Source organism: Methanocorpusculum vombati (assembly GCF_026891935.1).
Classification (GTDB): Archaea; Halobacteriota; Methanomicrobia; order Methanomicrobiales; family Methanocorpusculaceae; genus Methanocorpusculum; species Methanocorpusculum vombati.
This window is the reverse complement of the sequence record NZ_JAPTGC010000010.1, coordinates 1-56716: the sequence shown is the minus strand read 5'-3', so window position 1 is coordinate 56716 and position 56716 is coordinate 1. Positions and strand designations below refer to the sequence as shown.

55 protein-coding genes and 3 tRNA genes (1 of these 58 cut by a window edge) are annotated in these 56716 nt (G+C 53.2%); 23 read left to right on the top strand and 35 right to left on the bottom strand.

Going from position 1 to position 56716, the window contains the following annotated elements; translation table 11 throughout:
• The 3 genes from O0S09_RS07930 to O0S09_RS07920 all read right to left on the bottom strand — a co-directional run.
• On the bottom strand, nt 1-195 hold the beginning of the coding sequence (locus O0S09_RS07930; protein ID WP_268923433.1) for a glycosyltransferase. It extends 900 nt beyond the left edge of the window; 195 of the gene's 1095 nt are visible here — the first part of the coding sequence; it begins with the start codon at nt 193-195; its stop codon lies beyond the left edge, outside the window.
• A 137-nt stretch (nt 196-332) separates the two neighbouring features.
• Complete coding sequence (locus O0S09_RS07925; protein ID WP_268923432.1) at nt 333-1787, bottom strand: MBOAT family O-acyltransferase; 1455 nt, start codon at nt 1785-1787, stop codon at nt 333-335.
• The gene (locus O0S09_RS07920; protein WP_268923429.1) at nt 1768-2832 is read right to left on the bottom strand and encodes an SGNH/GDSL hydrolase family protein; all 1065 of its coding nucleotides are present in this window, start codon (nt 2830-2832) and stop codon (nt 1768-1770) included. Before O0S09_RS07920 ends, O0S09_RS07925 begins: the two co-directional genes overlap by 20 nt.
• Nucleotides 2833-2935: 103 nt before the next feature.
• On the opposite strand from O0S09_RS07920, the gene O0S09_RS07915 reads away from it, so the two are divergent.
• Nucleotides 2936-3283, top strand: a complete 348-nt coding sequence (locus tag O0S09_RS07915; RefSeq protein WP_268923428.1) for a ribbon-helix-helix protein, CopG family — start codon at nt 2936-2938, stop codon at nt 3281-3283.
• Between the two features lie 298 nt (nt 3284-3581).
• Here the strand turns inward: O0S09_RS07915 and O0S09_RS07910 are convergent, their stop codons facing one another.
• The 5 genes from O0S09_RS07910 to O0S09_RS07890 form a co-directional block, all read right to left on the bottom strand.
• Complete coding sequence (locus O0S09_RS07910) at nt 3582-3995, bottom strand: hypothetical protein (protein WP_268923427.1); 414 nt, start codon at nt 3993-3995, stop codon at nt 3582-3584.
• A gap of 46 nt (nt 3996-4041) precedes the next feature.
• Nucleotides 4042-6489 (bottom strand): CDC48 family AAA ATPase, encoded by a 2448-nt coding sequence (locus O0S09_RS07905; RefSeq protein WP_268923426.1) that lies wholly within the window; start codon nt 6487-6489, stop codon nt 4042-4044.
• 118 nt (nt 6490-6607) lie between these two features.
• On the bottom strand, nt 6608-7186 hold the full coding sequence (locus tag O0S09_RS07900) for a 5-formyltetrahydrofolate cyclo-ligase (RefSeq protein ID WP_268923425.1): 579 nt from the start codon (nt 7184-7186) through the stop codon (nt 6608-6610).
• A 713-nt stretch (nt 7187-7899) separates the two neighbouring features.
• On the bottom strand, nt 7900-8904 hold the full coding sequence (locus O0S09_RS07895; protein ID WP_268923424.1) for a type IV pilin N-terminal domain-containing protein: 1005 nt from the start codon (nt 8902-8904) through the stop codon (nt 7900-7902).
• Nucleotides 8905-9358: 454 nt separating this feature from the next.
• Nucleotides 9359-10981 carry a putative manganese-dependent inorganic diphosphatase gene (locus tag O0S09_RS07890; protein ID WP_268923423.1) on the bottom strand — a complete coding sequence of 541 codons (1623 nt, stop codon included), beginning with the start codon at nt 10979-10981 and terminating at the stop codon, nt 9359-9361.
• A gap of 307 nt (nt 10982-11288) precedes the next feature.
• Here O0S09_RS07890 and O0S09_RS07885 point away from each other — a divergent pair, with 307 nt between their 5' ends.
• Nucleotides 11289-11579 carry a UPF0058 family protein gene (locus O0S09_RS07885; RefSeq protein ID WP_268923422.1) on the top strand — a complete coding sequence of 97 codons (291 nt, stop codon included), beginning with the start codon at nt 11289-11291 and terminating at the stop codon, nt 11577-11579.
• A 7-nt stretch (nt 11580-11586) separates the two neighbouring features.
• On the opposite strand, the gene O0S09_RS07880 is transcribed toward O0S09_RS07885, so the two are convergent.
• A complete protein-coding gene (locus tag O0S09_RS07880; protein ID WP_268923421.1) occupies nt 11587-12390 on the bottom strand; it encodes an ATP-grasp domain-containing protein in 804 nt (267 codons plus the stop codon).
• A 112-nt stretch (nt 12391-12502) separates the two neighbouring features.
• Here O0S09_RS07880 and pyrB point away from each other — a divergent pair, with 112 nt between their 5' ends.
• Both pyrB and pyrI read left to right on the top strand, forming a co-directional pair.
• On the top strand, nt 12503-13417 hold the full coding sequence (pyrB, locus tag O0S09_RS07875) for an aspartate carbamoyltransferase (RefSeq protein WP_268923420.1): 915 nt from the start codon (nt 12503-12505) through the stop codon (nt 13415-13417).
• A complete protein-coding gene (gene pyrI / locus O0S09_RS07870) occupies nt 13414-13881 on the top strand; it encodes an aspartate carbamoyltransferase regulatory subunit (RefSeq protein ID WP_268923419.1) in 468 nt (155 codons plus the stop codon). Before pyrB ends, pyrI begins: the two co-directional genes overlap by 4 nt.
• Before the next feature lie 23 nt (nt 13882-13904).
• On the opposite strand, the gene O0S09_RS07865 is transcribed toward pyrI, so the two are convergent.
• The 9 genes from O0S09_RS07865 to O0S09_RS07825 all read right to left on the bottom strand — a co-directional run bounded on the left by O0S09_RS07865 (nt 13905) and on the right by O0S09_RS07825 (nt 25081).
• Nucleotides 13905-14774: an HhH-GPD family protein gene (locus tag O0S09_RS07865; RefSeq protein ID WP_268923418.1), complete on the bottom strand. Its 870-nt coding sequence runs from the start codon at nt 14772-14774 to the stop codon at nt 13905-13907.
• Between the two features lie 67 nt (nt 14775-14841).
• Nucleotides 14842-17136, bottom strand: a complete 2295-nt coding sequence (locus O0S09_RS07860; protein WP_268923417.1) for a UvrD-helicase domain-containing protein — start codon at nt 17134-17136, stop codon at nt 14842-14844.
• A gap of 477 nt (nt 17137-17613) precedes the next feature.
• Nucleotides 17614-19119, bottom strand: a complete 1506-nt coding sequence (locus O0S09_RS07855; RefSeq protein WP_268923416.1) for a carbon starvation CstA family protein — start codon at nt 19117-19119, stop codon at nt 17614-17616.
• A gap of 140 nt (nt 19120-19259) precedes the next feature.
• A complete protein-coding gene (locus O0S09_RS07850; protein ID WP_268923415.1) occupies nt 19260-19562 on the bottom strand; it encodes an energy-coupling factor ABC transporter substrate-binding protein in 303 nt (100 codons plus the stop codon).
• Nucleotides 19559-20254 (bottom strand): energy-coupling factor ABC transporter permease, encoded by a 696-nt coding sequence (locus O0S09_RS07845; protein WP_268923414.1) that lies wholly within the window; start codon nt 20252-20254, stop codon nt 19559-19561. Before O0S09_RS07845 ends, O0S09_RS07850 begins: the two co-directional genes overlap by 4 nt.
• 182 nt (nt 20255-20436) lie before the next feature.
• The gene (locus O0S09_RS07840; protein ID WP_268923413.1) at nt 20437-21378 is read right to left on the bottom strand and encodes an HD domain-containing protein; all 942 of its coding nucleotides are present in this window, start codon (nt 21376-21378) and stop codon (nt 20437-20439) included.
• 53 nt (nt 21379-21431) lie between these two features.
• Complete coding sequence (gene brxD, locus O0S09_RS07835; RefSeq protein WP_268923412.1) at nt 21432-22736, bottom strand: BREX system ATP-binding protein BrxD; 1305 nt, start codon at nt 22734-22736, stop codon at nt 21432-21434.
• Nucleotides 22717-24564 (bottom strand): tetratricopeptide repeat protein, encoded by a 1848-nt coding sequence (locus tag O0S09_RS07830; protein ID WP_268923411.1) that lies wholly within the window; start codon nt 24562-24564, stop codon nt 22717-22719. Before O0S09_RS07830 ends, brxD begins: the two co-directional genes overlap by 20 nt.
• Nucleotides 24565-24568: 4 nt before the next feature.
• Nucleotides 24569-25081 (bottom strand): DJ-1/PfpI family protein, encoded by a 513-nt coding sequence (locus O0S09_RS07825; RefSeq protein ID WP_268923410.1) that lies wholly within the window; start codon nt 25079-25081, stop codon nt 24569-24571.
• Nucleotides 25082-25266: 185 nt separating this feature from the next.
• Here O0S09_RS07825 and O0S09_RS07820 point away from each other — a divergent pair.
• Nucleotides 25267-25340, top strand: a tRNA-Thr gene (locus tag O0S09_RS07820).
• A gap of 13 nt (nt 25341-25353) precedes the next feature.
• On the opposite strand, the gene O0S09_RS07815 is transcribed toward O0S09_RS07820, so the two are convergent.
• Together O0S09_RS07815 and O0S09_RS07810 are read right to left on the bottom strand one after the other, a co-directional pair.
• A complete protein-coding gene (locus tag O0S09_RS07815; protein ID WP_268923409.1) occupies nt 25354-25914 on the bottom strand; it encodes a hypothetical protein in 561 nt (186 codons plus the stop codon).
• A gap of 130 nt (nt 25915-26044) precedes the next feature.
• Nucleotides 26045-26416: a hypothetical protein gene (locus O0S09_RS07810; RefSeq protein ID WP_268923408.1), complete on the bottom strand. Its 372-nt coding sequence runs from the start codon at nt 26414-26416 to the stop codon at nt 26045-26047.
• On the opposite strand from O0S09_RS07810, the gene O0S09_RS07805 reads away from it, so the two are divergent.
• Together O0S09_RS07805 and O0S09_RS07800 are read left to right on the top strand one after the other, a co-directional pair.
• Nucleotides 26415-27653 carry a type IV pilin domain-containing protein gene (locus O0S09_RS07805; RefSeq protein WP_268923407.1) on the top strand — a complete coding sequence of 413 codons (1239 nt, stop codon included), beginning with the start codon at nt 26415-26417 and terminating at the stop codon, nt 27651-27653. The two genes, O0S09_RS07810 and O0S09_RS07805, sit on opposite strands and share 2 nt — an antisense overlap.
• A 122-nt stretch (nt 27654-27775) precedes the next feature.
• Nucleotides 27776-29443, top strand: coding sequence for a formate--tetrahydrofolate ligase (locus tag O0S09_RS07800; protein ID WP_268923406.1), 1668 nt, complete (start codon nt 27776-27778; stop codon nt 29441-29443).
• Between the two features lie 179 nt (nt 29444-29622).
• On the opposite strand, the gene O0S09_RS07795 is transcribed toward O0S09_RS07800, so the two are convergent.
• The 3 genes from O0S09_RS07795 to O0S09_RS07785 all read right to left on the bottom strand — a co-directional run bounded on the left by O0S09_RS07795 (nt 29623) and on the right by O0S09_RS07785 (nt 32267).
• Entirely contained in the window at nt 29623-30378 is a 756-nt protein-coding gene (locus tag O0S09_RS07795; RefSeq protein ID WP_268923405.1) for a hypothetical protein, read from the bottom strand.
• Nucleotides 30379-30480: 102 nt separating this feature from the next.
• Nucleotides 30481-31758, bottom strand: coding sequence for a phosphomethylpyrimidine synthase ThiC (gene thiC, locus O0S09_RS07790; RefSeq protein WP_268923404.1), 1278 nt, complete (start codon nt 31756-31758; stop codon nt 30481-30483).
• Nucleotides 31759-31943: 185 nt separating this feature from the next.
• On the bottom strand, nt 31944-32267 hold the full coding sequence (locus O0S09_RS07785) for a hypothetical protein (RefSeq protein WP_268923403.1): 324 nt from the start codon (nt 32265-32267) through the stop codon (nt 31944-31946).
• 169 nt (nt 32268-32436) lie between these two features.
• Here O0S09_RS07785 and O0S09_RS07780 point away from each other — a divergent pair, with 169 nt between their 5' ends.
• Both O0S09_RS07780 and O0S09_RS07775 read left to right on the top strand, forming a co-directional pair.
• Nucleotides 32437-32760 carry a transcriptional regulator gene (locus O0S09_RS07780; RefSeq protein WP_268923402.1) on the top strand — a complete coding sequence of 108 codons (324 nt, stop codon included), beginning with the start codon at nt 32437-32439 and terminating at the stop codon, nt 32758-32760.
• On the top strand, nt 32757-33431 hold the full coding sequence (locus O0S09_RS07775) for a formate dehydrogenase accessory sulfurtransferase FdhD (protein ID WP_268923401.1): 675 nt from the start codon (nt 32757-32759) through the stop codon (nt 33429-33431). Before O0S09_RS07780 ends, O0S09_RS07775 begins: the two co-directional genes overlap by 4 nt.
• Before the next feature lie 6 nt (nt 33432-33437).
• Here O0S09_RS07775 and O0S09_RS07770 read toward each other — a convergent pair whose 3' ends face one another.
• The gene (locus O0S09_RS07770) at nt 33438-34175 is read right to left on the bottom strand and encodes an SIMPL domain-containing protein (RefSeq protein WP_268923400.1); all 738 of its coding nucleotides are present in this window, start codon (nt 34173-34175) and stop codon (nt 33438-33440) included.
• Between the two features lie 84 nt (nt 34176-34259).
• On the bottom strand, nt 34260-35279 hold the full coding sequence (locus O0S09_RS07765; RefSeq protein ID WP_268923399.1) for a mechanosensitive ion channel family protein: 1020 nt from the start codon (nt 35277-35279) through the stop codon (nt 34260-34262).
• 86 nt (nt 35280-35365) lie between these two features.
• Between O0S09_RS07765 and hypD the strand changes: the two genes are divergently transcribed.
• From hypD to O0S09_RS07750, 3 genes are all read left to right on the top strand, one after another.
• Nucleotides 35366-36394: a hydrogenase formation protein HypD gene (gene hypD, locus O0S09_RS07760; protein ID WP_268923398.1), complete on the top strand. Its 1029-nt coding sequence runs from the start codon at nt 35366-35368 to the stop codon at nt 36392-36394.
• A gap of 89 nt (nt 36395-36483) precedes the next feature.
• On the top strand, nt 36484-37161 hold the full coding sequence (locus O0S09_RS07755; protein ID WP_268923397.1) for a metal-dependent hydrolase: 678 nt from the start codon (nt 36484-36486) through the stop codon (nt 37159-37161).
• A gap of 78 nt (nt 37162-37239) precedes the next feature.
• Nucleotides 37240-37311: transfer RNA gene (locus tag O0S09_RS07750), tRNA-Arg, on the top strand.
• Between the two features lie 159 nt (nt 37312-37470).
• Here O0S09_RS07750 and O0S09_RS07745 read toward each other — a convergent pair.
• The 3 genes from O0S09_RS07745 to O0S09_RS07735 form a co-directional block, all read right to left on the bottom strand.
• Nucleotides 37471-38817, bottom strand: a complete 1347-nt coding sequence (locus tag O0S09_RS07745; protein ID WP_268923396.1) for an ATP-binding protein — start codon at nt 38815-38817, stop codon at nt 37471-37473.
• A gap of 371 nt (nt 38818-39188) precedes the next feature.
• Nucleotides 39189-40610, bottom strand: a complete 1422-nt coding sequence (locus O0S09_RS07740) for a DHA2 family efflux MFS transporter permease subunit (protein WP_268923395.1) — start codon at nt 40608-40610, stop codon at nt 39189-39191.
• Nucleotides 40611-41624 carry a tetratricopeptide repeat protein gene (locus O0S09_RS07735; protein ID WP_268923394.1) on the bottom strand — a complete coding sequence of 338 codons (1014 nt, stop codon included), beginning with the start codon at nt 41622-41624 and terminating at the stop codon, nt 40611-40613.
• A 119-nt stretch (nt 41625-41743) separates the two neighbouring features.
• On the opposite strand from O0S09_RS07735, the gene O0S09_RS07730 reads away from it, so the two are divergent.
• Nucleotides 41744-42016: an ACT domain-containing protein gene (locus O0S09_RS07730; protein ID WP_268923393.1), complete on the top strand. Its 273-nt coding sequence runs from the start codon at nt 41744-41746 to the stop codon at nt 42014-42016.
• Between the two features lie 9 nt (nt 42017-42025).
• Complete coding sequence (locus O0S09_RS07725) at nt 42026-43390, top strand: PFL family protein (RefSeq protein WP_268923392.1); 1365 nt, start codon at nt 42026-42028, stop codon at nt 43388-43390.
• Nucleotides 43391-43411: 21 nt separating this feature from the next.
• Here the strand turns inward: O0S09_RS07725 and O0S09_RS07720 are convergent, their stop codons facing one another.
• Together O0S09_RS07720 and O0S09_RS07715 are read right to left on the bottom strand one after the other, a co-directional pair.
• The gene (locus O0S09_RS07720) at nt 43412-43903 is read right to left on the bottom strand and encodes a hypothetical protein (protein WP_268923391.1); all 492 of its coding nucleotides are present in this window, start codon (nt 43901-43903) and stop codon (nt 43412-43414) included.
• A 249-nt stretch (nt 43904-44152) separates the two neighbouring features.
• The gene (locus O0S09_RS07715; RefSeq protein WP_268923390.1) at nt 44153-46219 is read right to left on the bottom strand and encodes an acetate--CoA ligase family protein; all 2067 of its coding nucleotides are present in this window, start codon (nt 46217-46219) and stop codon (nt 44153-44155) included.
• A 302-nt stretch (nt 46220-46521) separates the two neighbouring features.
• Between O0S09_RS07715 and O0S09_RS07710 the strand changes: the two genes are divergently transcribed.
• The 4 genes from O0S09_RS07710 to O0S09_RS07695 all read left to right on the top strand — a co-directional run bounded on the left by O0S09_RS07710 (nt 46522) and on the right by O0S09_RS07695 (nt 49280).
• Complete coding sequence (locus tag O0S09_RS07710) at nt 46522-47010, top strand: hypothetical protein (RefSeq protein WP_268923389.1); 489 nt, start codon at nt 46522-46524, stop codon at nt 47008-47010.
• Between the two features lie 136 nt (nt 47011-47146).
• Nucleotides 47147-47221, top strand: a tRNA-Pro gene (locus O0S09_RS07705).
• Between the two features lie 7 nt (nt 47222-47228).
• A complete protein-coding gene (nth, locus tag O0S09_RS07700; protein WP_268923388.1) occupies nt 47229-47879 on the top strand; it encodes an endonuclease III in 651 nt (216 codons plus the stop codon).
• A gap of 9 nt (nt 47880-47888) precedes the next feature.
• Entirely contained in the window at nt 47889-49280 is a 1392-nt protein-coding gene (locus tag O0S09_RS07695) for an MFS transporter (RefSeq protein ID WP_268923387.1), read from the top strand.
• Between the two features lie 34 nt (nt 49281-49314).
• Here the strand turns inward: O0S09_RS07695 and O0S09_RS07690 are convergent, their stop codons facing one another.
• The 4 genes from O0S09_RS07690 to O0S09_RS07675 all read right to left on the bottom strand — a co-directional run bounded on the left by O0S09_RS07690 (nt 49315) and on the right by O0S09_RS07675 (nt 50982).
• The gene (locus O0S09_RS07690; RefSeq protein WP_268923386.1) at nt 49315-49509 is read right to left on the bottom strand and encodes a hypothetical protein; all 195 of its coding nucleotides are present in this window, start codon (nt 49507-49509) and stop codon (nt 49315-49317) included.
• 4 nt (nt 49510-49513) lie between these two features.
• Nucleotides 49514-50017: a hypothetical protein gene (locus tag O0S09_RS07685; RefSeq protein WP_268923385.1), complete on the bottom strand. Its 504-nt coding sequence runs from the start codon at nt 50015-50017 to the stop codon at nt 49514-49516.
• Between the two features lie 134 nt (nt 50018-50151).
• On the bottom strand, nt 50152-50415 hold the full coding sequence (locus tag O0S09_RS07680; RefSeq protein ID WP_268923384.1) for a hypothetical protein: 264 nt from the start codon (nt 50413-50415) through the stop codon (nt 50152-50154).
• A 75-nt stretch (nt 50416-50490) separates the two neighbouring features.
• Nucleotides 50491-50982, bottom strand: coding sequence for a hypothetical protein (locus O0S09_RS07675; protein WP_268923383.1), 492 nt, complete (start codon nt 50980-50982; stop codon nt 50491-50493).
• A 1271-nt stretch (nt 50983-52253) separates the two neighbouring features.
• Here O0S09_RS07675 and O0S09_RS07670 point away from each other — a divergent pair.
• The 5 genes from O0S09_RS07670 (at nt 52254) to O0S09_RS07650 (ending at nt 56173) form a co-directional block, all read left to right on the top strand.
• A complete protein-coding gene (locus O0S09_RS07670; protein ID WP_268923382.1) occupies nt 52254-53966 on the top strand; it encodes a hypothetical protein in 1713 nt (570 codons plus the stop codon).
• 1 nt (nt 53967) lies between these two features.
• Nucleotides 53968-54378, top strand: coding sequence for a hypothetical protein (locus tag O0S09_RS07665; protein WP_268923381.1), 411 nt, complete (start codon nt 53968-53970; stop codon nt 54376-54378).
• Nucleotides 54379-54981: 603 nt separating this feature from the next.
• Nucleotides 54982-55497 (top strand): hypothetical protein, encoded by a 516-nt coding sequence (locus O0S09_RS07660; protein WP_268923380.1) that lies wholly within the window; start codon nt 54982-54984, stop codon nt 55495-55497.
• 215 nt (nt 55498-55712) lie between these two features.
• Nucleotides 55713-55862 (top strand): hypothetical protein, encoded by a 150-nt coding sequence (locus tag O0S09_RS07655; protein WP_268923379.1) that lies wholly within the window; start codon nt 55713-55715, stop codon nt 55860-55862.
• A 77-nt stretch (nt 55863-55939) separates the two neighbouring features.
• A complete protein-coding gene (locus tag O0S09_RS07650) occupies nt 55940-56173 on the top strand; it encodes a hypothetical protein (RefSeq protein ID WP_268923378.1) in 234 nt (77 codons plus the stop codon).
• A gap of 4 nt (nt 56174-56177) precedes the next feature.
• Here O0S09_RS07650 and O0S09_RS07645 read toward each other — a convergent pair whose 3' ends face one another.
• The gene (locus tag O0S09_RS07645; RefSeq protein WP_268923377.1) at nt 56178-56486 is read right to left on the bottom strand and encodes a ferritin family protein; all 309 of its coding nucleotides are present in this window, start codon (nt 56484-56486) and stop codon (nt 56178-56180) included.
• Between the last annotated feature and the right edge of the window lie 230 nt (nt 56487-56716).

Genomic DNA, 56716 nt, shown 5'->3' with positions numbered 1-56716 from the left:
GCCGTCGTCTCCTCCAAGCGTGACCTCGCGGCTGATTTCGTGGACGGGAAATCCCTGTTTCTGGATGAAGTCGTGGGCTTTGCCGTAGGAGGCAAATGTGCAGGTGTGGCCGTGCTGGGCAAGGTATGCGGCAAGTTTTGTTGAGCGTGATGCGTGACCGAGTCCTTCGCCGCAGACGGCAAACAGGATGTTCATCGGATTCCCCGGCGGTTTGTAGTGATGGTTATGAATTCGTCCCCCTCTTACCTGAATCTCATTTCTTTTGCAACCACATAGTTTTTCGGGTGCAAAGGGTGTTGACTGAAAACAGGAATGTGATCCTGCGCTGTTATTCAGAATGCGAAGTAGATGAACTCCGGTGTTTCCGGGGGTGAGAGCAGCAGGATGGCAAAGCCAAGAACGGCGATGTAGAGTGTCCAGTAGAACGGCCGCAGCCGTGCACAGAACGAGAGGTAGTCATAGACTGCTGCGGTTTTGGCAAATTCTGCGAGGCGTTTGTTTGTCATGACAACAAACGCAAGGAGGATCAGCCCCGCACCGCCAAGGACGGCAAGTCTGGTGAAGGTGGAGAACTGGAAGTCAAAGAAGAGGATCTTCTGCATGCAGATGAGGAGATCACCAGGGCTGTTTGCCCGGAAGATCATCCAGCCGAAGAAGACAAGTGCCTGCGTGATGAGTATCTTCGTCAGCAGTCCTGTGTTGGATGCGAGGAATGTACTGGTAACTCCGATCTTTTTCTCTCCGATGAAGTAGCGGTGGAGAAGAAGAAGCAGGCCGTGATAGCCTCCCCAGAGGACAAAAGTCCATGCGGCTCCGTGCCAGAGGCCGCAGATTACCATGGAGGCGAGGAGATTTGCGTAGGTGCGCACGTGTCCTTTGCGGTTGCCGCCGAGCGGGATGTAGACATAGTCGCGGATGAAACGCGAGAGGGTCATGTGCCATTTTCTCCAGAAGATCTGGATGTTTGCGGCGAGGTAGGGGAGGTTGAAGTTCTCCGGGATTTTAAATCCGAGACAACGTGCGCAGCCGATCGCGATGTGGGCGTAACCGGAGAAGTCGCAGTAGATCTGGATGCCGAAAAGAATGGTGCCGAGAATGATCCATACCGAGGTTGCGGTCTCCGGCGAGGAGAAGACAAAGTCAACCCGGCTTCCGAGGTTATCGGCGATGACCATCTTCTTGAAGAGCCCCCAGACAATGAGAGTTATCCCTACCTTCAGGTTGTCGCCGCTGATATGGATTTTCTCGCGCAGCTGCGGGAGAAATTCGCTTGCCCGGACGATCGGGCCTGCAACGAGTGCCGGGAAGAAGGCGATGAAGAGCGCATATTTGTGAAGATGCGGTTCGGGTTCGAGTTTGCCGAGATAAATGTCAAAGATGTAGCTGAGTGCCTGAAAGGTGAAGAAGGAGATTCCAACAGGCAGGAGTACCTGCAAAAGGGGAACGGAGACGGTAATGCCGGCTGCGCCCAGCAGGGAGTTAATTGATGCAATGCCGAAGTCGATGTACTTGAACCAGCCGAGGATTGCAAGCGGGATGAGTGTGCCAAGGGCAAGCCAGCATTTTTTCCGGCGGTTTGTTTCTGCGGTAAAGATTTTTGCACCGCAGAAGAAGGAGGCAAGGGTAACAAAGACCAGCAGCAGAATGTGGATGGAACCGGAACACCAGTAGAAGTAGTAGCTTGCGGCGAGGAGCAGACAGTGCTGCCAGAGTTTTCTGCGGAGCAGTTCGGTTGCAATGAGAACGACGGCAAAGAAGATGAGGTACTCAGGTGTAGTGAACAGCACCGGATTCCACCTCCGAGATTATGAGTTTGGCCATGTCTTGGGAAAAGAATGTTCCACCTTCAAGCGATGCATGATGACTGTCACGGAAATATTCCTCATCATAGGCAAATTCCATATCATACCACTTCGCTCCGGTTTCATTGAGAAGATCAAAAAAATTCTGTCGGGATTCATCGGTGATCTTTTCCGAGAACAGAGGATGTAATGGCATGTTGATGAGAACAACAGGGATACCGGCATCCTGCAAGGTCTGAACATTGTATATCAGTGCCTGTTTATGACGTGTCATCTCAGCGGGAACTACCGGACGCCATTTATCAGAAGGATCATTTGCTTGTTTTTGAATATCCTCTGCCAAGATATTTGCCGTACGCCGATCGTTTGAAATAACAATGAATGGATCTTTTGCATAACTGATTCCATCATTTCCCCACGTATCTCTATACGGCATCAGAACACTGCGAAGAAAACGAACTTTGTACCTCAAGTCCGGCTTCTGTTTCAGATCGTGTAGTTCCTCTGGAGAATAGAATTGAGATGCGTTAGAATTGATCCTCAGTTTCTCATTAACAAGTATAACCGTTTCATCAACCCATTGCTCATCCGTTACACTTCTGTAGGTTACACCAATTACCACGAAAGACGGATGAGATTCAATGATATTTTGAATCTGGGGTAAACGACGCAGTGGTGTATCACCATCCATCAATAGATTATAGGTAGAGATGTTGTATCCTGCATTCTGTAAATACTGATCAATTTCCCGGCAGTGAACCGCATCACCGACAACAGAACTACCAATAAAATAGACGGCTGTTTGAGTTGATCCGATATCCTGATCATAGAAGTCATAAAGCTGGTAAATCTGTTTTGTTTGGAGGTATTCGTCAATTACCGGCTCAGCTGCATACATTCCCACAACAAACAACACTCCCGCAATCAAAACTCCGGCAAGAACACAGACCACAACAGTTGTTCGTGACACGCCGTCCTCCTTCGTAAGTTTGGTATTCACTGCACCCCATTTGTCCATCTTTTCACCCATAATAAGATATCCAATGGTTTTCAAATAGAAATGCAATGGGTTTCATTAAATAGATGTCGGTTTGCCAAGGCTAATCCCTGCCTCGCATCTACCATATATTTGCATGACGCGGGGTGTCAGAAATACGGTAAAACCGGAGCAGATCAGCCTTCGCCTCCCGGCAGCCATGATCAAAGAACTTGATCAGCTCAAGGAAAAAGAGGGCACCGATCGCACCGCAGTGATCGTCCGAGCGCTGAAGTACTGGATAAGCGTCGAAGGCAACATCACCACCGACGCAGAATATCTCAATCGCCTGACACAAATGGAAACAGAACTCGCTGACGTTCGTGACTCACTCGCAAAAATAACTGCCCAGTACGAAGAAGAAGCTGTGGCAAAACGGGAAATCATCTCCGAACTCCAGAAAACCATCAACACCCTCCTGCGGATGCTGCCGAAGGAAGACTGAACATCTCCCGAAGAATATTATTAAAATAATTATAATTTGCATAATCATTATTTCAATAATAATTCAGGATGGCAACATGAAATTTATCGGACGAAAAGCCGATCTTCATCGATGAAGACATCAGCCGCAAACTTTTCTGAGAATTCTGCGGCAGAAAAAAAATTTCTTTTAATCTCTTACGTGTCGGCCTTTTCTCTGCAACCGGCTTTGACGTGCGGCTCAGAGAGCTGGCAAAACAAAGTCCAGAACTGTATCTCATTGAAAGAAAAGATATTGCGGAGTAAACCTCCACAAACAATTACTCTTCAGTATTTTTCTTAAAGCAGATGACCTCAAGCACACCGTTGTGCAGATGTGTCTCCGTCAAGGACGGATCGATCTCCGCTACCGGAATCACCGCCGAGTACTCACGGCGGGCTCCGGCATTCAGCTGCAGTTTCCCGTCCTGATATGCGATAAAGAAATCATCCGGACACTCCGGCGGAAGCTCCGTCTGAATAATAATCGTTCCCGCATCCTCAAAAACCTCCAGGGGAATCGTCTTCGGCTGAGGATTGACAGGGGCCAGATGAATCGTACCCCCGTTTAAGACAAACTTTACTCCCATGATCGGCGGGAGCTTCTCCTCGCCCTCGCCGGAAACATGAGCAGTAATGATCTGATGGATAATATCCATCAGATCCTTGTAGGCATCGTCCGATGACTCCGGCATAGTTGTATCACTTCCGAAACCGAAAGGGGAATCATCGTCCCCCCTCTCAGTTCTCTATGCTTTTAGTTATCTCTTTGATTGCGCTAAAGTCTTTCTGATGACGCATCAGGAGACGGTCAAGTTTTTCTGCCTGCTCCTTCTTTTCTGCATCCTCATCCGTCTTGTACTCAGCCATCTTCAGGGCAGTCATCGCCTTGTCCAGAACTGCACGCTCCTCCTCATTGAACCGGTACGGCCAGGAATCGCGTTCCGCGGTCCTGCGGCCTTCCTTGTCCAGCGACGGGCGGACGCGCTTTAAGGCCTCATCGAAGTGACGCTTGTAGATCTTCACCGAACCTACGGCAAGTTTGATCTCCTCTGCCTCGCGGCCTGCCATTGCTTTCACAAACTCGCGGATCGCAACCATCTTCGCCTCACGGACAAGAGCCTCAATGTCTGCACCCACGAACCCGTCGGTTGCGGCAACCAGATCATCCACGTTCAGATCCTCGGCCAGCATATCCGAAACGCCCTTGAGGTACACCGCAAGAATCTGCTTTCTGCCCTCCTCATCCGGCGGCGGCACAAAGATGTGCTGCTCCAGCCGTCCGGGGCGAAGCAGAGCCGGATCGATCATATCAGGACGGTTGGTCGCACCGATCACAACCACGTTCTTCAGCTCCTCCAGACCGTCAAGCTCGGTCAGGAACTGACTGACCACGCTCTCGGTTACATGGGACGAACCCTCGTAGCTTCCCCTGCGGGGAACAATCGAGTCTATTTCATCGAAGAAGATGATCGACGGCGATGCAAGCCGGGCCTTCCGGAAGATCTCCCGCACGCCCTTCTCGGACTCGCCGACCCACTTCGACATCAGTTCAGGACCTTTGACTGCGATGAAGTTGCACTCCGACTCGTTGGCAACCGCCTTTGCAAGCAGCGTCTTACCGGTTCCGGGCGGCCCGAACATCAGGAATCCCTTCGGCGACTTGGTGGCAAACTGCTTGTACACATCCGCATACTTGAGCGGCCACTCAACTGCCTGCTGGAGCTCCTCTTTCACGCCGTCAAGTCCGCCGACGTCCGACCAGTGAATGTCCGGCACCTCGACAAGAACCTCCCGCATCGCGGAGGGCTGCACCATCTTCAGTGCTGCCTCAAAGTCCTCGGCGGTGACCTTCAGACCTTCGAGCTTCTCCTTGGAGATGGTCTCATCCGGATTCATGCCCGGGAACTCACGGCGCAGTGCGTGCATGGCGGCTTCCTTGACCACGAGGGCAAGGTCAGCACCGACAAATCCGTGGGTGGTGTTGGCGTACTTGTTGAGGTCAACGTTTTCGGCAAGCGGGACGTTGCGGGAGTGAATCTGGAGAATCTCCTTTCTTCCGTCTTTGTCCGGCACGCCGATCTCGATCTCCCGGTCGAACCGTCCTCCCCGGCGAAGAGCTGGGTCAATTGCGTCCGGCAGGTTGGTTGCGGCGATCACGATGACTTTGCCACGGCTCTTCAAGCCGTCCATTAAGGACAGCAGCTGGGCAACGACACGCCGCTCCATCTCGCCTTTGGACTCCTCACGTTTCGGGGCAATGGAGTCAATCTCATCGATGAAGATGATTGCCGGGGCGTTCTCTTCTGCCTTCTGGAAGATCTCGCGGAGTTTTTCCTCGGAGTCACCGTAGTACTTCGACACAATTTCGGGTCCCGAAATTGTGTCGAAGTATGCGCCCGCTTCGTTTGCAACCGCACGGGCAATCAGGGTCTTACCGGTTCCCGGCGGACCGTAGAGCAGGACGCCTTTTGGCGGTTCGATGCCGAGTTTTTCAAACACTTCGGGGTGACGGAGCGGATACTCAATCATCTCCCGAACCTGGGAGAGTTCCCGGCCAAGACCGCCGATATCTTCATAGTGGATATTTCCGGCGGATTTTCCTTTCGGGGCATCGTCTCCTTTATAGACGGCGTCTTTGTAGTGGACGGCGGTCTGCGATCCGATAATGGCAATGTCGCCGGGCGAGACGTCGGAGATGACGAATGCGTAGTATTCGGTGCTGTAGCTGGAGAAGCCTCCCCATCCGGAGAAGAAGGGGTCTTCGTTCCGCGTCTGGGTTGCGAGCGGAATCTGGATGATCTGGCCTTTGGCGATCGGTTTTCCGGCGTACTGCTGTACGATGAACTGTTCCAGCTGGCGGCTGTCGAGTTTGATACTCTGGGCTGCGGGCTGGATGGTGATTTTGGATGCGGTCTGCGGTTCGGTCTTTTCGACCATGACGGTGTCGCCGATACCGGCACCTGCCGCACGGCGGGTGTCGCCGTCTATTGCAATGCCGCCCGAACCGGAGAGGGCGGACCGCATGACTTTGGCAACGCCGGTGCGTTTGCCGGTGATCTTGACGAAGTCGCCGGAGTCAACGCCGAGTTTGGCCATGACGTCGTTGTTGATTCTCGCGTATCCGCGCCCGACATCGCTGCTGTCTGCCTCCTGTACAATTAATGGAAGAGTTATTGGATCTGTCATTGAGTTTATCACCTGTAATTTTCTTGTTTACTCTACGTAAGCATTATGTGGTATTTAAAATATTTGTGTGGGCAAAAAATTGCGGCGAGTAAAAAGAGATTTATAGAACTGCAATGCATCAAAGTCGCGGGCGCGCAGGATTGCAGGTGATAAATCCGTTTTCGGTGACAATCCAGTCCATTTTGCGGTCGAAGGGGTCGGCGGGAATGGCGGGAACTTCCTGGCATGCGTAGGCAAGGCCGATACGGGGAATGTCCGGGTAGGCTTCAAAGAACCGGTCGTAGTATCCCGCTCCGTAGCCGAGCCGGTTGCCGCTCCGATCGAATCCGACGAGGGGCATTAAGGCGATCTCGATCTTTTCAGCGGGCGCTGGGATTTCGGTGGAGAGCGGTTCGGGGACATGGAAGGTTCCGGGTTCGAGGTCGGCGACATTTTTCAGGTAGGAGAGACGAAGTGTTTTGGTGTCGGTCTGGATGATGGGGACGATGACGGTTTTTCCTTCTTCGAGAAGGCAGTTAATGATGACGAGCGATTCCACTTCGGGTTCTTTGGAGACGTAGGCGAAGACCGTTTGGTAGGGCTGGAGAAATTTTTTGAGGTGGGTTGTGATATAGTAGCTTTTTTCGCGGCGTTCTTCGAGGGTCAAAGCGTCGCGAACGGATTTGAGCTGGTTCCGTATCTCGGCTTTGTCGGGCATAGATGAATAGTTTACCGGGACGGGGGATAAATATTCGGGTGAGGATGAAAAAGAGAGGGACGTACACAATGGAAGAGTCATTCATCCATTGTGTCAATACTCCGGCGAACTTCCCGTGCAGTATACCCGCGTCCTTCACGGATATCAGTTCTCACGGCTTCAATTCTGCTGATATCTTCCGGAGTAAGTAAGTTCGTCCAGAGATGTTTCTGCGGTAGGGCAGACGATAAACTCTTCGTCGCTCGTGTCCTCATCAGTTTTTATTTTATCAAGGGTTATTGTTCTGTATTTAGTCATCATTGTATGTTTGCCCACTGTGCATGAAATAAATTTGTGTGATGAGGAAATTGTGATGTGACGAAATGATTTCAAGGTCTTTTTGAAAAAACTGTGTACTGCTTGGTGTTTTTTGCACAGTGCCGAAGACACCACTCAATCGCTTACCATTTCCCAAAAATGAAAGTAAAAACGTTCGTGACGTAACAAGTGTAAAGCCATAGAATGGATTTTTTAGAGACCAGAATAGTTTCTGCCATTGAGGAACGCCGTGCAAGCTCTATTCATAGAATATTCAGGAATAAAGAATGCACGCTCATTATGAAAAAGTGTACACGAAACATTCTGAACAGATAATGATATCTGGAGGTAACTTTTTCATATGTTTTGTGCGTGGGGATCTCTTCATCTGCGTTTTCTATGTGTAAATTTATTTATCAGGAATTACGTATTCCAACCAAATTCCAGTGCGCTTCATTTATTTTTGTTGACCACGAATCGTTATCAGATATTTTCCCACCATACCAAACATAAAGAACCCCATCATCATCTTCAAATAATGTTCCTGCTTCTGGAGCTTTCCCCGGTTTCCACTTTGGTCCTTGAATAATGTCCGTACTGTTACGTATATTTGTAAAATCCATTTTGAACATGCTACTTGGTAGTCTTGCTACATAGTCCTCAATGGAGATGTGATTTTCGCCATCCGTTTTGGATAACCATGCATTAGACCATCCAATGTACCAGTATTCCTGATGCCCAGTATTATTTACAACCTGCTTTTGTCCAATATTTATACCATTTTTCGAACTATTCCTTGCCATTTCCAACAATTCCTCCCATGTTGTATTTACATACATAGTATATTTCATCCCAGGTTGTATTGGGGATATCGGCAGATCCTCCCACACATCCGGCACCATATCCCCAACCGGCAGCACCATTGCATTCACTCCCCGCCACAGCAATGCAGGATTACCACGGCTGTCCAAGCCGACAATCGACAGACCCTCAAGCTCATCAAACTGAATCCGGTCCCCGGTTTCCCACACATCCTGTTCCTCAAGAGATGCTGCCTCAGTACTTCCGCCCTTTATCAGCTGAAAATTCGGAATCAGCATCATCCCTTTATCATAAAACACCAGACTCTTCAGCGGCAGCGCATCCCCGCCCGCATGATAAAGACTCTTTCCATCCGCCGACGCCTGAAACCGTACGTCCGGCAGTGTCCCCGACGCATCCCCCAGCGCCGCAAACATGGCAATACTGATGATAATCCCCGCTACCGCCACCATGCCAATCAGCATCGCAACGGCAATTACCGGAGTAACCCCGTCATCCGGTACATGCATTACCGTTCTCCGGCTTTTACTCCCCGCTTTCTGTTTTCTCAATCCATTCTTCGTGCCAGAGACACCATACAGCCGCAGACAATCGTCCATCAATACATCTCCTCTGAAAATTCAGTCAGCTGTTTCTCCGCAGAAACCGGTTAGAAAAAATGCTGATTGAATCCTCTCTGAGTAGGATGTAACCTGTAATTTTCTTTGAACAGTTTTTTTAGAAAGTATGCAGGATTTGAACAGCAGTTTTCTAAAAAATTGGATGTCTATGATCAGGCAGTATGTTTGTCATCGTACACGGAAAAAGGCAGTTTGAAAAGATTCTGCGAAACAAGAAACGAAACCGCAGGGCGTGTAATACGCGGTTACATAATCCGGTTCCCACAGACAAAAGACGCCACGCAAGCACACACGAAAAATCATACTGCAAAAGCGAAAACATCCTGCCGGGTTTTCACCTTTGCAGGTAGATTAATATTCAATTATGTACTACATCCTACTCAGAGAGGATGTAGCACAGCCGCGAAAAAATATCGGGGAGAAACCTGCCCCGTTACAAAATATTTGCCAGAATCCGTCCGAAGTGCGGCACGAAATCCTTCTTCCTTGAGACCACACCCTCAAGATGCAGAGGCTCTTTTCCCCAGTGCATCTTCAGCATCGTCGCCTCATCCGCTACGGCAAACATATCCGACCCCATCTCCGCAACACTCGTATACAGCGCAATATACATATCCGGAGCGTTCGGCTGGAGCATCTTCTCCCGAAGCGCCGCATAAATATCAGCCGACGCTGCACGGGCATACTCATAGGACGGCGTCAGAATCTGGGCAACCACCACCCGTTTGCCGGACAGCGTGTACTCCTTCGTATCCCGGTCAAGCAGCTCCGTCTGGGAAACGCCTGACAGAGACATTCCCTCAGCAATCAGCTCCTGCGCATAGGCCTCCGGATCAACTCCCGCAATCTCCGCAAGGAACGACACCGCCTCCTCATCCAATTTTGTCGTCGTTGACATCTTCAGACCGAGCGTATCGGAAAGAATGCCCGAAAGCAAAGCACCGGCAACTCCCTTCTCCGGCCGCATGCCCGACTCCATAAACCTGCGTGTCACAATCGTCGACGTAGACCCTACCGGCTCCATATCAAACCGGATTGGCCGGAGCGTCGCCATAGCCCCCAGCCGGTGATGATCGATGATCTCTATGATGTCAGCCGTCTCAATACCCTCAACCGCCTGACTGTACTCATTGTGATCCAGCAGAATCACCGACTTGGCCACATCCTCCATCAGCGAGTTGCGGGAGATCGTACTGATCAGCATCCCCGCATCATCCACCACACAGGCAGTCCGGTACTTGGAGTTCGAGACCAGCTGTTTCACGTACTCCAGCGTATCGTTCGTGTGCACTGTCGGAACATCCGTCGCCATGATCATCTCGGCAGGGAGTGTCAGGTGAATCATCTTTGCAACGCCGAACGCATCAACATCCGTGGACAGAACCGTCACCCCGCGTGCCTCAGCCGCCGAGAGCAGCCGCCCGCCGACCGGAGCGGAGTCCGCAATAATCAGCGCCGCAATTCCCGCCGACACCAGCGCCAGCTGGGTCGGCTCATCATCCCCGACGATGGCAATATCCTTTGCCGTGATACGGGAAAGGATCACATGCAGTGCATCAATCGAAATGTACACCGACCCCTCAAGCACCTCGTGTTTCTTCACGCGGACATCCGCGGAAAGAATCCGTGCCAGCGTATCGACCGGCATCGGCGACATTGTTAAGTTCTCCCGCTTGATCGTACTCACATAAGCGCGGGCAAGACCATGCTCACTCACGAGACCGATCAGTTTACCGGTACTGTCGGTGATCGGAAGATTCCGCAGATCGTTTGCGTCCATCGCCTCGATCACATCAATCGTCGGCGTACTTGCCGTCGCACTCTGCGGATACGTGAACGCAATATCCGCGACAGACGGCTCAACACTGAGAATAAGTTCGGGCGCTTCCACTCCGAACTTTTCCAAAGCATAACGGGACTCGGCGTTCAGGTCGCCGCAGCGGGCGGCGATGTACTGGCCGGAACCCTGTTTATTGAGGTAGGCGGCATACCCTATCACACTGCAGATACTGTCCGTATCCGGGTGGCGGTGGCCGATAACGTAGATGGATTTCACAGCTGCTCCTGAAATACTTCATTACGTATTTGTGCGACAGAGAGATAGGTATTGTGCCCCGGAATTGCTATTTCTAATCTGGTGTTCCTCCGCTCCGCCTTGGACGGAGCGGGGGAACACCAGAGAAATGCACAATTCCGGCGCACTCGCCCCTTTCGGGGCTGCGGAAATCAACGGTTGATGACGGAGTGGGGAGATGAACGAGAACTGACGCAAGGCTGAAGAACTCTCCATGGGGAAGAAGAAATCGTGACGGCAGGGGAGGGGCAAATGCTTATGGTGCTATACCTCTTACGTTAATGGCACAATGCATAAGGAAGAACTCATCGAACTGCACCAGATATTTTATGATATTAAGGAATACTTTGAATCGATCAACCCGGATCTGAAATTTCCGCAGTACACGGCTCTGAAGATCCAGCCGGATCAGATTAACCGCAGTAAACTTGAGCACAAATACGCAATCTTCATCCTCGGTTCAGAACTTGCTGCATCCATGAAAGAGTTTGAGACCATCTCTTCCCGCGGCATTCCGACCCGTATGAAGGAACTTGCGGAAAAGACGCTCAAAGAGATGGAGTCGGAACGCGAACACTAAAAAAATATTATTTTCTTCCTTCTTTTTCCTGCTCGACCAGATACTCGGCCAGCAGTCGCGGAATGGGGGCTGTCATACAGTGCCAGTTCGGGGTTCCGTTCACCTCAAGAACCGTGTAGCCGCCGTCGTCCAGCGGCAGAAGGTCGACGCCGCAGTAGTCAATCCCGACGGCAGTGGCGGCAGCTTCTGCGGCGGCCCGCATATCCGGCGGAATCTCCACGGCACAGCCGCAGCCGCCCTGATGGATGTTGTGGGTGAGATGCGCCGACTCCCGTTTGATTGCGCCGACCGCTTTTCCTCCGATGACAAAAATGCGGTAGTCGCGATCGTTTCTGACGTACTCCTGCACGTAGTACGGGGGAACTTCGGTGATCTGATCAACCGACTCAAAGAGATAGATGCCGTTTCCGTCAAACCCGTAAACGGGTTTGTACACAGCCCGCCCGCCGTGGGCCGCGAGGAACTCGGCGACGACCGATTTGTCATTCGTAAAACAGGTGTCAGGACTCGGCGCTCCGGCATGGATCAGTTTTGCGGTGGTGGTGACTTTGCTTGCGCAGGTGGCGATTGCTTCCGGCGAGTTGATCACATGGTTTGCAAGTTCGAGAGCTTTCAGAAGTTCAAACTGCACGCCGTCCTGACGAATCCCGCAGGCCCAGATGGTTTCTCCTTCGACCGGAAGATGGAACGGATCGACCGCAGCGAGATCAAGGACAGCGAAGGGTACGCCCATTTTTTTCAGTTCCGTCATCACCATGCCGGTTGAGTTGTCATCCGGGGTATCGGTGGGTTTGGGAATTATATGAATCATTGTCACTTCTGTATGCAGGGGAAAGAGATTAAGGATTTCTTTCGACGTTGAGACGACCATTATTTATCCCTCACCGGACAAATACAGATACATCAGAGTTGGTCGATCTCACATGACATATGATCAAAAAAATATCCTGTCTGTACGGGACATGGACCGTGAAGAGATAGACGCTCTTCTCACTGCTGCAGCAAAGTTTGATCAGAATGCGTTCACGGGGCATGAACTTGAGGGAAAAATTCTTGCAGTGCTCTTTTTTGAACCCAGTACCCGGACCAGAATGTCGTTTTCGTCGGCGATGATGCGGCTCGGCGGAAAGATTCTGAATCTCGGCAGTGTGGAGGCGTCGTCAATTGCAAAAGGTGAAACGCTTTCCGATACCATCCGTGTTATCTCCGGGTATGCGGATGCGATTGTGCTCCGGCACCCAAAGGAGGGCGCTGCCCGGCTTGCAAGCGAGGTTGCGAGTGTGCCAGTAATTAACGGCGGCGACGGAGCGGGACAGCACCCGTCGCAGACGCTTCTGGATCTGTTTACGATCCGCAAGTCGATGCGTCTGGAAAATATTGATGTGGGGTTGCAGGGCGATCTCCGTTACGGCAGAACAGTACATTCCCTGGCGGATGCGCTGACGAAGTACAATAATATCCGGCTGCATACGATTGCGCCGGAAGGGCTGGATCTGCCGAATCATCTGAAGCAGGATCTTGCCGATGCGGGGATGGAGATTATTGTGCACGAGAGTATTGAAGAGACTATCCCCGAGCTTGATGTGTTGTATGTGACACGGCTGCAGCGGGAACGGTTCCCGGATCCGGCAGCATTTGCAAGTTTTGCGGCAACGTACCGGGTAACGCCGGAACTGCTGGAACGGGCGAAGCCGTCGATGATTGTACTCCACCCGCTGCCGCGGGTGGATGAGATTGATCCTGCGGTGGACAATCTGCCGTGTGCGAAGTACTTCCAGCAGGCGCATTACGGTGTCCCGGTGCGGATGGCGATGTTACATGAGGTGATGAGTCCATGAAACGATCGGTTTCGGAAGGGATTGTGATCTCGCCTATCAAAAACGGTACGGTAATCGATCACATTACGCCGGGCGAGGGGCTGACGGTGATCCGTATTCTCGGGATTCAGGACGGGACGAATGTGACGTTTACGGTTGCGACGAATGTGACGAGCAGCCGCGGCGGCAGAAAGGATATGGTAAAAATCGAGAACCGCGAGCTGGTGAAGTCGGAGGTGGATAAGATTGCGCTTATTGCGCCGGATGCAAAGATCAGTATTATCCGGGAGTTTAAGGTGGTTGCCAAAAAGCCGGTGGAGGTTCCGTCAGATATCGTGGGCGTGATTAAGTGCCCGAACCCGAACTGTATCAGCAATACCCGTGAGCCGGCACAGAGCAGGTTTGTGGTGCATCCGCGGGGGTTCCGCTGTCAGTACTGTGATACGATTATTTCCCGCGAGATGGATATCGGGGATTACATCTGATCTTTTTTTCCGGAAAACAACAATCACCGCACGCGGTACCCGCCGCCCTCTTCCTGCACAAAGAATCCTTCGCGGCACATCTCATCCAATATACCCGCAACCCTATCTTGGGATGCCCCGATCGCTTTTGCCAGACTCGCACAGTCCCCCAAATCCCCGGCAAGCAGCAGACGAAGCAGTGCTCCGCGAATCTGCCGGTCGGAACCGGCGAATGCCGACTGTTTCACATACTGGCGGCTTCTCCGGTTCGGGTTCGGGACGGATGTTTTGAGGGCAGTGCCCAGATCCATCAGCGCCCAGTACCACTCACGGGATCTGCCCGGCAGAAGACAGGCTTCCACCAGCGGGAGAAGGTCGCGGTCGTCCACAACAGTGGTATCGGAGAAGAAGTAATGAATGAACACGCGGCGGATGTTGGTCTCGATGAAGACAACCGGCCGGTTGAAGGCAAATGCCGCAATAGAACAAGACGTGGCAGGACCGATTCCCGGAAGCGCTGCAAGCGCTTCCGGGTCCTCTGGCAAAACCCCGCCGAACTCATGGGTGATCGCAACCGCGAGTTTCTGAAGATTCAGTGCACGCCGGTTGTATCCCATACCCTGCCATGCAGCAAGAAGTTCCGCCTGCGGGGCAGCAGCAAGTGCGGCAAAATCCGGGAACTTTTCGATGAACTGCGGATACATCACCGCAACCCGCGGCACCTGGGTCTGCTGTAACATCACTTCTGAGACTACAATGCGGTACGGATCGAAGTTGTGCCGCCACTCCATATCGTGCCGCCCTTTGGTTTCATAGAACTCCATCACCTCGTTCTGAAAATCGCGGACGAGATCTCCGGTCATGCCGGACGCGGCAAACCGGCTGCGGAACTCAGAGACAAGACGGGGAGACATCGTGTATCATAATGTGTATCAAATGTCATAGAAATAGTTTGGGAAAAAGTACCTAAAAGCGAACGGTTTATGTCCGTTTTATTCCGGAATCATTATAGGAGATAGGACGCGTCCCCCGGCAGTCCGGATATCGGCTGCATCCATAGAACCAGCCGTACTTACCATGCCGCTTGACCATCTCGGCACCACATTTTGGACACAACACGGCATCCTTTTTTGTCAAAGAATACTCCGTTGGATAGGAAACATTCTCAGGGTCCAGATGTATCAGTTCCGGTACAAAGACTGATATCAAGGATTTCCTCTGGGGAACCGGAAGATACACATTGTTTCGTGTTCTGGTAAGCGCAACATAAAACAACCGCCGCTCTTCCCCATATAGATACCCGTCTTTCTGGGTTAGCACTAATTCAAGGATCGGATCATCCACAATCTTATTCGGAAAACCCAATCGCCTGTTTTCCAGATTCAGAATGATAACATTGTCTGCCTCCAATCCTTTGGAACGATGAACTGTTAGAAATTCCAGAACAAGATGAGGGTATTTTTCAGAGATGACCAGCGTCTGGGTATCGGAACCCGCAGTCCGGACTTTTTTCAGAGAAAATCCTTCACCAAATACACAGGAGCCTTGGGGTTCAATGTCATAATTTGTCCGTCCCAATACCATCACATGAGCAGAATCACCAAAATCCGCAACAATATCTTCTACAATAATTTTGAGCGCTTCGGCTGGTGAAGTCTTGTAGGGAACAACCTTAACCGGCTGAACATTATGCACCTCAGAACGGAGATTCTTTTTCAGTTGTTTTGGATTTTCCATCACAAATTTTCCGGAAGTTGTCACCAGTTCCTGAGAATTACGATAGGTTTTCTCAATTCTCAATACTGCTGAGTACCCAAAATAGGTTTCAAAATTGGTGAAGAGTCCGATATCAGATCCGGCAAACCGGAAAATGGACTGCCAGTCATCCCCAACACAGACCACTTTTGCATTGCATCTCTTGCGAAGTGCCTGAATCAGTTGGAATCTTCCAACGGAAATATCCTGAAATTCATCAACGACGATATAGCGGTAGCGAAGAAAAAAGGATCCGCGATTCACTGCGTCCGTTGCACGATGAATCATATCCGAAAAATCGATCTGATCTGTGGATTGCAGCTTCTTCTGATATCCGGAAAATATCGGTGATACAATTTCAAGGAAAAGCCGTGTTCGTTCACGAAGATAGGGATTGTGCGGGAGATTGTCGGAAAATACCTCTGAAGGAAGATCAGTATATCCATTGGATTTATACAAGGTAATAAATTCAGCAATGAGACGAACAAAATCCGAATAGCCGCTAAGATACTTCTGCTCCATCCATGCCGTGTACATGCTGGTAAGATCCCTGGGTCGGAATATTACCCCATGAGAACGAAGTAATTCCTCTAATTTCGATAAAAGAACACCTTCCTTCTGATAATAGGAATAGGTCTCCAGAAGTGTTGTTCCATGAATTTGGTGAAGAGAACGTTTCCACGTGATGCCTTCCAGATATTCATGTGCTTTTTCCGGAGGCAACCACGGAACAGATCCATCCGCAGAGATACCAAAGTGCTCAAGATACAGATCATATTCCGGAAGATAGAAATCAGGCTGATAGGGTTTTCTTTCAGAATTTCTCGTGGTGTAAGGATACGGACGTTCGTATTCATAATCTATTCCGTTGAGATACAGATAATTTGCGATGGCAAGTTCTTCAAAGCTCTTCACCTGCTCAAAGGAATGTGTGATGCGACGTGTCCGCTGAATATTTTCAAGATAGGTACTGGCAGCAGAACGCAGCGTTTCAAATTGCAGCTTCTGACAAAGTTTCGCTACATCATCAGGAGAGGCACAGGTCCTGAACTCCTCCGGAATATGAATATAACTCCCGAAATAGGTCATAAGTGCAGCAACACCCTCCGGATCATTTCCAAGAGACGCAAAGTACGTCTGAATATGGGATTGTAAGAAATATTCCCCTGCAATATTCGGTCGGAAACCTTGTGATTCGGTAATCAGGTCGAGACCAAGTTTATGGAATGTTTTTGTATCAACGGCAACATCACGCCCACCGGAAACACGATTCCTCAACTCCTCAGTTGCTTTCTTGGTATAGGATATCAGAAGAATTTCTTCAGGACGAATATGTTTTCTTTCGATGAGGTATCGGACTTTTCCACAGATCGTAAGCGTCTTTCCACTGCCTGCACCTGCCACAACGAGAAGATTGTCTTCATCAGTAATTGCAGCAGTACGCTGCTGGACATCCAGAGATTTTCCCTCAATGTTTGAAAAAAATTCGTTGGTTTCTTCCAGTTCCTTTTCGATGAACATCCTATTCCATTTTCCAACACAGGAATCCAAATGAGCGTACGTGTCAAGGAAGGTTAGTTCGTTTTTTCCGAATGGATACCATGGCGGGAGACGGGTAAAATATGTATATACATTCTGAAATTGATTCTGAATACGCAACAGATCACGGTGGGCTATGAAATTATTCCGGAGGGTTTCTATCTCGCAATGGAAATTTCTGACTGATTCGGACATTTGCTGATGAACGGTACTCTGTTGTATTTCCGTAATGCGCTGTGCCCGCTCAGAGGCGAGTCTTTTCGTTCTCCGGGTATCCCAGAGGATACAGCCAATGCTGATTATAATGAGAGCAAAAAAAATGAGGAAAAGTTCACCGGCAGTCATCAAAATCAACACCTGAGTAACTAGTATTTTCTTTTGACCTGATGATAACTATATCTAAATACATTGAAATAGTTGAGTGAGATCAAAACCTTCGGTGAGAGGCAATTGAATGTTTCATTCATCCGCATACATCGCAGGCGCATCCGCCGAAAATACCGGATCATTTCCGAGACGGCGGCCCGTGAAAACCGCAGCAGCACAAAGGATCACGCTCAGCACTGCTGCGACCGCATACGACACCGCAAGCGGCAGACCCAGTCCGAGCGGTGTTCCCGCCAGATGTGCCGGACTCACCCACACAATGTAGCTGATGCACATAAAGAGAATCAGTGTTCCGGGAACCGCCGTGATAAGATACGGTTTTGCCCTGCTTGCCAGATATGCCGTAGCAAGCAGCAGGGCACAGGAAGCGATAAGCTGATTGAACCAGGCAAAGTAGTTCCACAGCACTGCATACCCTGTCGGTGAAAGATTTGACCAGATCAGAAGGCCGCAGATAAGGAGAACAAGCGGAAACAGTACGAGAATGCGGAGTTTTGCGGGAGTCTGATCGATCTTCAGATAATCCGCAACTGACGTCCGGAGAACCCGCAACGCCGTATCGCCGCTCGTGACCGAAAGAAAGATGAACACAACGAGGGAAAGCGAGGCAAGAGCAGCCGGCAGTACAACGCCAACCGCAGTTGAAATGATCAGATTGCCGTTTGAAGAGGCAAGCATCTCCGGCTCAAGGGCAAACAGGATCGAGGTTACCGCAGCCCAGATCATCGCGATAATACCTTCTGCGATCATCATGCCGTAGAAGATCTTCCGTCCGTCCTTTTCGGACTGCATCGTTCGTGAGACTATCGGCGACTGGGTCGCATGAAATCCGGAGAGAATGCCGCAGGCAATCGTAATAAACAGCATCGGGATAAGCGGCTGACCATCGGGATGGGAGGTGAACGCAGCAGTGATTCCTTCAGGCGTCAGGATGATATCAGGGATGAGACCTGCATAGGGAATACAGGCGACACAGACCGCAGCGGTTATCAGGATCAGGAGGCCGCCGATGAACGGATACATTCTGCCGATGATTTTATCGATCGGATACAGCGTGGAAAGAATGTAGTAGAGGAATATACCAATTACTGCGGCAACAAACACCCAGGAACCGAGCGGAATCAGGGTCTGGATAAACTGGGCGGGAATATTGGTAAAGGTGGTCACGACCAGAACCAGACAGACCGCGGCAAGCACCAGGAACAGGCCGCTCACTCGCCGGCCGAAGAACTTTTCCATCAGGATCGGAACGTCAGCACCATTATTTCGCGCAGAGATCATGCCGATATAGTAGTCATGAACTGCACCGCCGATCACGTTTCCGATGGGGAGCAGAAGAAAGACGATCGCGCCGAACTTCATCCCAAGGGCAACGCCAACAATCGGACCCATGCCGGCAATATTGAGCAGCTGCAGAAGCATGTTGCGTTTTTTGGAGAGCGGCACCCGTTCTACCCTGTCCGGATGTGCGAGTGCGGGGGTGAGACGGTCGTCGGGAGCAAAGATCTTTTCGGCGACTTTACCCCAGATGAAATATCCAAGGATGAGAATAGCGATTCCTGCAAGGAAGGTGATCATGTTTCTCAGAAAGTGTGGTGGTAAAAGACCATAATACATGTGATCCGTTTCTGATGTTCAGAATATCGGTACAAAAAAAGTACGGGGTGTCCGGCCCCGGGGAACAAAACAGCCGTCAGGCTTTGTCCACACGTGTGTACTCACTCTTCGTCTTTGCGGCCTTTGGCACCTCTCCAGTAGCCGAAGAAGTAACCTACGATGACTGCACCGATTGCAGTCTGAACGCAGAAGAACAGTGATTCGATCTCACCGCTTGGGGGTTCCCAGATCGGGTTGAACCAGGGAACGTAACCGGTGCTGTCGATCAGATCAGCTGCTCCGCCATCCGCACCACCCCAGCCTTCCTCTCCCTCTCCTCCGGAGGGGATGAGAAACAGTGTGCCGATCACGAAGATGACGATGACAGCAATGCCGAGGATGATCTCCATTGTCGCCCGGTTCATGCTGCCTCACCCTGGATTTTTGCGATCTCTGCATCTTCGATGATGCCGAGTTTCTTGAGAATGTCAGGCTTAACACGGACGATGTACTTTGCAACGAGACCGCAGATGATACCCTCAATGATTGCGAGCGGAATCTGGGTTACGGCAAAGATGGTTGCAAATGCAATGAATGCCGTGAGAATACTGCCGTCAGCCGGAAAGGCAAGGGCGAGCTGCAGAGAGGTAACGGTGTAGGTCACCAGGTTTGCAACTGCTGCGGTGATGAACACCGACAGACCGAGACCGGCATGAGCGTAACGGCGCAGTGCGACGAAGACCAGCCAGGCAACAAACGGGCCGACGATTGCCATCGAGAATACGTTTGCTCCAAGCGTGGTAAGACCGCCGTGCGCAAGTAAAATTGCCTGAAATAACAGTACGATGGTTCCAAGAACCGCGGTGACCCACGGGCCGAAGAAGGAAGCGGACAGACCGGTTCCGGTTGGATGCGAGCAGCTTCCGGTAACTGACGGGATTTTCAGTGCGGAAAGTACAAACACAAATGCACCGCAGACTGCCATCAGAGGAAGAACGCGTCTGTCCTGCTGTATCATCTGTTTCATCCTCCACAGACCGTAGATGACACATGGTGCTGAGAGCACTGCCCACAGCACACACCATTCGATGGGTAAGTACCCTTCCATAATGTGCATTAAACATAATTGACCTAATGAGTATTTATTTGTATTCAAACCAAGTTACAATTTGTGTTAGTAAAATAATTTGTATTGAGGTGTATCATACGAAGATTTCCAAAAGCGCGAAGGAGGGTATGCATGGTGCTGCTGCATCCCGAAGATACATTTCGCAGGCACCTGGTGAAAAAAAGAGGGAGTTATACTGCTTTCCAGAGGAATTTTTCGCTGCGAAGGCCTTTTTTCTTCTGGCCTTTCGGGGTTTCAGAGAGGTCATCAACGATGCTGCGGAGGAGGGAACTTGCCCCGTCGGCCTGGTTTACGAGCCATGCCTCAGCAGTAAGCGGGACGACGTCGCCGTAGATGCCGTGATGCGACTGGATAATATGGCGGAGCTGTAAGAGCTGGGCTTCGGAGATGAGGTGTTTGTACTCGTCGATAAACATGATGCCCATGGTGATGTGTTCGATGAGGTTGTAGGTGTCATTGGGTACGTAGCCGTAGCCGACCTTGTCGAAACAGAAGATCTTGCCGATGTCGTGCAGGACTGCTCCGGCGATGACCATGTCGCGGTTGATCTCGGTCCGGGGCATGGTCTCAACAAGATTCAGGGCGATCCTGACCGTTTCAAGGGAGTGTTCACAAAGGCCTCCGGTGTATTCATGGTGACGGCGGATGGCGGCAGGGCATTCGTAGAACCGCTGATCGAGACAGCAGGCTACAAAGAGCCGGAGATCGCCGTTGACAATGCTTGCGACAATTTTCTGAATTTCGGATGCGTTGCCGGTGATGTCGGCGGGGGTGAAGATGAACTCGGTGTCCTGACCGGGCACGAGTGCGACCGGTCCTCTGAGGAGTGAATCAAGGGTTTCGGCAGTGTCTGAGAAGAGATGCAGTTCGCCGTTCTGGTTGGTTTTTCCGATGCCCGATATTGCATACACCATACCGGTTTTGACCGCCCGGGCAGCTTCAACTGCTTTGTCACCGTAGGCTTTGCATTCAATGGTTCCGGTGCGGTCAGCGAGGGTCATGTAGACAAACTGTTCGCCGCGTTTGCTGCGGAGGTCGGAACGTTTGACGAGGAAGAGGGAGGAGACCTCTGTCCCGTTCGCGATATTTTCTACGTAGAGATTTTTATCCATGGATGATTCCGTCGGATACTATTGGCGGCGAAAAAATAAAGGGTTGCGGAAAATTACCAGCTGACTTCCATGACAGCTTTTTCTTCCTCTTTCAGCGAGGTATCATTCTCTTTTGCGACGAACGCATACTTCTCCATCGGGTTATAGGAGTCATAGAGTGCACATTTGTCCAGCACGTCCACAAACTCCCGCAGGTACAGACGCGGCACCACATCCACGCGGCCGCCGAACCGTCCGGTCACGCGTTCGATCATGGTTCGGATAAACCGAATGGAGACACGGGTTTTGTCAACTTCGGCGTACGCTTCGGTGTAGATGTCGATCACCCGCAGGGAGACTTCTTCGAGTTTTTTTACATCAAACTTCGGCAGAACGATCTGCGTCTGCATGGGATTGGAAAATCCGTCGTCTGCGATCATGCCGATGCGATCGTAGAGCGGCGGCAGGGACCGGATACCTTTTGCACTGTCGAAGAGTGCAGGGGTTCCGGCAAACAGGAGGAAGCAGTTCGGCAGTTCGTTCCGGTCAATCATGTCCACAATCTGGCGGAGGTTGATGTATCCTTTTTCCCGCTGGGGCCGGGCGAATGCCTGGGCGGTTTCCACTTCATCGAAGCTGACGAGGAGGCCTGCGTATCCGGCCTGCACGATAATATGCACCAGACCGTTCAGGAACGCAAGTGCGTCTCCTTCGGTCACGGTTCCTTTGAGGCCGGCCTGCGCCTTGAAGGTTCTGCCGACGGTCTGTTCTCCGGAGATCCAGCCGATGGCTGCCTGAGAGGTGGCGAAGTCACCTTTGTTGTTCGCCTGATAGTAGGTCCGAAGTGCTGCAGCAAGGCCGGAGTGAATGCCGCTTACCCGCGTCAGAACTGCTTCGATCTCTTTTGCGGTCAGGTCGGCAAGTGCCGGGTCGTTTTCGTCGATGCCGGTACTGATGAGCCGGTCTTCGATGCCGTAGATCCAGGTGTCGATGATGCTTTTTAAGGCATGGTCTTCGGTCGGGGTGGTAAGTCCTGCGCAGATGCGTGCATAGACAGCCTGGAGTTTGTGCAGCGGGGTGTCGGGTGAGATGACGACGTGACTTGTGACAAACTTTGCGGCAAGTCCGATCTCTACGGCACGCGAGATGAGAAATGTTTTGCCGGAGCCGTACTCGCCGCGGACAAATTTGCAGTCGGCGTGACCGGTTCCGACGAATGCAAGCTGGGAGGTGATGACTTTTTCTTCGGTTTCAAGGCCGACGGCGAGTCTTCCGAGTCCTGATTCAGGGACGGTGCCGCGACGCAGTGCGTTGATGATTGCAACACTTTCCAGCCGGCGTTCGTCGCGCCCGATTCCGTTATTCTCCGGTATAGCCATATATTTCTCCACGGTCGCCAACGCCCCGTTTTTCGATGATCTTCACGCCTTTTTCGGCGGCTTTGGTGAGGATGCCGTTTACGATGCCGGTTACGCGGCGGGTGTTGAGGACGGATCTGAGATCCATTTCGGTTGCTTCGCGGTGTTCTTTGAGGAAGGCGATGACCTGTTGTTCACGTTCGTCGAGGTCGAGGAGGTTTGCAACCGGGGCCGGTTCACTGCCGGTGTCGGCGGTGGTTTCCATCCAGGCGTTCTTTTCCAGCAGGACGGGGCGTTCGGCGAGTGCCCGGCCTTTTGCCTGGGAGAGCAGCTGCATGAAGTCTTCGACTTTGATTACGGCGGGGTAGCAGGGCATGACGTCAAGACCAAGCAGGCAGTGCCATTTGCATTCTTCGTAGTCCTGCCGCTCAAGGGCGTCTCCTGCGGCGTAGAGGAGGCCGACGGCAAGCATTTCCCGGCCATTGGAGGAGAGTTTTTCGAGTACCGAGGTGAGGCGGGCAAGGATCTGTTCCATGACTTTGGGAATGCGGTACATGGCTTCTTTGCCGTTGAGGACAACGCCTGCGATGCGTTCGACGTCGGCGGCGCGGGTGATGTTGGTGAGGATGTAGCGGATGACGGTTTCGCATTCGCGGTCTTCGCCGAGGCGTTTGAGGAATGCGGCGTAGGCGATGCCGCCGTGGATGTAGTCGGCGCGGTATGCCCGGTAGTACCAGTCCCGCGCCTGGGTGCAGGCGCGGGCTTCTTCGTAGGCGGCGCCGATCTGCGTTAAGCAGACGGCGGTCGGGTAGGAGGAGAGGAGGACGCTGATGATGCCTGCGACTTCTTCTTTGCTGCGGACGGAGTCGAGGAATGCTTTGAAGCGGGTGATGATCAGTTCCTGCATGGCAGGGTCGGCTACTTCTGCGTCTTTGCTGCATTCTTCGGCAATGAGGCTGCGGTAGATGGTGTTGGCGTCGTCGCCGTGTCCGGTACGGGCGGCGAGTTCTGCTTCCAGAAGCCGGTAGACGGGGTCGGTACGGGTTTTGAGGAGGAGGCCGAGTTCGTAACGGGCGGCGTCGTAGTGGCCGAGGAGTTTTTCGAGGAGGATGAAGGAGAAGCGTATCTGGGCTACTTCTTCGTTGTCCATTTCCTCTTCTTCGAAGCTGTCGAGTGCTGACCGGTAGGCGCTTTCGGCGGCTTCGGGGTCAAGTGCTGCGAGGGCTTCGAGGTCGAGCCGGAGGTAGATGAGTTCGCGGACGGTGTTCCAGCCGCGGAGGGCGACACTCATTGCTTTTTGGTATTCTTTTGCGGCGAGGAGTGCTTCGACGTATTCGGGAGAGTATTCATCTTCGCCGAAGTTCTGGATGTGCAGAGCTGCGGCTTCTTCGGGTTCGCCGACCTGGGTTAAGGTCTGCATGAGTTTGCGGATGTCGCCCGGGTCGGAGCCGAACCGTACGAGGGATCGGAGGGAGGGAATTGCGCCGCGAAGGTCGTTTTTGGCGAGGAGGAGCCGGGCGTAGCTTCGGAGGGCGGGTTTGTTTTCGGGGTCAAGGATAAGGGCGGTTGCGTATTCGGAGACGGCGTGTTCGTCACCGGTTTTTTCCATGACGTCGGCAAGGTAGCTGTGCAGGTAGGAGGAGCCGGGCATGATTTGTATGAGGTCGCGGAGGAGGTATCCTGCGGTGTCGTACTGGCCGGTTTCTGCGTAGCTGCGTGCGGCGAGGAGGAGGAGGGCGGGGTCGCTTGTGCCGGAGACGAGGGCAATGACGCCGGCGTAGTTTCCGGCGTTGAAGAGCTGCATTGCGTCGTCGAGTGCGGGAGTGGTGCGGGGTGGTTCGGTTGTCATTGTGTTATGCGAGGTGTTGGAGGATGGTGTCGGCGAAGGCTTTTGCGTCCTGCGGCATGCGTGCGGTGATGATGTTTCCGGAGACGACTACGGGTTCGTTGACGAGGACTGCTTTGTCGAGTTCGAGGATTCTGCGGGATGCGGGGGTGTCAAGGGCAGTGGTGTTTTTTCCGGCGAGGAGGCCGGCTTCGGCGATGATGATTGGGGCAAGGCAGATGGCAGCGGTGAGTTTTCCGGCGTTGCCGATGGCGTTGGTGATGTCGATGAGTTTTTCACATCTCCAGAGGTAGTCCTGACAGCCGATGCCGCCGATGATGACGATGCCGTCGTAGTCGGCGGGGTTGACGTCGTCGAAGGAGAGGTCGGATTCGACAATTTCGCCGTGCATGCCGTAACAGGTTCCGTGGATGGTGGAGGCTGTTATGCATTCAATTCCTTTCTCTTCGAAGGCGGTTTTGGGTACGGTGTATTCCTGATCTAAGAACCGGTCCGGAGCTATTGCGAAAAGAATCTTCATGTGTATTTTATATGGTTTTTCGGAGGGATTAAGGGTTTGGTACTGATGGCGGTGTCCGGAAAGTTCTGGTACGATATTGATCTGTTCAGGGGAAAGACGGGTGAGCGGGTGTCAGGAAGAAAGGTGTAATGCCGGTAAAACGTAAACTATTATTAGAGAGAGGGAGAATTAGTATAGTCACTTTTGCTTCAGTGGCCTAGCCCGGCATAGCGGCTGATTTGTAATCAGCAGGTCGGGGGTTCAAATCCCCCCTGAAGCTTTTTGTTTTTCCGTTAGATCCGCACGTTTTCGGCTTCGAATCCCGGCATGGTGAGGGCTGCATCGCCTTCGGGGATGTTGGTGTAGAGTACCCAGCCGGTGACAGATTCTCCTTCTCTGAGGACGATGTCGTCATACAGCATTTTTTTGTGATATTTTTCCGGTACCGGCAGGAGGTGGGTTGCGGGGTAGGTGGTCTGGGTTGTGCCGGTTTTCACGGAGAGCAGGAGGTCATGGTCGGAGACGGTGACGGATCCCAGGTACCCTTCGCGGCGGGAGTGTTTGCCGAGGGTGTCACAGGTGATGGTTACTTCGATGAGGTAGGCGGTGTTTCCTTCCTTGATGGGGGTGGTGGAGAATCCCGAGGTGGCGAGTTCCTGCATGGCGTCTGCGCCGCGATAGACGGTGAGGACGTCAAGCCCGATGATGTCGTTTTCGGGGATGACCGCCGGTGCCGGGGTGGTTCCGGTTGCGGCGGGGGCCGGTGTCTGGTTTGCCGGGTGTTCGGATGCGATGCAGCCGGCGGTCAGGAGTACGGCGGCGAGGAGAAGGATCAGGGGGAGGAGGTGTTTCATGAGGGATGATTGGTGGTTGTGGTATTTATGGTGTTTGCCGGTACCCTGTGTTGACAGAATGTGTTCTGTGCTTTCCTACTACTATGTACTGTACTAACGAGTACAGTAAGATCACAAGGGAGATATTTTTTCAAAAAATCAGTAGGGGGCATATGACATCACTCCCGCAGATTGTGTGCCAAATGTCTGCAACGTTCCGGTTTTTTGCGCAGGAATTTCTTTTGCGGGAAAAATGATTTCCGTTTTCGGGAGTTTTTATCTTTGGTTTTGCTTTGGGGAACCACGGGACGCAGGTCGAAGGCATGCGTTCCGTGGTTCCTCCAAGAAAAACCAAAGACAAAAATCTTTTCAGGCCACGCTGCTCCGCAGCCGTCCTCTCTTCCAAACACCGCAGGTATTCCTTCTCCGCATCACCGTCAGTTGTTTTTTTTTTCAATTCACATACATACTCAACAACTAACTTATTGTAGATCGAGCGAGAATAATACATCAGAAATACCATGCGGTCCCCACCATCTCACGACGCAGCCGTCTCCCCTGCCATCGGCACAATTCTGCTCGTTGCCCTTACGGTCGTCTTCGTCGCCGTTGCAGCAGTGGTAGCGATGGGGCTTGCGGACGGCATGTTTAACATGAAGCAGGTCGGCCTGACGCTCAAGCCCTATGCATTCAGCGGCGATAGTCCGGAGCACGGGATCGGTTTCATTGTGCATGGGGGAGCGGATGCAGGCGATCTTGTCTCGCTCTCCGCCGTCATTACCGGGCCGGAGCTGACCTATGCGAAGACAAAGAACAACTCCGTCGAAGGGCCGCAGGTCGGGCAGGAGTACCGGATGGCGGCGTACGTTGATCCGGCAGTTCTTGACAAGATTAAAAAAGGTAGTTATACTGTAGATCTCACCACAACCGGAAAGGATTCTGCGGCAGAAATAGAGTGTTACGCAACCGTCACCGGAAAGTTCCGCGACGGAACCGAACAGGTGCTGCTGATCCAGAAGGTGACAATCCCGGCCATCCCCGGAATTGACGGGAGTATGTCGGATCCCAATGGATGGATCTCGGTTGTCCCCTACTACATTAATGACATCTACCCCGGACATGGATTTATGATAACCATTCTGGATGATTCCGTAACGGGTTTAGGTACTCCAACATTCACTGCTACGAGTCCGAAATCGCAAACTATCACCACGTCGAATATGACTGCATCCAATCCCTCTACCCCTGGCAAGAAGCAATATACCTACGATCTTTCGCCACCAAATGGTGATGACTGGTTGAAGACACCTTATCCCAATACACAACCGTCTTCGAATCTATGGGTATTGGGTGCAGTGACCGGAAACGTAACAGTAAATGTACAGGTTGACGACAAGACACACTCTGTTACCGTAGGGCCCATTACAATTCCCCCACGGATGAATATCTTTGAGAACACAAGTAAAGTTGCTGGAAAGCTCACAAAGACGGGTCTTAATAATATCACGATTACATTTGAACCCAAAACTACTCTGAAAGATCATACTCCCGATTTCATTGTGTACTATAGTGGAGACACTCAGAATTCAGTGTATTCTGCGAATATTATCAATGATTTAAAGGGATCAGTTGAGTTTACTCCGTCTTCTCCATTGACAGCCCATCCTAAAGAAAGACTTGAGGCTTTTGTCCTTGTTCAAGTTGGAGGTACCCAGGTCTGGTACAAAGTCGCCTCCGAACCGGTCAGCAAGTTCCTCTAATAACCCCCTCTTTTCCCCGATCCATTCCCGCAGTATTTATCACACCCCCCGCCCATCTATACTATAACGACGACCCCGCCCGCGGTCGTCCCCAGACACCACGAGGGGTGAACCATAACACCATGCTCTCTGACATAGAAATCGCACAACAGGCCGACATGCACAAGATCACACAGATCGCCGCACAACTCGGCATCCAGCCCGACGAACTCGAACCCTACGGCCAGTACAAAGCAAAACTCTCCGACGCACTCGAAAAACGCGTCGCCCAAAACCCAGCCGGCAAACTCATCCTCGTCACCGCCATCAACCCCACCCCCGCCGGCGAAGGCAAAACCACCACCACCGTCGGCCTCGGCCAGGCCATGGCAAAGATCGGCAGAAACGCCATCATCGCCCTGCGGGAACCCTCCCTTGGCCCCGTCTTCGGCGTCAAAGGCGGCGCAGCCGGCGGCGGCTACTCCCAGGTCATCCCCATGGAAGACATCAACCTCCACTTCACCGGCGACATCCACGCAATAACCGCCGCCAACAACCTCCTCTGCGCCATGATCGACAACCACATCCAGCAGGGCAACGCCCTTGACATCGACACCCGCAGAATCACCTTCAAACGCTGCCTCGACATGAACGACCGCGCCTTACGCAACCTCGTCGTCGGCATGGGCGGCCCTGCCAACGGCGTCCCCCGCGAAGACCACTTCATGATCACCGTCGCCTCCGAAGTCATGGCAATCCTCTGCCTTGCAACCGACATCACCGACCTCAAAACCCGGCTCGGAAAAATCATCATCGGCTACAGCCGCAGCGGAAAAATCCTCTACGCGAGTGACCTCCAGGCACAGGGCGCCATGGCTGCACTTCTCAAAGACGCCCTCAAACCCAACCTCGTCCAGACCCTCGAAAACACCCCCTGCCTCATCCACGGCGGCCCCTTCGCCAACATCGCCCACGGCTGCAACTCCGTCCGCGCCACCCGGCTCGCCCTCAAACTCGCCGACTACGTCATCACCGAAGCAGGCTTCGGCTCCGACCTCGGCGCAGAAAAATTCATGGACATCAAATGCCGTTACGCAGGCCTCACCCCGAACGCCATCGTCCTTGTCGCAACCATCCGTGCCCTCAAATATAACGGCGGCATCCCAAAAGACAAATGCAGCGAACCAAACGTTGATGCAATGCAGGCCGGCATGGTCAACCTCGAAGCCCACATTGAAAACCTCCAGAAGTTCGGCGTCCCCATCGTCGTCGCCATCAACCGCTTCGCCGCCGACACCGACGAAGAAATCGCCGCACTCGAACAGTTCTGCAAAGCAAAAGGCGCCGACTTCGCACTCTCCGAAGTCTTCGCAAAAGGCGGCGAAGGCGGACGCGACCTCGCACAAAAAGTCGTCGCCGCAACCGAAAAACCAGGCAGCTTCCACTACCTCTACGACCTCGACAAACCCGTCAAAGAAAAAATCGAAACCATCACCACCAAAATCTACGGCGCCGCAAAAGTCGCCTACTCAGCAGACGCCGAAGCTGCCATCAAAGAGATCGAAGCAGCCGGCTCCGGAAACCTCCCCGTCTGCATCGCAAAAACCCAGTACTCCCTCTCCGACGACCCCAACAAACTCGGCCGCCCGACCGGCTTCACCGTCAGCGCCGCAGTCGTCCGGCTCCTCAACGGCGCCGGCTTCATCGTCGTCGAAACCGGCGCCATCATGACCATGCCCGGCCTCCCCGCAAAACCCGCCGCATGCCAGATAGACATCGACGCAGACGGCAACATCTCCGGCCTCTTCTGAGGTCACCCCTCTTTTTAGCCATTTCGTAGATAATTGTACCGGAAACAGTTGTCTGGTTCGTGGACTGGATAAAAAAGCCGTCACAGATTCTCACAGCAGAACCCGGAAAATCTGTAGCAGCTCCCCCCATCCCGCTCACCACTCACCCGCCTGTACTGTTCAGAAAAAAACCGGCGAAATCATTTCTGCGTATCACACCAAAACGAACACGGAACCCCGGTCACACACTTCCCGCACACATCACAACCGGAATACACCCCCGCATTCTCCAGACAAACCCCAAAACACCGCCACCGATCAAACCCCTCCGGCGACAGCGCCCCGGACGGACAACGTACAAAACACCTCCCGCACGCACCACGCCGCCGGAACAAACACAACTCCTCAGAAAGCGGCACATCCGGCTCAACCGCAATCTCTGCCGCAAACGAACTCACCCGCCCGCAGCAGCCCGCCCGGGTAATCAGCATATTATTCATCCCGAACGTCCCCAGACCCGCCAGCACCGCAAAATGACGATGCGACCACCTGCTCATCAGCGACACCTCCGCAAAACCCGCCGCAGCCCCCGGAACCTCTGCCCTCCCCCCGCGGGAACGGATCAGATCCACCAGCTGATCATTCAGCTCCGCAAACAACGCATTCGTCTCGGCATACGCCCGTGCCCATGCAGGCGACGCAAGAGTACCGGAACAGTTCGTCTCCGCAAGCTCCGGCGTAAACGGCAGAAAATACACAACCACCACACTCGCACCCGCAAGAACATCCTCCGGCATCAGATGATCCAAAGAAACAGAACACTTCAGACCCCGCACCGCAGAACATCGCGCATCACAGAACCCCACAAGCGGATCACCCCACCGTGTAGCAATACCGGGCCGCATTTCATACGCCCGGACAAACGCAGAAACCGCACCGGCAATCAGTTGCCTCATAGATAAGAAAAAATATTGCGGGAAGAACAATAAACATACCGGAACAGCTTTACAGAAATTCCCCCTGCAAAACCACCAGACCAGCACCCGCAAAAAAAAGAATTAAAAGTGGAAGTTCTTCTGCACAATCTTAATCGCACAGAAATCGCCGCACATCGTACACGCATCCGTATCCGCCGGCATCCGTGCATTCCGGATCTCCCGTGCCTTCTGCGCATTCAGCGCAACCGCATACTGACGCTCCCAATCAAGATCACGTCTCGCATGACCCATCTCCAGATCCGCCTCACGGGTCTTTGGCAGCTTCACCATATCACCGACATGCGCCGCAATCCGGGAACTGATCACACCCTCATACACCTCCTCCGGCGTTGGCAGGGCAAGATGCTCCGCAGGCGTCACATAACAGATAAAATCCGCACCCGCCGCAGAAGAAACCGAAGCACCAATAGCCGCAACACGATCATCATAACCCGGCGCAATATCCGTCACCAGAGGACCGAGCATATAGAACGGCTTATTATTCGTCACCCGCTTCTCCAGCTGCACATTCGCCGCAATCTCATCCAGCGGAATATGCCCCGGACCCTCCATAATACACTGAACACCCGCCGCATGCGCCTGATCCGCAAGCTCCGCATTAATCAAAAGCTCCTGAATCGCCGCCCGATCGGTCGCATCATGACAGGCACCCGCCCGCATACCGTTCCCGAACGAAAGCGTAACCTCATGCTCCTTTAAAATCTCCACCAGATAATCGAACCTGCGGTACAGCGGATTCTCCTGCTCATTGTGCAGCATCCAGGCCGTCATAAACGCACCGCCGCGGGACACCAGACCACCGTGACGTCCCTGATGCTTCAGCCGCTTCACCGTCTCATAATTAATACCCGTATGAATCGCCATAAAGTTCGTACCGAGCTTCGCCTGCTCCTCCGTGATCTTAAACAGATCATCCTCATCCATAAAGACCACACCGCCCTTCTTGCGGGCCGCCTCAATGAACGCCTGATACAGAGGAACCGAACCTACGGACAACGTCGTCGCCTCAACCACACGCCGGCGGATATCAAGGAAATCCCCGCCGGTCGAAAGCTCCATCAGAGAATCCGCACCCGCAAGCTCCGCCTGACGGGCTTTTTCGATCTCCTCATCCACATTCACAATATCAGACGACGTACCAATCGAAGCATTCACCTTCGTACGCAGGCCCGAGCCGATACCGCAGAGCTTAACCTTCCGGTACGGACTCATCGGAATCACAATATGTCCGCCGGCAATACCGCGGCGAACGAAATCCTCGGTCACGCCTTCGGCGGCCGCAACGACTTTCATCTCTTCAGTGACAAGTCCGCGTTTTGCGTCTTCCACAATAGTCATGGATAGTAATCGGGAGGGATAGAATATAAACTATATTATTTTCATTAAATAAAATACAATTTAATTTGTGAACCGGACAACCAGACCCGACATCAGCACAGAAAATACGAAGCAGCAGAAAAATTGCAAAAGAAAAGTTGTATTCAGAACGGATTTTTCGGAACAGTCCGCAAGCAGAATTGTCCTCACCGCTCCATCATCCGCTCGAAAAACTTCGGCGGGCGGTGATCCTCCCGCACATCCACCCGGATATAACCCGGCTCTGCCGCATCCAGCACCGCGGGCACAATAACCTCCGCAATCTTATCTCCGGCAATCTCTCCCGCAAGCCCGCCGAGCGTCGTCCCGATGTACTTACCGGTCGTCTTCCCGATCGTTGTGCCGATAACCGGAATCACCCGTCCGGCAACACCGCCGATCTGCTTCCCGGCAAACCCCCCGAGCACCGAACCTGCCGCAACCGAAGTAATTTTGATCGGAACCGCCAGATCCGCAGAACGTTTTCGCATGATACTCTCGTGGTAGGTGCCGACTGCATATAATTTTGCCGGTAACCAAGACCTTTCTCCGGCACACCCGCAGCCCGGAAATCTCCAGCATACCCCCGCACCGCAGAAAAAATACGGACGGAATGAGAAACACATCTTTAATAGTATTCACAGCGAGAATTACTAAACAATGGTAAAAGTACCCTGTCAGGAAATCGTCTGGGACATCATCCCTGCCATGCAGGCAGCCCTTGCCGCCGAACTGGTCAGCCGCGGCGTATCCCAGATCAAAGTCGCCAAAGCCCTGTCAGTAGCCCCCTCCGCCGTATCCCAGTATCTCTCCGGCAAACGGGGATACCGCATCATCTTCGACGACGACATCAAAGAACTCATCGGCAGACTTGCCGAAGACATCAACAGCGGAACAATCACCGAAGACAAACTCGGCGAAGAGTTCTGCATCATCTGCCGCCACCTTCGCGGCAGTGAAACCTGCGACGGACACAACGCATGAACACCTTCTCAAACGGCCTCTTCAACGAACAGGCATTCGCCCTGACCGTCAACGGCAGAAACCTCCTCTCCGTACTCATGCTCCCCGACCTTCCGGACGAGTTCGCCCGCGGCTATCTTGCAACCGAAGCAATCATCCCCGCTGACGAAATCGAATCGATCATGATTGACGGGGCAACCATCGGCGTCCTCACCAGAAACCCCTTCAAAGTTCTCCTCCCCAAACGTGCCGTCATCTCCGGCTGCGGCGGCACCGCATCCTACCTCGACCCCGCACGACTGCCCGTCATCTCCGGCGGTATCACCATCCCGGCCGACACCCTTGCCACACCATTCCCGGAAAACATTCTCGCCGCCGGAGGATTCTGTGCCGCAGCCGTCCTGCCGGACGGCACCGCCTTCACCGCGTGCGACCTCAGCCAGCCGGTCGCACTCGACAAAGCATGCGGTCTCCTCCTGCACGCAGGCCACCAGCCCGCCTCAGCCGCCCTCGTCATCTCCGGCAAACCAACCGGCGACACTATACGAAAAACCCTCAACGCAGGCTTCTCCATCCTTGCCGCATACCAGCCGCCAACCGCACTGGCCGTAGAACTTGCCAAAACCGGCAGTCTCACCCTCGCAGACATCCCGCACAAAAAAATTCACACCGGTCCGGAACGGATCAGATAAAAAAAGTTAGTAAGTATATACAACCGAAACGGTTGCCGTAGTCTCCACCTCACCGGACTGGATCGTCGTAGGAACCGCAGCTCCTGTTCCACTCTCCGCCTTAAGCATCGCCCGGTCAAGCGAGTTGTAGGACACGGAATATCTGCTCTGATCCACCGAAATCGTACCGGTTGAAACAATCTTCACCCCGAGAGCCGAAGCAACGGCGTTTGCATCATTCCGTGCAGCGGTAACTGCCGCAACAAGAGCCTTGTTCCGCTCCTGTGCCTGCTTTGCATCGGACAGACCAAACTGCAGACTGCTCACACTGTTGGCACCTGCACCGACCGCAGCATCAATATACTCGCCGGCCTTCGACACATCATACGACGTTATCTGAACCGTATTGCGGACCTGATAGACCTCAGTCCCGTTCGGCCACTTACCCGGATTGTACTCACCAATGGTGTACGAATAAATATTGTATCCGGTCGTCTTCAGATTATTTTCCGCAATACCGGCACCTTTCAGCGCCGCAACAACTGCCGCCATCCGATCAGCGTTCTGCTGCTGTGCGATCTTTGCATCCGGATCGGTTGTCTCAACCGCAAAACTGATCGTAACTTTATCCGGAGTCGTCACCGACTCACCATACCCGGACGTAAGAATCACCCGGTCGGTCTGGGAGTTCTCTGCTGCGGCGGGAAGAACCAGAAGGGCGAACACCGCAAACAGCACAAGAACTGCAACTGTACTTTTTTTCATATCTGTATCAGATGAATAATTACCCTCAATCCGTCATATAGCTATCCTAAACTACCAAAATTCCGGTAGTTACCAGAAAAAGGGTCAGAGACCTTTCTCCGGCATATTGAGAATCCGCACTTCCCGCTGCGGGAAAGGAATCGAAATGTTCCGCTCGCGGAACAACCGGTCAACCTCACAGTTCACCGCATCAAGAGCCGCATAGTAATACAGCGGCTTTGCCGCACAGATCACCAGCTCAAAGTTCAGACTCGAATCACCAAACGACAAAAAGTTCGTCTCTACCGGCTCGTCGTGAGAAAGATACGGTGTTTTGGCAAACACCGTATCCACCGCCTCTTTCATCGTCTTTTTCACCAGTTCCACATCCGAACCGTAGGCCACCCCGATTTTCAGGCGGATCAGCATATACTCTTCCGGCGCGGAGAAGTTGATCACAGCGTCCCCTGCGATTTTCGAGTTCGGAATCGTCATCAGCTGGGAATCCAGTGTCTTAATGCGGGTACTGCGGGGCCCTATCTGCAGCACCTCCCCGAACTGCCCGCTTACCTGTACCCAGTCACCGACCCGGAACGGCGTATCCACATACAGAACCGCACCGCCGAAAAAGTTGCCGAGAACATCCTGAGCCGCAAGCGCCACCGCAACACCGGCAATTCCGGCTCCTGCCAGAAGCGGCGTAATGTTGATCTCCAGCGTATCAAGAATCATCATCAGACCGAGCCCCCAGATAACGACCCGCAGCGCGAACTTCAGAACCGGGCCGGCACGATTCGGTTCATGATGATCCGCCGGAAAGAAGTACTCAACCGCACTCATACCGATACGGTACACCGTCCAGACACCGAGAAAGACGAGCAGTGCAGAGTAATATTTTGTATTGATGACCAGCAGATCGTGCAGGTAGGTATCGAATGCGACATACGTCGTGGTCGCAAGAATGTATCCTGCGATCGGGTACCCGAACGCATTGACAAAGAACCGTGCTGCTCCGCGATGGAGATAACGCATCAGAAAATGGGTAAGAAGTACTGCACCAATCGCGGCACTGATGCCGATAAGCAGTATCCCTCCGCCGACGAAGAGTTCTTCCAGGTCAAGCATAGATAGTACGTTCGTTTCCGGGTAATCTATATCTTCGCACCGTGTCAATGGGTATTTGTGCTTGCAGGCACAATATTAACAGAAGTATGACCATCGGAACTGATATGGCAAAGACGCTTGCCGAGGTGGTTGATCGGGATATCCGGATTATGCATGTGTGCGGTACACACGAGGCAGCGATTGCAAAGTACGGTATCCGGTCGGTTCTGCCGCCGCAGCTGAAGATTGTGATGGGCCCGGGATGCCCGGTCTGCATCACGCCGCAGGGCGAGATTGATGCGGCCTGTGAACTTGCGGAACGCGGCTGTATTGTGGCGACCTACGGAGACCTGCTCCGTGTTCCGGGGACGAAGACATCGCTGGAGCACGTGAACGGGGATGTCCGGATTGTGCAGGGAGCAGCAAAGGCGGTGGAGATTGCCCGCCAGAATCCGGAGAAGGAAGTGGTGTTCATCTCGGTCGGGTTTGAGACGACTGTGCCGACCGTCGCGGCCACGCTTCTGACGAATCCGCCGGAGAATTTCAGTATTCTTGTGTCGCACCGGCTGGTGCCGCCGGTGATGAAGTGGCTGATGGCTCAGGGCGAGGCGTCACTGGACGGGTTTATTCTGCCGGGCCATGTGTGTGCGGTGATGGGGTATCATGAGTATGAGGCGTTTCCCGTGCCGCAGGTGGTGGCAGGGTTTGAGCCGGAGGATATTCTGCTTTCCCTGCTGATGATTGCCCGGCAGGTGGAGAACGGCGAGGCGAAGGTGGAGAATGCGTATCCGCGGGTGGTGACCCGCGAGGGAAATGTGAAGGCGCAGAAGCTGATGCAGGAGGTTTTTACGCCGACGGATGTGGAATGGCGCGGTTTTCCGGTGATTCCGGATTCGGGTCTTGCGCTCAGGCCGGAGTTTGCGGCGTTTGATGCACAGAAGAAGTTTGATCTGGTGTATGCGAAGGTGACGAAGAACTCAGGGTGTATCTGTGACCGGGTGCTGCGGGGACTTGCGGATCCGTCCGACTGCAAGCTGTACGGGAAAGCGTGTACGCCGCGGGTGCCGATCGGACCCTGTATGGTGAGCCATGAGGGCGCGTGCCGGATCTGGTATCAGTACCAGCTGCAAAAATAAATGTGAATCTCCTGATTTGTACTGCCAGAATCAAGGCATGACAAATCATGTCGTTACCTTAATGTATTCAAAATGTAATTGATTACATCATGCGTGGGGACGATCATATTGGGATTAGTCTTGGGGTTGCGTTCCTTATTATTTCTCCAATTCTTATATCCCAGCCAGTTATTTCAGTTCTTTTCCTCATTGGTGTCATTATCGGATCTTTACTGCCGGATGCCGATGCATCTGACAGTAAAATGTATTATATGAGCGAAATAGTGCTTGCATTCGCACTTCTGATGAAACCGATTGTTTACCTCACAAGATCAGTTTACAAATTACTGCATATCCACTATGACTCCAGACACAGGAAAAGTCTCCATACGATTTTAGGTATTACAATCTCCGTTATCATGCTCTCACTTCTGATCAATATTGTTGTATTGCTTATTGGCTTGTGGACGCCTCTTCTGATTCCGCTTTGTATTGGACTGTATGTGGGGAGTATCTTCCATTTGATCGAGGATTGCTGTACGAAAAGCGGCCTCTCTCCCCTGCTCCCGTTTAGTGATCGACATTTTTCCGGGAAAATAATTACAAGTTCAAGAAGGAATTTTTGTAACGGAAGGCCAGATTTATATGCAAAAATCCCTCTTATCCTCGGAGGGGGTGTCTTAATCACCGGTGTTCTTGTTGAAGGGCTGGATATGAATATGGTATTTTGTGTTACAGTCTTATTGGGCATCCTGATTTGGCCGGTGATGTACTGTGTATCACGATAAAATGGTATAGAGCAAAGTTTCTTAGCAGTATTTCCTTATCTTTTTATACTGACAGGGTTAATAGAGTAAGGCACATTTGCACTTGTAGGGTAGCGGATATCCTGGAAGCCTCCGGAGCTTTCGACCCGGGTTCAAATCCCGGCAGGTGCGTTTTGTCCTTTTTTCACGATGAAACACAGATTTGTTCCCGGATTTATGTCTATAAAACCCCGATTCATGGGCTGAAATATGATCAATGACGATGTTGGTTGTCAATACACGAATTGAGGGACAACCTCTGTGTTCACCGGTGAATCCAAAACAGCAGAGTCAGTTCGGTGATGCGGACGGGGAGAGTTCCTCCGCCATATCCCGCAACCGCCACACAAGCATGAGCGGCAGGTCAAAAAGTGCCCCGGATTCATCCCGCCGGAGCTGCATCTCCGCCAGACTCATCCTCACGGAAATTTCCGGCGCATATAACTCCCGATACCGGGCAAGACTCTTGGACCGCGTATTTTCCGCGGCCTTTACTTCGACCGGCACAACGTTTGCTCCCTCCTGCACGACAAAATCCACCTCAGCACGATTACCGGATTTCCAGAAACATACACGCGGGACACCCTGCGGAATAAGTTCGGTAAGTACATAATTTTCGGTGAGTGCGCCCCGCAGATGGGAGGTCAGCGGGTTTCCGGCAAGCAAAGCTTCTGCCGGAAACCCGGCGAGCGTACGAAGCAGGCCGACATCGGCAAGATAGAGTTTGAAATAGGTCGCATCTGCATACGCCGAGAGCGGAATGCCGGGCCGTTCAACTTTTTCCACTTTGTACACAAGTCCGGCATCAATCAGCCACTGTACTGCATCCTCAAGGTCTTTTGCCCGTGCACCGGATTTCACGTGGCTGAAGACAAATTTCCCGTTGTCTTTTGCAAGCTGCTGAGGAATTGCATCCCAGATGAGATTGAGTTTCGGGAGGTCTTTGAGCGGGGCATGTTTGGCAAAGTCCAGGGCATAACTTTGCAGGATCTGGCGGTGAACATCTTCAACGCGGGATATATCATGTGTTGTTGTCCAGCTCAGAACCGCTTCCGGCATTCCGCCGGTGATAAGATAGTCGCGGTAGAGCGCTCTCAGTTCGGGAAGGATACTCTGCGGGACAGTGCCTGAGATCGGGAGAGTGTTGAGATGCGAGAGAAGCAGATCTTTTCCGTTTGCTTTCAGAAATTCGGGGAAGTTCATGGGGTAAAGGGTAAGGAGCCTGACTTTTCCCACAGGAAAGGAGAGCGGCCCTGCAAGGGCAATGCCGAGCAGTGAACCGGCACCTGCGATGTGCTGGGCGGGGAGGTTTTCTGTGAAGTATTTAAGCGAGGTGAGGGCAGCAGGGCAGAACTGGATTTCGTCAAAGATGAGGAGAGTTGTTCCGGGGAGGATCGGGCTGCCGCGCAGCAGGCCGAGTTCGATAAGGATGCGGTCGGGGTTGAGGTCTGCGGCGAAGACGTGGTGGAGTGGAGTGTTTCCTTCGAAGTTGAAGTAGGCGGTATCGGTGAAGTGTTCTTTGCCGAACTGTTTGAGAAGCCAGGTTTTCCCGCATTGTCTGACGCCTTTGAGAATGAGGGGTTTTCGTGCCGGATCGTCTTTCCAGGCAAGGAGTTCCTGTGTTATCTGCCGCTGCATGGGAGGTCACCACGGTTTTTCATATGTATTTTGCAGTAGCATGCTGCAAAATTGATAGGTAATATGTGGTTGCCGGGAGGTATTAAGGTAGTGGTGATTGGGGTGTCATACGGTTTTTGGAGGAGTTACACCAGTCGCCGGTGACGCGGACATACGCAAAAAAAAACACCGGGACCCAGGCAACTGACCCCTCTCTCCGGCACAGATGAAAATGGAGTCCGCATGCTTTGCCTTGCCATCGATGCCGGTATCGGGTTCGAAGATCATCTCCGGGCTTGCGACTCAGCGCCGAAGGTACATCTGCGAAACCTTGCGTTTCCTTTCTCATCATACCCACTCATCCACCAACAGGTTTCAGAAAAGCACCCCGCCTACACCGAACCCGTCTTCCCCGCAACCCTGTCCTTCACCACCACCGACAGCACCACCACAACCGCTGACGCGGCCGCCCCGAACACACCGGTCATATGAAAGCCCGGCAGAAACTGCTCCATCTGCAACAGACCCACCGCAACACCCGCAGCACCCGGAACCGTCAGATTAAACACCAGCGCATACAGCGCAACACCCACCACCATCCCGCTGTACTGCGACAGCATCATCATCACCGACCCGGTTCCCCCTTCCCCCTCCGGCGCATGCTCAATAATCCGGGCACTGGACGGGCCGCCCGAAATACCAAACGTCAGACCCGACAGAACCATCAGAAGAAGAATCCAGAACAGACCGGACTCCGGCACCATCACCGCCATCACCAGACAGAACAGCACCCGCACAACCCCTGCCGCCGTCACCAGCCAGCGTGCCCCGATCCGGTCCGACAACGCACCGGACGGCAGCCCCATCACCGCCGTAATAACCGAACTGATCAGAAGAATCAGACCCGACACCGCAGGCGACATCCCCAGCACAATCGACAGATAAAACGGAACAATATACAAAAATCCCGCATACACCACACTGATCAAAAAGTACGACGAAACCACAAACGTAAACGGAATCGACCGAAACACCCGTACCCGCAGAATCGGATCCGCCACGCGAAGCTCCCGGAGAAGAAAGATCACAACAGACACGGCAAACACAACGCCGCAGAAAACCACCTGCGGACTCGTCCATCCGAGCGGAATCCCCCGTTCCAAAAGATAGATCAGCGACGCCATCGCCGTAAAGATCAGCACCGCCCCCGCCAGATCAAACCGGACTTTGGGCTGGCGCTCGGCTTTGGGAATAATCCGCAGACCAAGAACAACCGCCGCAATCCCCACCGGGACATTGATAAAAAAACACCAGTGCCACGACAGATACTCCGTCAGAATCCCGCCGAGAACCGGCCCGAACACCAGCGCAACCGCTCCCGCCGTAGCCGCCATCCCCATACCCATCCCCCAGTGACGCGGAGGCATCAGCCGCACCACCAGCAGCGGTGCCACAACCGCAATCATCGACGCTCCCACGCCCTGGACCGCCCGGGAAAGTACCAGCATCAGAAGATCCGGCGCAAGACCGCAGGCAACCGACCCGGCCGTAAACACCACAAACCCGCAGCAGAAAACCTCCTGTAACCGTCCGTGATCCGCAATCTTGCCGAACAGCGGAATCAGACCCACCAGAAACAAAAAATAGGCCATGATCACCCATGCCGCCGTTGACATATCCACGGAAAATCCTTCCGCGATCGTCGGCAGGGCAATATTCACAATCGAACCATCCAGCGAATCGATAAAGATCGCCAGAGCTATCACCGCAAGCAGCTTCTTCAGATGAGAGGAGTCAGTAACGGTACGATACATTTACGGAAATGCCCGATCCAGTGCCTCGGTCTTGTAACTCTTATGCAGCTTGTCGGCCCACGGAATCTCCCGCATCGACCCCGTTGCCTTGGCCATCTCGAAAAATGCTTTGGCTTCGGTCTTCTGGTCCAGCATCAGAAGAGCGTATGCAATACCGGCCCATGCATCCCCATTGATGTTCCGGACCGCAAGCGCCCGGGTGTAAATCCGGACAGCAGCTTCATACATCTTGAACTTCGTTGCCGACTCGGCAATCTCGGACAGAAACGAGAAATTTTCACTGGAGAGCTCCGCCGCTTTCTCATACTCGGCAACACCTTCGGTCTCTTTTCCGTTCATCACCCGGGCGGATCCAAGAAACATATGATACTCCGGATTTTCCGGAGCAAGTTTGACCGCTTCGGCATACGCGTCTTCTGCTTCCTGCCACAGGCTGATGCGCTTATAGGCGGCTGCGAGTTTTGCGTAGGAGCGGGCATCGGGCGACTGTTCCACCATATCTTTGCGAAGCTGTATCTCCGCTAAAATCGTGTTCATCGCATCGGTTGTCCGGCCGAGATGATGAAGCACTTTTCCCTTATTGTGCAGGAGATCGGCATTGTCCGGATACTTCGAGGAAAGAAGCGTATAATATACCAGAGCTTCATCGTATTTCCCGAGGTACGCGAGCATGTCGCCGGCTCTGAGCTGGTAGCGGATATTGTCTGCGAGGGATGCGGCTTTTTCAAACCACAGTTTTGCCTCTTCATACTCATGCACGGTTGCAAGAGCATCACCAAGAGCTGCCATGATTTCCGGATTCTCCGGTGCAAGACCGTCAGCGGTGGTGAACGCATCGATTGCATCATAGAACTGCTGGTCCTGCATCAGCACACGGCCAAGACCGCACCAGAGTGCCGCATCGGTTTTGTTCTCCGCATTTTCCAGAAGACTCCGGTAGATATCTGCGGCGTCGGCGTATTTCCGTTCTGCAGTGAGATGTTCTGCGGTCTGTACTGATACGGGGTGTGTCATAGATCTGTTATTGGCAGGCTGAAGAGAAAAAGAGTGCTGACTGAAACCACGTGCAACAATCTATTTGATGCGGGAACGCGAATACATACACGACATTTGAACCGGCGAGGACATCGAGAATGACAAAGACCATTATTACCGTTGTAGGAAAGGACACTGTGGGGATTATTGCAAAGGTATGCAGTTACCTTGCGGAGAACAAAGTAAACGTTGAGGATATTTCCCAGACGATTGTGCAGGGCTACTTCAACATGATGATGATCGCAGACGCGACCGCATCGCCCAAACCGTTCGGTGAAATGGTACAGGACCTCGACCGGATCGGTGAGGAGATCGGAGTAAAGATCCGCTGCCAGCACGAGGACATCTTTACCAAGATGCACCGTATCTGAGGAGGTACCATGATCAATATTTTCGAGGTCAATGAAACGAACAAAATGATCGAGCAGGAAAAGCTCGACGTGCGAACCATTACGCTCGGCATCAGTCTGCTGGACTGCTGCGATGCAGACCTTACCCGGCTGAACGAAAAGATCTACGCAAAGATCACGCGGGTTGCAAAGGATCTCGTCTCTACCGGAAAAGAAATAGAACTTGAGTTCGGCATTCCGATCGTCAACAAACGTATTTCCGTTACGCCCATCGCGCTGGTCGGCGGACAGGCATGCAAAACACCGGAGGATTTTGTAACGATTGCAAAAACGCTGGATCGTGCTGCGGCGGATACCGGCGTGAACTTCCTCGGCGGCTACTCGGCGCTTGTGTCGAAAGGGATGACACCGGCGGATGAAAATCTGATCCGTTCCATTCCGCAGGCACTTGCGCAGACGGAACGGGTGTGCAGCTCGGTCAATATCGGGTCCACGAAGACCGGTATCAACATGGATGCGGTGAAGCTGATGGGCGAGATTGTGCTTGAGACGGCAAAGGCTACGCAGGAGAATGATTCGCTCGGCTGTGCGAAACTGGTGGTCTTCTGTAATGCGCCCGACGATAACCCGTTCATGGCAGGTGCGTTCCACGGGGTAACCGAGGCGGACGCGGTGGTGAACGTCGGAGTAAGCGGGCCCGGCGTGGTCAAGCATGCGCTTGAATCGGTGCGGGGGAAGAACTTTGAGGTTCTCTGCGAGACGGTGAAGAAGACGGCGTTTAAGGTGACGCGGATCGGTCAGCTGGTTGCACAGGAGGCGTCCGAACGGCTCGGTGTTCCGTTCGGTATTGTGGATCTGTCTCTTGCGCCGACTCCTGCGATCGGGGACAGTGTTGCCGAGATTTTGGAGGAGATGGGTCTTGAGTCGGTGGGTGCCCCCGGAACGACGGCGGCTCTTGCGCTGCTGAATGATCAGGTGAAGAAAGGCGGTGTTATGGCAAGTTCGTTCGTCGGCGGCCTGTCCGGCGCGTTTATTCCGGTCAGTGAGGATCAGGGTATGATCGATGCGGTGAACCGCGGCGCGCTGACACTGGAAAAGCTGGAGGCGATGACGTGTGTGTGTTCGGTTGGTCTGGATATGATTGCGGTTCCGGGAAGTACGCCTGCAACAACGATTGCAGGAATTATTGCGGATGAGGCGGCGATTGGTATGATTAACCAGAAGACAACAGCGGTCCGCCTGATTCCGGTGATCGGAAAAGATCTTGGTGATACGGTGGAGTTCGGCGGTCTTTTAGGATATGCGCCAATCCAGCCGGTGAACCGTTTTTCCTGTGCGGAGTTTGTGAACCGCGGAGGACGGATTCCCGCGCCGATTCACAGTTTTAAAAATTAATTTTTTTATTTGTGGGGCGGGTTAGTCCCACAGAATTTTCGAGGTGCATCCGCTTTCCGGTGCAAAGTAGATGCGTTTGCATTTCATGCAGCGAATCCTGAGCACTTCGCCGTCGGCTCCTGCCATCTGGTCCCGGGACGGGTCGTCGCCGTTTTCCTGATTCGGCGCAAGTATCAGGGAACGTCCGCAGAGTTCGCAGGTGTAGACCGGGTTCCAGGACTGCTTGTTTTTTACAATGGTGCAGAAGAACTTTACTTTCAGGATTCTGCAGTGGGGGCAGTAGTAGAGCTTCTGACCGTAACAGCCGGGATGTGTAGTATCAGGAACGCCGCCGCTCTGAAGCAGGAGTGCGGCAGTGCGGTACTGCAGATCCGGCAGGAAATCTTTGAGGAGCGGCGGGTCTACGTCATCCCCGTAAAAGACCTTGATCGGTGTGTATTCAGATCCAATTCCAAGAGCAACATAGGTCGCCTCTCCACAGTCCGGACAATGATAAACATACCCTGATCCCATACACATCACCGTGTAGTACTATATTGATTGGCAGATATAGTAAAATGGTTAGGTATCCCTATTAAATTGTTGCGACACCAACCCGATCAACTGTGGAACATCTGTACTGTGAGGAACGAGTTCCCGTTCAGACAGGTGTATTGTCAAATACCCAAACCTCTTAAACATTCCTGATAACAAATCTGCCACCTCTAAAAAAGAAAGGCCCGGGTTTGTAAAGATTCAACCCGGGACTGCCAATATGCAGGGTTATCGGTCGGCGGTCCAGCTTAAGTGGCCGAGGGTACGGTAGGTGAACTCCAGTTCTTCAAATACCGGGATGTTGTGCTGGGCAAGCAGGGATACGCCGGGTTTCATGCAGTCGCCGCCGACGAGTGTTCCGACCAGCAGGTTGTCGGTCTTCTTTGAGTAGTCGATCAGGACGCGGGCTACCTGTTCGGGGCTTAATACTTTGTTGGGGAAGTTGACGAGGATTGCCATGTCCCAGAGGTCCTGGTTACGGCAGAGTACGTCAAAGACGCCGCGGAACCGTGCTTCGTCCGCGTCTCCCAGAAGGTCGATCGGGTTGTTTTTGTTCCAGAACGGCGGGAGGAAGGTGTTCATCTCGTCGATCATTTCTTTGGGGAGGTCGATGATGTCAATTCCCCATGTTTCGGCGTAGTCGTTGGAGAGGACGGCAAATCCTCCGGCATTGGTGATGACGACCGCGCGGCGTCCTTTGGGTGCGCGGTTTGCGTCGGAGAGGATTTTTGCGACTTTGAATGCGCCGGGGAGTGTTTTAACCGGGGTTACGCCGCATTTGCGGAAGGCTTCCATGTAGACTTCGTAGGCGCCGGAGAGTGAGCCGGTGTGGGAGGCGGCTGCGGCCTGACCGCGCTGGGAGGATCCTGCTTTGATTGCGACGATGGGTTTGGTTTTGGTGATCTCTTTTGCCATTTCCATGAAGGCTACGCCGTTTTTGATCTCTTCGATGTAGAGGATGATTGCTTTGGTGTGCGGGTCGCGCTGGGCGTAGCTCATGTAGTCGAGGAAGTCGAGGTCGGACTGGTTGCCGACCGATACGACTTCGGAGTATCCCATTTCGGAGCCTTCGGAGAGTGAGATGCCAACGACGGCGTTGACGATTGCGCCGGACTGGGAGATGAAGGCAAGGTCGCCCGGCAGCGGGGAGGTGGATACGTAGGTGGTGTCGAGTTTGTACGGCGGGAGGATGAGACCGAGACAGTTCGGGCCGACGATGCGGATGCCGTAGCTTTTGGCGATTTCAACCATGCGGTTTTCGAGGGCACGACCGTCTTCGTCCATTTCCTTGAATCCTGCGGTGATGACGACTGCCATTTTGACGCCTTTCTGCCCGCATTCTTCCATGATGCCGGGTACGAGCTGGGCCGGGACGGTGATTGCCACCATGTCAACGGGGCCGGGGATGGCGGACAGGGTGGGGTAACATTTGACGCCCTGGATTTCGCTGCGTTTGTTGTTGACCGGGTAGACTTTGCCGGGGAACTGCAGGAGGTTGTGGAACACGGCGTAACCCATTTTGGTTTTGTCGTCGGATGCGCCGATGACGGCGACGGACCGGGGTTTGTAGTAGTCGATGGGGACGATTTTGGATGCGTCGTAATGCGGCGGGAGGGTAACAGGGGTGTCCTGTACGATGACGCGTGCGTCGACTGCGCAGCCGCCTTTTTCGTAGAGACGGAGCGGGTTGATGTCGAATTCTACGACGTTTTCGTTCTTTTCAAAGAATTCACAGGCGTTCTTTAAGGTGCGGAAGAGGAACTCTTCGTCTTTGGGTGCGTCACCGCGGTAGCCGGAGATGAGTTTGTATCCTTTGATCTGTTTGATGAGACTGTGGATTTCGTCGTCGGTGCAGGGGAGGATGCGGATACCGACGTCTTTATGGAATTCGACGAGGGTGCCGCCAAGGCCGAAGGTGATGACGCGGCCGAACGCCGGGTCGATTTTTCCGCCGATGATGAGTTCCAGGCCGGGTTTTGCCATTTCTTCGACGATGATTCCTTTGATTTCGGCGTCGGGGTTGTAGGCTTTTACGGAGGTGATGATGGTATTGTATGCGGTTTTTGCTTCTTCATCGGTTTTGATGCCGACGATTACACCTCCCGCGTCACTTTTGTGAATGATCTGGGGGCTGACGATCTTCATGACAACCGGGTATCCGATTTTTGCGGCCGCGGCTGCTGCGGATTCGGGACTGGTGACGATCTCGAAGATCGGGGCCGGTACGTTGAATCTCCGCAGAAGGTCATACCCGTCTGCTTCGGAGAGCATTTTGGTGTTGGCATGTGTTGACATGGTTCTATCTCCATTCGTTCGCGGTTTGCGTGACCGCGTTTCCACGGTGGTGGAAAGGATTAACATTATTTATCATGTAGATTTGATAAATACCCTGTGGTCTGAGGATCGGTTCTGTGATTGTTAATGTGGTGTTCTGCATTTGTCGAATTTGAAATTCCGGCTTTGGTGTTCTGTGTTCGTCCGGGAACGGGCAGGTTTTGGGTGCTGCGGGGTTTGTGGTGTTTTTTGTGTGTCGCGCGGGGTGTGGGGTGCGGGGTCAGGACACAATATTCAAATATGAACCCGTGCAAGTTAGATGCATGGGATTTCGGAGTGTATTCGGCCATGAGCTCGGTGATGTTATTGAGGCTGAGCAGCAGCACGAGGTGCTGTGTAAGGCGTTCGAGGAGTACGTTCTTGGGATGTTTCCCGATGAGTTTGTGATCGAGCGGCCGGATGCGGATGGCGATATTGTTCCGGATTTTCTGGTGACGGATACGGTGTCCGGGAAGCGGTTTGCGGTGGTGTGTGTGTTTCAGCCGGTGTTTCATACGCCGGAGAAGGGGGATTGTGATGTTGTTGAGTGCGGTACGTTTGAGCAGGTGCGGGCGTATAAGCAGTTTGCCCATTTTGAGAGGATGCCGTTGTTTCTGATTGTGGGGGTGGGGGGTCTGCCGGATGATCCGGATCAGGTGTTTTCGATTCCGGTGGAGGAGATCGGGTGTAGTGAGCTGCCGAGGGAGGCGTGTGCGGGGTATGAGCGGGCGTCGGCGGGGTTGTTTGCGTTTTGTGACGGGTGTCTGAGGTAGCAATTCTTTTGTTGCATCAGAGTTGGAAATTTTTGGGTGTTCCGGGTTTTCTGTGGGATGTTCAGGAGTAACGGCGCATCACCGAACTATCCTATCCTTTTTTAAGGGCGTCATGCGAATATATAGTGCATCAGGCGGGGCAGTAGGGTAGCCTGGTCCATCCTAGAGCGTTTGGGACGCTTTGACCCCAGTTCGAATCTGGGCTGCCCCATTCTTTTATGAATTCTGCAGAGGCTGTGTCTGTTCTCACCGAGCTGAACCGTGTTTATCCGCATACACGGGAGGATATGAATTTTCTGAAGTTTGAGAATCCGTTTCAGATTCTGATTATGACGATTTTGTCGGCCCAGACTACGGATGTTACGATCAATGGTCTGCGGGATGAGCTTTTTTCGCGGTATCCGGATCCGCAGGCGCTTGCGGGGGCGGATCTGCGGGAGGTTGAGCGGATTATTCATCCTGCGGGGTTTTATCATACGAAGGCGCGAAATATTGTCGGGACGGCGAGGTGTCTGTGTGAGAGGTTCGGGGGTGAGGTGCCGCAAACGATTGCGGAGCTTGTGACGCTTCCGGGTGTGGGGCGGAAGACGGCGAATATTGTGACGAATCATGCGTTCGGGGTTGCGGATGGTGTGGCGGTTGATACGCATGTGGGTCGTTTGTCGCAGCGGATCGGGTTTTCGGAGAATATGGATCCGAATAAGATTGAGCAGGATTTGATGAGGTTGTTTCCGCGGGAGTGGTGGGGCGAGATTAATTTTCTGCTGATCAGTCACGGGAGAGCGGTGTGTACGGCAAAGAGACCTGCGTGTGAGCGGTGTGTGATTCGTGACTGCTGTGGAGCGGGCTGTAAGGATAGGGCGGACTGAGTGAGTGCGATGGCGGCGGATGTCCGGACGAACCGGCTGATTTTGTTCGCGACGTCGATCGGTGCGGTGTTAAGTCCGCTTATTGGTTCGATGATTGTTCTTGCTATGCCGGAGATTGGTGTGGCGTTCGGGGTGGTGGCACGGGATCTTGGCTGGTTGTCGACGATTTTTATTTTGGCGAATGCGATTTTTCTGATTCCTGCGTCCCGGTTGTCGGATATGATGGGGTATAAGCGGTCGTATCTGCTGGGTGCGGTGATTGTGGGGGTTGCATGCGGGTTGTCGGTGGTTGCTCCGACGTATGGTGTTCTTTTGGTTCTCCGGGTGGTTGCGGCCTGTGGTACGTCGTTTTTGATGGTGACGGGTCTTGCGATTCTGTCGCGGGTGTATCCGCCGCGGGAGCGGGGGGCGGCGTTTGGGGTGAATGCGGCGATGGTGTATGTGGGAGCGTCGGCTGGGCCGGTTCTGGGAGGGGTTCTGACGGATGTGTTTGGGTGGCGGTCGGTGTTTGCGGTGATGGTGCCGATGGCGGTTGTTGCGGGGGTTCTGATGTGGTGGTTTTTCCGTGATGAGGTGAGGTTTGCGGGTGAGGGACGGTTTGATGTGTTCGGGACGGTTCTTTATGCGGCGGGGATGTTTTGTACGATGTTTGGTCTTTCTACGCTGCCGAGTTTGGTTTCAGCGGGGTTGGTGGTTGCGGGTGCGGTGGTGATGGTGGTGTTTGTGTGGTATGAGCTGCGGGTTTTGTCGCCGGTGCTGCGGGTGCGGTTGTTTTTTGTGAACCGGCGGTTTGCCCGGTCTGCGTATGCAGCGCTGCTGAATTACGGGTGTACGGCGGGGTCGGTGTTTTTTGTGAGTTTGTATTTGCAGTCGATCGGGCAGTTGAGTCCGGTTCATGCGGGTATGGTGATTTTTTTCCAGCCGTTGATTCAGGCGGTTATGACGCCGGTTGCGGGGAAGGTGTCGGACCGGGTGGATCCGCGGTATATTGTTACGGGGGGTATGCTGCTTTCGATGGTGGGGGTTCTTTTGCTTGCGGGTCTGGGTCTTGAGACGGATCTGCAGTATATTATGGTTGCGCAGGTGTGTATTGGTCTGGGGTCGGCGTTGTTTGTGGCTCCGAATACGAATGCGATTATGGGGTCGGTGCAGGCGAGTGAGTTTAGTGCGGCGTCGGGGATTGTGGCGGTGATGCGGCAGGCGGGTATGGCGATTTCGATGGCGGTGTGTATGTCGGCGATTACGATTTTTGAGGGCGGGGATGATATGCTGGGGCCGGAGATGTATCCGGATTTTCTGGAGGCGCTGCAGGTTTCGATGGTGTTCTGTGCGGGGCTGGCGGTGGTGGGTGTGTTGTTTTCGTGGTTCCGTGGTGATGCGGCTGAGGAGGGAGGCCGATAGGCAGGGAGGAGCGGGGAAAAAGAGGGTGATGGGGTTAGAGCCGGAGTTTTTGCCGGGTGTGGTCGGGGAGCCGGAGGAGGGGGCGCTGGAGGTTGTGGTTTTTGAGGGCGACCCGGACGGTTCCGCGGGTGCATCCGGTTTCGCGGGCGATTTGTTCGATGGTTTTTCCGGCGAGGAGTTGGTTTCTGAGGTGGTCGCGGTTGCGGAGTTCGGGGTAGTCGGTCCACATGGGGTTAGTACGCCTCCTGTCGGGGGATGATTTCGGGGGAGAGGGGACGGGTTTTGGGGGTGAGGTAGTGGGGGAGGTCGCGGGCGGTGAGGTGTTTTTTGAGGTCGGTGATGGTGATTTTTTCGTAGGTCTGGATGGTGGTGCCGAGGCGTTCTTTTGCGGCGGTGTAGAGGTAGTCACGGCCGAGGATTTTTTCGGCGTCGGTGGCGCGGAGGTGGACGAGTTTTTGGTGGAGGTCGGGGTGGTCGGTGCGGAGTTTTTGGATGTCGACTTCGTAGTAGGTTTTTTCGGGCCAGATGATCTGGTAGGCGGTGCTTTGGCAGTTTTCGTCGCGGATGGTGCGGATGTCGGTGTGGTATTGTTCGATGAATCCGAGGTGGAGTTCTTCGAAGACGTAGGCGAGGTCGCGGCTGTGGAGGGCGGCTTCGTAGGCGTCGGCGGGACGCGGGTGGATGCGGGGGAGGGTGGTTGTGAGGAAGGTTTGGGTGTCGAAGGGTGTGTAGGTCATGGTTGTGTGTCCTTGTGGGTTTTTTTCGTGGTTGGGGCGGGGCAGGAGGGGAGATACGCTGGCAGATGCCGCAGATGGGGCTGCGGCGCTGTCGGCGTTTTTTTCCCTGCCCGTTCGGGGGGGTTCGAGATGGTTCAGGTTCGTTTCGTGTGCGATTCGGTTTTCCGCTGCCAGATGAGTTCGCGTGCTTTTCCCCGGAGTTGTACGTAGCCGGTGAGGAGGAGGAGTTCTTCGTCACTGACGCGGACGGCGGTGTCTGCGGGGCAGACGGGGCAGCGGAGGGTGCTGCGGTCGGGGTCAGGGCCGCAGCCGGTGATTTCTTTGCGGATGAGGGTGAAGGAGGTGCCGCAGGCGGGGCAGCAGTAGGTGGAGCCGTAGTAGCGGAGGGGGTCTGTCATGGGGGTGTCCTGTGATTTTTTGGGGGGTGGTCGGGGGTCGGGACGGGGTCTCCTACCGAGGATATGCAATCTTCTTTAGATGACGTTCCGGGCGGTGTCGCGTGCGAGGTCGGCACGGTGTCTGCTGAGTTCTTCGGCGTGGATGGTTTCGTAGATCTGTATCCAGGTTTTCATGCAGTCATATGAGGGGATAAGGCCGGTTCGTTCTGCCATGGCTGCTTCGATTTCGTTTTGTAACAGATGGAAGGCGAGCTGTGCGCCGCGGGCGGCGATGACGGGGAAGGCGAGGTCGCTGAGGATGTCGAAGTAGGTCTGCCGGAGGCGGTCTTCTTTGGTCACGCGGTTTTTGTGCCAGGCGATCCAGTCTGCGGTGAGGGGGTCAAGGTCTGCGTCGGATGCGTGATACTTGGTATGCCAGCCGTAGAGGGTGACGCGGGCTACTGCGGTGATGTAGGCGATTTTGTGGGGGAAGCCCATCCGGCGGATGAGGGTGTCGAGGGTCTGGTACTCGTCGTCGGTGAGGGTGACGTAGAGGCATTTTCGGGAGGAGGATTGGATGCTGTTCATGAGGATAGAGAGGGTCCATACGTCATATGTAATACGTATGGAGATGATGCGAGGGAGACCGGGGGTCAGGCAGGTTCCGCCGCATTTCTTTTTTTTTTGGTTGTCCTTCTCCTACCGCTTACAAATATATTTATTCAATGAAGAACAAACATATAACACAAGAGAGTTATCACGGAGCACATTCATAGATGATAAAGAGTGTGCGGACTTTTTTCTTGTGTGTCTGTTTTTGCAAGCCGGTAGTTGACGTATGACGTATGACGTCACGGGACTGACGGTTCCGATATGGTGATATGATCACCGGTCGTAGAGAATAGTGTCTGTTCCTGTTTCTCTTGTTGAAGGGAGGAAATCGGACAGACATCTGTTCTGGTGAATCCTTTTTTTTGGTGATACAGCGTTCGCTTTTTCTGAATGGTTTTCTCCTTTGCTGATTTTTTTTCGTGGTGCATGTCGCCGGTCTCTTCAGGAAGAGGGGTTCATGCGCTTTTTCCCTGTTGTGCGCCGGGCGGTGGTGCAGGATGCACCGCCGCTGCTGCTGGCTGCCGTGTCCGCGGGAGTCCGGTGTGGCATCCGTGCCTCAGAGGCTCTGTTCGTTCGTGAGCGTGAGAACTTACTTGGGACGAGTGCATCTGTGAGGGTATGCGTCCCACCGGAGCGGTATGCCGGGTCCTGCAATGACGTCCCGCGGATGTTCTGCGGGGTCAGCCGTTTGATGATAGATAGTATGCTGCCGGTAATATTTGAATCTACGCAGGTGGTAGTTGCGGGGGGTGATCCGTCTGCGGCGTGTGGGGGGAGTTTTTTTGCGCGATGGGATCGCGGAGAAAAAAAGAGCGGATCATGAATCCTCAGTTAATAGGATATAACGCATCACACGATATTAAACTATCCTCAATTCTTCGGGAATTCGGCGGGAGTGTCGCATAGAGGAGGAGTTATATGCACAGCAAAACCTAATTTGTGCTCAATAGATTTTTATACTAAACGAAACCGAGGATATTTTTTACGAAAGGAAATTGTTTCTTATCCCGCGCAAACGAAAGTAATCCTGCAAATTTGGTATTCGGGAAATCTCACGGGTTAAATCCTCTTAACTTAGGATGTAATGGTCTCCCCACATATGCGGAAGCGGTTGTTTCCGCCTGCGGTTCCATCCACATCTGAAGAGGAATGTCATGAGACTACGTAACTACGGAACACAACGTCCCACAATCCCCGGGAAACTCACTTTTGGGACAAAACACCCTTACAACCTCCCCAACGATACAATGCGAAGAAATTTGTGTTCCCTATCGGTTGCAGTTTGTACCGTCCTCATAACCATCTGCCTCATACTCAGCTCCGGCTGCATTCAGCCCGAACAGACACCCACGCAGATCACGCTCATCGACCCGCCCGAAGACATGACCCGTATCCTCAACGAATACGAAACCGTCATGACCACCGGAGCCAACGTTCTCAGCCAGCAACTCCGGACAGCAATCCAGGACCTGATCCGGAACACAAACAACACCACAAAAATCAGAGAAATCCTCCTGGCCGTCTACGCAGCCAACCCGGAGATCATCGCCATCGCCTGGAACCCTGCCGGAACCGGAGACAAAATCCTCGTACCCTCCACCATCCCAAGACGCAACGAATACCTTCCCCAATACCAGGAAATCGACTTCAACGGACGAGACGTCCTCTTCACCGAACCCACATACATCCATGAATACGGCCACGTCATGGAAATAAACCTCCCCGCCTACACCGACAGCGGAACCTACGCAGGATACCTCAGCTTCTACACCGACGGCGACATACTCTTCCACCGGTTCGCCGGAGAAATCCCCGAACTCACCAACTACAGCATCACCATCCTGAAACCGGAAGGAAGAATCGTTTACTGCACCGACACCGAATACAACGGAGTAAACCTCACCACAGCCAGCTCGAACCTCCACGGAATCTACAACGAAAACCAGACCGTGCCCCTCAAATTTGAAAGCGGAGCAACCATTCACCACGTCTACTCACCGCTCTACCTCGAACCCTGCGACCTGTTCACTGTCTGGAAAACCACCGAACTCATGGGGACCGACCTCATACTCATAGTAGAACGTCCCGTAGAACCCTGGTCGCTCCCTGCCTACAAGGTCTTTACCCCCGACGAAAACGGCCTCATGCAGGACGTACTCCACATCCGCCAGTACGCCGCATCCCACACCAAAGAACAGACCCTCGCCTATCTCAGAACCCTCAAACTGGAAGGAGACCGCAGCATCATCGCCTTTGACATGGACGGGTATGTTCTTGCCACCTCGGAAAACACCATACGAATCAGCGGCACCAGCTACCATGACCTTCTGGACGCCTACGACGTCCCCGTCAGCCGCCATATGGTCTACCTCGCCCAGCAGGGCGGCGGAGTCATGTACAAATACGAAGCCGCCTCCTTTGGAGACATCCCCACCCAAGGACTTCTCTACCTCATCTACGTCATACCCATTGACGACTCATGGATTATCAGCGTGGAAGCCCCCGCAGAACCACAAATCCGGCCCGTTTACCACCAAACCACAATGGATACGATCAAATTCACCCGCAGTGTCGTAGAAAAAGCATGGAAAGAAGGAAAAGATGCAGTACTCGCAGACATCAACAGCGGCAGCTCACAGCTCATCACCGCCATCCCCGGCCAGTACACCTTCATGACTGCGGTTGACATGCGCGGAAACGTCCTTGCCGACTCCAGAGAAAACAGGACCGGAACCAATATCTTCTCCATCGTAGACGTCAACGACGCATCCATAGGCCGCCAGTCGGTCATGTACGCCAAAAGCGGCGGAGGGCTGCTCTACAGCGCAGAAGAAACCGAAGACCCCAATACAGCAGCAATGCACATCCTCTCCGTCGAACCCGTGGATGAGACCTGGTTCATCGCTGTCGGAGTCAAGATCGATCAGATTCAGCGCCTGGACGGCGTAAAAATACGGTAAAATGCCTGCCAACCGCCGAACCGCACGCCCTCCCGCATCGGCCTTCCTGGTCATACTGCTCCTGATCCTCATCGTCGGCTGCCTCATCGTGGCCAGCAATTCCCTGATCACAAACGTAGCAATCTCTGAAGTCTCAACCAGCGACGTTGATCTCGTACTCCGGATATCCGGCGACGACATCGTCGTCGCCGTCCTCGGCGGCGAACGCAGCACCCAACTCTCATCACTGGACGTCTACATCTATGGACACGAACACATCCGCCAACACATTCAGCCCACTAACGGCTCAGGAGTAATGTACTGCAAAAACATAGCAAAAAACATTGAAGGATGGCAGACCGTCATCGTAGACGGCACCTTCTCCAATGGAGAACAAAAAACAATCGGCTACATCCGGTTAAACTTCGGATAACACGCGAAAAATCAGCCCCTCTCGTATTTAGGAGGTCAGGTGAACCCTGACCGGCGACATAAGGCATCCGGCAACCCATCACACATACCACTCGGGTGCCTGTCGAAACCGGCACTTGGTGCACCCTTCGGCGCAGGAATGCTCCTGAAAAAACGAACCATCCCTTCCCCCTCATATGCAAAAACCTCAGGTGAACCCTGAACGGCGGCATAAGGCATTCTTTCAAATATACTGCGCACAGAATTGAACACAACGAAACATCTGTTCCTACGTCCAACAATGGGGAACTTCCGTGGCTGGAAAAAACATCATAAAACCCATGTAGAATAGATAATAGCGTTCAAGGAGAAGGAAAATACACTCACAGATCCGCGATCCCTGGGAGAATGCCTGCCGACACCGGAAAACATCCCCCGCTTCTTTTTTCCCTCAGATCCCAACCCCTGCGCGCCTCATCAAAAACCCGGCACAAAAGGTGAAAAATTCTGTATCAGCCGCAGAATCCCGCCGAAAAAACTACCGCAAACATACATTGATCCGCTCATACGACCAATATAATAGACAGAGGCAGAGCATTCCCACTCTGCACTCGGAGACAAAACTATGCCACTCGACTTCACCCCCACATCTGTGGTAAAAAGTGCAAAACGCACCTTTACCGCACCGATCACCTCTGCCGCCACCTTCGATGCCGCAATTGCCGCGCTCAAAGCCGAGGAAAACCCGCTCGGTGCATCCGACTACATGACCGCAGGCGAGACCATCGACGGCGTCAGTACCGCCAGCGAGTACTACAAAGCCACCATCGAGTACGTAAACACCCTCGGCGAAACCCTCGGTACCATCGTCATCGACGCACCCACCCGTACCGCCTATGACGATATCATCGCAGAACTCCTCGCAACAACCGCGATCACCCAGGCCTATGGCGCGGACACAACCGCAAACCGCAACACCGCCAAGGACAGCTGGAACGTCCGTCTCAAGATCCATGACCCCGCCGGTGAAATCTACTACCTCAGTTTCACCAGAAAGGATCTCAAGATCAGCTCCTACGAGAGCGATACCATCCTTGCCAAAGTAGAAACCTGGGCGGACGGTGTTACTGCCCTCAACTGACCGACCCGCTCGGACGCAGCGGCTGAACCGGAAATGGTAGAGAATACCACACCAGAAAAAGAGAAACACCATCAGGGACACGATAAAAAAACTGTCCCAGACACCCCTTCGCGTAGCGATGCACCGGTGTACCTCTGTGGTGTCTCTCCTCATCCTGCCCATCCGCCACTCAACCAGCCACCCAGCAAAAACATCACAAAAGGAAAAACATCACCATGGACACCCTCACCACCATCCTCATCATCGGCCTTGCCGCACAGGGAGTTGCCTTCGCTGCACTCGTACTCGCCCCGCCCCTCTATGCATGGGCGGACAGATGGCTTGACCGCACCCATCACAGCACTGCGGGTGAACACCGGGACTAACCCCCCGATCTTTTTTCCAGAACAAAAGTACCCGAACACCGGATTTATCCCGATAACCGGCAAACATTCCTCCAACAATGATTGATTTTGCCAACCTCACCCCCAAACAAAAACATTTCTACGACACCACCCGGCGTATCGTTACCGGCTGTAAATTCTTCAAAAAAGACCCCGCGCTCCCGGACGCCGAATTCTTCTCCAAACAGGGGTTCATCTGCACCATGACCTCGGACACCTGCGCCTACTATACCGACGCAACCCTTGGATACGACACGGGCACCCTCTGCGGAAAGTACCGGAAAAAAGAGTGAAGAGTTAAACACTCTTTCTCTTCGCAATCTCCTCCTCAACCTCGCCTGCTCCCTCGCGGTAGAACTTCTCCTCATCGGGTGCAAGTTCATGCAGAAGACGAAGGAACTCGCCTGCATGGACACGCTCTTCATCGGCGATGTCCAGAAGTACATCAACAGCAAGCTTATTGTCTGTCGAATCGGCGAGCTGCTGATACAGCTGGATTGCTTCATACTCTGCTGCGATCATAAAGCGGATGGCACGGATAAGTTCTGCATCGGTGAGTTTGCGATCGAACTTCTGGCCTGCAAATGGATTTCCAAACTCCGGCATAGATAGTATGTTTGCGGGGTATTTTGATATAAGTAGAGATAGGGACAAAAACCCTGTTGTGATGTGACGAAAGTATTTTGTGGGTATTTTTCTGGAAGCTGACGGTGGGTAAGTGGTGAGTTCTTTCCGGGGAACTGCGTACAGAAAAAGATCCGGAAAATGACGTGCGCGCATGCAGACCAAAGGAAAACACACCAAAATACGCTAACACGAACGAATCGCGCAGCATC

Bases quoted from the DNA above. Each gene is read 5' to 3' on its own strand.
- O0S09_RS07920 (WP_268923429.1), bottom strand. From the start codon at position 2,832: ATGGGTGAAAAGATGGACAAATGGGGTGCAGTGAATACCAAACTTACG.
- O0S09_RS07915 (WP_268923428.1), top strand. From the start codon at position 2,936: ATGACGCGGGGTGTCAGAAATACGGTAAAACCGGAGCAGATCAGCCTT.
- O0S09_RS07910 (WP_268923427.1), bottom strand. From the start codon at position 3,995: ATGCCGGAGTCATCGGACGATGCCTACAAGGATCTGATGGATATTATC.
- O0S09_RS07905 (WP_268923426.1), bottom strand. From the start codon at position 6,489: ATGACAGATCCAATAACTCTTCCATTAATTGTACAGGAGGCAGACAGC.
- O0S09_RS07900 (WP_268923425.1), bottom strand. From the start codon at position 7,186: ATGCCCGACAAAGCCGAGATACGGAACCAGCTCAAATCCGTTCGCGAC.
- O0S09_RS07895 (WP_268923424.1), bottom strand. From the start codon at position 8,904: ATGGACGATTGTCTGCGGCTGTATGGTGTCTCTGGCACGAAGAATGGA.
- O0S09_RS07885 (WP_268923422.1), top strand. From the start codon at position 11,289: ATGCATAAGGAAGAACTCATCGAACTGCACCAGATATTTTATGATATT.
- O0S09_RS07880 (WP_268923421.1), bottom strand. From the start codon at position 12,390: ATGATTCATATAATTCCCAAACCCACCGATACCCCGGATGACAACTCA.
- pyrB (WP_268923420.1), top strand. From the start codon at position 12,503: ATGACATATGATCAAAAAAATATCCTGTCTGTACGGGACATGGACCGT.
- pyrI (WP_268923419.1), top strand. From the start codon at position 13,414: ATGAAACGATCGGTTTCGGAAGGGATTGTGATCTCGCCTATCAAAAAC.
- O0S09_RS07865 (WP_268923418.1), bottom strand. From the start codon at position 14,774: ATGTCTCCCCGTCTTGTCTCTGAGTTCCGCAGCCGGTTTGCCGCGTCC.
- O0S09_RS07860 (WP_268923417.1), bottom strand. From the start codon at position 17,136: ATGTTCATCGAAAAGGAACTGGAAGAAACCAACGAATTTTTTTCAAAC.
- O0S09_RS07855 (WP_268923416.1), bottom strand. From the start codon at position 19,119: ATGATCACCTTCCTTGCAGGAATCGCTATTCTCATCCTTGGATATTTC.
- O0S09_RS07850 (WP_268923415.1), bottom strand. From the start codon at position 19,562: ATGAACCGGGCGACAATGGAGATCATCCTCGGCATTGCTGTCATCGTC.
- O0S09_RS07845 (WP_268923414.1), bottom strand. From the start codon at position 20,254: ATGCACATTATGGAAGGGTACTTACCCATCGAATGGTGTGTGCTGTGG.
- O0S09_RS07840 (WP_268923413.1), bottom strand. From the start codon at position 21,378: ATGGATAAAAATCTCTACGTAGAAAATATCGCGAACGGGACAGAGGTC.
- brxD (WP_268923412.1), bottom strand. From the start codon at position 22,736: ATGGCTATACCGGAGAATAACGGAATCGGGCGCGACGAACGCCGGCTG.
- O0S09_RS07830 (WP_268923411.1), bottom strand. From the start codon at position 24,564: ATGACAACCGAACCACCCCGCACCACTCCCGCACTCGACGACGCAATG.
- O0S09_RS07825 (WP_268923410.1), bottom strand. From the start codon at position 25,081: ATGAAGATTCTTTTCGCAATAGCTCCGGACCGGTTCTTAGATCAGGAA.
- O0S09_RS07815 (WP_268923409.1), bottom strand. From the start codon at position 25,914: ATGAAACACCTCCTCCCCCTGATCCTTCTCCTCGCCGCCGTACTCCTG.
- O0S09_RS07805 (WP_268923407.1), top strand. From the start codon at position 26,415: ATGCGGTCCCCACCATCTCACGACGCAGCCGTCTCCCCTGCCATCGGC.
- O0S09_RS07810 (WP_268923408.1), bottom strand. From the start codon at position 26,416: ATGGTATTTCTGATGTATTATTCTCGCTCGATCTACAATAAGTTAGTT.
- O0S09_RS07800 (WP_268923406.1), top strand. From the start codon at position 27,776: ATGCTCTCTGACATAGAAATCGCACAACAGGCCGACATGCACAAGATC.
- O0S09_RS07795 (WP_268923405.1), bottom strand. From the start codon at position 30,378: ATGAGGCAACTGATTGCCGGTGCGGTTTCTGCGTTTGTCCGGGCGTAT.
- thiC (WP_268923404.1), bottom strand. From the start codon at position 31,758: ATGACTATTGTGGAAGACGCAAAACGCGGACTTGTCACTGAAGAGATG.
- O0S09_RS07785 (WP_268923403.1), bottom strand. From the start codon at position 32,267: ATGCGAAAACGTTCTGCGGATCTGGCGGTTCCGATCAAAATTACTTCG.
- O0S09_RS07780 (WP_268923402.1), top strand. From the start codon at position 32,437: ATGGTAAAAGTACCCTGTCAGGAAATCGTCTGGGACATCATCCCTGCC.
- O0S09_RS07775 (WP_268923401.1), top strand. From the start codon at position 32,757: ATGAACACCTTCTCAAACGGCCTCTTCAACGAACAGGCATTCGCCCTG.
- O0S09_RS07770 (WP_268923400.1), bottom strand. From the start codon at position 34,175: ATGAAAAAAAGTACAGTTGCAGTTCTTGTGCTGTTTGCGGTGTTCGCC.
- O0S09_RS07765 (WP_268923399.1), bottom strand. From the start codon at position 35,279: ATGCTTGACCTGGAAGAACTCTTCGTCGGCGGAGGGATACTGCTTATC.
- hypD (WP_268923398.1), top strand. From the start codon at position 35,366: ATGACCATCGGAACTGATATGGCAAAGACGCTTGCCGAGGTGGTTGAT.
- O0S09_RS07755 (WP_268923397.1), top strand. From the start codon at position 36,484: ATGCGTGGGGACGATCATATTGGGATTAGTCTTGGGGTTGCGTTCCTT.
- O0S09_RS07745 (WP_268923396.1), bottom strand. From the start codon at position 38,817: ATGCAGCGGCAGATAACACAGGAACTCCTTGCCTGGAAAGACGATCCG.
- O0S09_RS07740 (WP_268923395.1), bottom strand. From the start codon at position 40,610: ATGTATCGTACCGTTACTGACTCCTCTCATCTGAAGAAGCTGCTTGCG.
- O0S09_RS07735 (WP_268923394.1), bottom strand. From the start codon at position 41,624: ATGACACACCCCGTATCAGTACAGACCGCAGAACATCTCACTGCAGAA.
- O0S09_RS07730 (WP_268923393.1), top strand. From the start codon at position 41,744: ATGACAAAGACCATTATTACCGTTGTAGGAAAGGACACTGTGGGGATT.
- O0S09_RS07725 (WP_268923392.1), top strand. From the start codon at position 42,026: ATGATCAATATTTTCGAGGTCAATGAAACGAACAAAATGATCGAGCAG.
- O0S09_RS07720 (WP_268923391.1), bottom strand. From the start codon at position 43,903: ATGGGATCAGGGTATGTTTATCATTGTCCGGACTGTGGAGAGGCGACC.
- O0S09_RS07715 (WP_268923390.1), bottom strand. From the start codon at position 46,219: ATGTCAACACATGCCAACACCAAAATGCTCTCCGAAGCAGACGGGTAT.
- O0S09_RS07710 (WP_268923389.1), top strand. From the start codon at position 46,522: ATGGGATTTCGGAGTGTATTCGGCCATGAGCTCGGTGATGTTATTGAG.
- nth (WP_268923388.1), top strand. From the start codon at position 47,229: ATGAATTCTGCAGAGGCTGTGTCTGTTCTCACCGAGCTGAACCGTGTT.
- O0S09_RS07695 (WP_268923387.1), top strand. From the start codon at position 47,889: ATGGCGGCGGATGTCCGGACGAACCGGCTGATTTTGTTCGCGACGTCG.
- O0S09_RS07690 (WP_268923386.1), bottom strand. From the start codon at position 49,509: ATGTGGACCGACTACCCCGAACTCCGCAACCGCGACCACCTCAGAAAC.
- O0S09_RS07685 (WP_268923385.1), bottom strand. From the start codon at position 50,017: ATGACCTACACACCCTTCGACACCCAAACCTTCCTCACAACCACCCTC.
- O0S09_RS07680 (WP_268923384.1), bottom strand. From the start codon at position 50,415: ATGACAGACCCCCTCCGCTACTACGGCTCCACCTACTGCTGCCCCGCC.
- O0S09_RS07675 (WP_268923383.1), bottom strand. From the start codon at position 50,982: ATGAACAGCATCCAATCCTCCTCCCGAAAATGCCTCTACGTCACCCTC.
- O0S09_RS07670 (WP_268923382.1), top strand. From the start codon at position 52,254: ATGCGAAGAAATTTGTGTTCCCTATCGGTTGCAGTTTGTACCGTCCTC.
- O0S09_RS07665 (WP_268923381.1), top strand. From the start codon at position 53,968: ATGCCTGCCAACCGCCGAACCGCACGCCCTCCCGCATCGGCCTTCCTG.
- O0S09_RS07660 (WP_268923380.1), top strand. From the start codon at position 54,982: ATGCCACTCGACTTCACCCCCACATCTGTGGTAAAAAGTGCAAAACGC.
- O0S09_RS07655 (WP_268923379.1), top strand. From the start codon at position 55,713: ATGGACACCCTCACCACCATCCTCATCATCGGCCTTGCCGCACAGGGA.
- O0S09_RS07650 (WP_268923378.1), top strand. From the start codon at position 55,940: ATGATTGATTTTGCCAACCTCACCCCCAAACAAAAACATTTCTACGAC.
- O0S09_RS07645 (WP_268923377.1), bottom strand. From the start codon at position 56,486: ATGCCGGAGTTTGGAAATCCATTTGCAGGCCAGAAGTTCGATCGCAAA.